The following is a 57,671-nucleotide window of genomic DNA, read 5'->3' as shown; positions in this document are numbered from 1 at the left end:
ATCTGCCGTTGGCTGAACAATCCGGTTAATTGATTCCGTTACGACATCTTCTGAAATTTGAGGAACTGGGCAGTAAGCACCCATTCCTCCAGTATTTGGCCCGTTGTCTCCTTCAAATGCCCGTTTATGATCTTGCGAGATTGGCATCGGGTAAACCTTCCCTTGATCAATAAAGGCCATCAATGAAAATTCTTCACCATCAAGGTATTCTTCAATTAAAACTTCTGTTGTATCAAATACTTTTTGAATTAAAAAAGCATTTAAAGCATCTATCGCTTCTGATTCATCCTGCGCAATAACAACACCCTTACCACCAGCCAAGCCATTTGCTTTAATAACTACTGGAAATAATTGCGTATCCACATACGCCACTGCCTTTTGATAGTCCGTGAACGTTTGATAGTTTGCTGTCGGAATAGCAGCTGATTTCATAACTTGTTTGGCAAATTCTTTAGACCCTTCCAACTGTGCAGCAGCCTTTGAAGGACCATACATGGCTAAACCTTCTTCATGAAAAAAATCGGTAATGCCCGCAATTAATGGAATTTCAGGTCCAACAAAAGTCCAATCAATTTCGTTTTCTCGAGCAAAAGTTGCGATACCAGCAAAATTAGCCATATCAATGCCTACTGATTTAATGCCATTATTATTCATTCCGGGATTTCCAGGTAAACAATAGACATCTGAAACCGTTTTACTCGCAATGAATTTACGTGCGATGGCATGTTCTCGTCCGCCAGAACCAATAACTAAAATTTTCATCGTATAAAATAATCCTTTCAAAAACTAATGATTTAGTCGATTAATGTTTAAAATGACGACGGCCACTAAAGACCATTGCAACTTCTTTACGATTGGCCATATCAATTGAATCTTGATCTTTAATTGAACCACCTGGTTGAATAATTGCAGTAACACCATGGTCAGCAGCATATTCAACACTATCATCCATTGGAAAATAAGCATCTGAAGCTAGAACGAATGGTTCAACCATGCCATGTTCAAGGGCTTGTTCGAGGGCAATTTTGACAGAACCAACTCGATTCATTTGTCCTGCACCAATTCCAAGCGTTTGATCCTTTGTTGCAATCACGATAGCATTACTCTTAACATGTTTCACAATTCTTTGAGCAAATAGCATGGCTTCTTTTTCATCAGCCGTTGGTAGTTTTTCAGTTACTGTTTTTAATTCTGCCATTTGGTCAATGACTTGGTCACGTTCTTGAACAAGTAAGCCACCCATAACTGAAACGTATTCATATTTATCAGCTTGCTTTTTTTGACTGAAATCAAGTGTCATAACGCGAAGATTTTTCTTCTTAGCTAACATATCGTAAGCATCATCGGTAAAACTTGGCGCAATGATGATTTCAAGGAATAGGTGATGTAGTTCAGTCGCAGTTGCTAAGTCAACTTCACGATTTAATGCGATAATACCGCCAAAAATAGATGTTTTATCAGCATCAAATGCTTTTTGCCATGCTTCATAGATATTTTCACCAACACCCACTCCACAAGGATTCATATGTTTCATTGCGACAACAGCTGGTCGTTTAAATTCTGAAACAACTTTTATTGCGGCATCTGCATCTTTGATATTATTATATGATAATTCTTTACCATGCAATTGTTTAGCTGCAGCAATCGAAAACGCATTTGGTAAACCGGCTTGATAAAAAGCAGCTTTTTGATGCGAATTTTCACCGTAACGCATCCCTTGTTTGAAATCATACGTTAATGATAATTTTTCAGGAAATTCAATTTCTAATTCTTTTGTTAAATAAGTTGAGATTAATGTATCGTACGCAGCTGTGTGACGGAATGCTTTAGCTGCCAATTGACGACGAAAATGGCTATCTGATTTTTCGTTATCTAGTTCAACTAAAACGGCTGCATAATCATCTTTATCGACGACAACATAAACTGACTGAAAATTCTTTGAAGCAGAACGTAACATTGATGGCCCACCAATATCGATTTGTTCGATAGCTTCTTCTTCAGTAATACCCGGTTTTTCAATCGTTTCTTTAAAGGGATATAAGTTCACACAAACCAAATCAATGAGTTCAATAGCCTCTTCCTTTAATTTAGCCATATGAGCAGGATTGTCACGTTTTGCTAGTAAGCCACCATGAATCATTGGATGTAATGTTTTAACACGACCATCGAGCATTTCTGGAAAATGAGTAACCTCTTCAATCCCAAGAACAGCAAGATTAGCATCCTTTAATACTTTAAAGGTCCCACCCGTTGAAATAATTTCAAATCCACGTTCAATTAATCCTTTAGCAAAATCGACGACACCTGTTTTGTCAGATACACTTATCAAAGCTCTTTTCATCTTATTGATCTCCCTTTTTATCATTATTTAATAAATTTAGAATCACATTTGGATATAATTGATGTTCAACTTCATGAATTTTAGCTTCTAGTTGTTCAAGTGTTTCATTAGATAAAATTGGTACACTTTGCTGTGCGATAATCGGGCCGGTATCGACCCCTTCATCAATGTAATGAATCGTCACACCGGTTTCTTTAACACCTGCGTTATAAGCATCATCGATGCCATGAATACCTGGAAAAAGAGGTAACAATGCAGGATGTATATTAATAATTTTCATCGGATATTCACTAAGTAACGTGGTCGTAATCACACGCATGTAGCCAGCCAATAAAATGAGATCAATTTGAAACTTAGCTAATGCGTTAACAATGGCTTGTTCATAATGACTACGATTTTCAAAATCTTTAGGCCTGATAATAAATGTTGGAATTCCTCTACGCTGTGCCTTTTCAATAACAGCAGCATTAGGTCGGTCACAAACTAAAATTTCAATTTCTAATCCAGCCGCTTTTAAAGCTTGATCATCAGCGATAGCTTCAAAATTAGAGCCAGTCCCTGATGCAAAAATAGCTATTTTCATTATTTTATTTACCTACCAATTCAACCGTTTGCTCAGTCTTCTTAGTTTCGACATGACCTATCTCATAAGCTTGAACAGTTTCTTTATTTAATTGTGCAAGTACCGTTTCAACATTAGCCTTATCAACCGCTAGAACCATTCCAATACCCATATTAAAAATTTCATACATTTCTAAATGAGGAATTTCACCATATTTTTCGATGGCTTTAAAAATGGGTAACGTTGGCCAAGTATCTCGTTTAATCGTTGCTTGTAACCCTGTCGGCAGTATACGTGGTATATTTTCAATAAAACCGCCACCGGTAATATGAGCTGCTCCTTTAATTAAATCAGCTTGAAATAAAGGCAACAAATCATCTACGTAAATTTTTGTTGGGGTCAGTAACGTATCAGCAAGCGATTCATTAGGTATCTCTGGTAACGATTCAGATAAATTAAATGTCCCATCTTCAAGAAAAATTTTTCTAACAAGTGAGAACCCGTTTGAATGGATTCCTGTTGACGAAAGACCAATTAAACAATCATCTGCTTGAATCGTGTGACCATCAACTAATTGGCTTTTTTCAACAACACCTACCGCAAATCCGGCCATATCATAATGTGTTTTTTGATACATTCCTGGCATTTCAGCTGTTTCACCACCAATAAGAGCCATATGAGCTGTTTGGCATCCCTTGATAACACCAGAAACAATCGTTTCAATTTTTTCTGGATCCGTTTTACCTGTTGCTAAGTAGTCTAAAAAATATAAAGGTGTCGCGCCTTGAGCAACAATATCGTTGACACACATAGCCACACAATCAATGCCAATCGTGTCATGTTTGTTAGCTTCAAAGGCAACCATTAATTTAGTCCCCACGCCATCAGTCCCCGAAACCATCAGTGGCTCTTTAATATGTAATTGACTAAGATCGAAGAGCCCACCAAATCCACCGATTGCACCAGCTTCACTAGCTAATGACATTTGTTTATTAATTCGATTAACAACATCATATCCTGCAGTTACGTTAACACCTGATTTTTGATAAGCATTTACCATTCTGAAATCCTCACTTTTCTGTCGTTAAATTTGCCAAATATTCAGCTTCGTAATCATACAATGGTGTTGGATAATCCCCATTAAAATATGCCATGCATAATCCTGAATAAGGTGCATCTAAGTTCAACCCAATTGAGTCAATTAAGCCATCTTCACTTAAAAATGATAATGAATCTACGCCAATAATGTCACGCATCTCTTCAACTGATTTATGAGCAGCAATTAATTCAGATTGTTTTTGAATATCAATACCATAAAAGCATGGATATTTAAGTGGTGGCGAGGCAATTCTTAAATGAACTTCCGCCGCTCCTGCCTCTCTTAACAAACGAACAATGTGCTTACTTGTTGTTCCACGAACAATTGAATCATCAACCAATATGATTTTTTTACCCTTAACGACACCTTTAACAGCTGATAATTTCATACGGACACCTTGTTCTCTTAATGCTTGCGTTGGTTGAATAAATGTTCGAGCAACATATTGATTTTTAACTAATCCCATTTCATAAGGAATACCACTTTCTTCTGCATAGCCACTTGCGGCAGATAATGACGAATTGGGTACACCGACAACCATATCTGCATCAATACCCGTTTCTCTCGCTAATTGACGTCCCATTCTTTTGCGAGCAGAATGCACATTAATACCACAAATATCTGAATCTGGTCTGGCAAAATAAATGTATTCCATTGAACAGATGGCCATTTTTGTATCAGTTGTATAAACGTCAATTGATAAGCCTTCATCACTAATCGTAACAATTTCTCCAGGTTTAACGTCCCGTACAAATTCTGCACCAACAGAATCTAAAGCACAGGTTTCACTTGCAACAACGTAAGCACCGTTTGCCAATTGACCAATCGATAAAGGTCTAAAACCATTGGGATCAAGTGCTGCAATCATACAGTCAGCTGTCATTAATAAGTAAGCAAAACCACCATGAACTTGATTTAATGCTTCTTTAACTTGTTCATGTAAAGTATCTGCTGATGACCGACGAATTAAATGCATTAAAACTTCTGAATCTGAACTTGATTTAAAAATGGCACCATCACGTTCTAACTCATTTCTCAAGGTAACTGCATTGGTTAAATTACCGTTATGTGCTAATGCAAATTGGGCATCATAAAAATCAAACAAAAAGGGTTGAATATTATCAATTCCGTTACTACCAGCTGTTGCATAACGCACATGACCAATCGCCATTTTACCTGTTAATTTTTTTATTTTTTCAGGATTTCTAAAAACATCTGACAATAACCCTAATCCACGATAACCAATTAATTTGCCATTATCATTCGAGACAATCCCTGCACCTTCTTGACCACGATGTTGTAAGCTATGAAGACCAAAATACGTCATTTGATTCGCATCTTCATGACCCCAAACACCAAATAACCCACATTCTTCATTTAAACTTTTTACTTCATTAGGCATGGGATAGCATCCTTCCAAGCATTTTTGGCTTCGGACATGGCAATAGTCACATCATTATTTTGTGTGGTTACTTTGATTAATTGATCAGCGGTAACGTGACCCATTTTTTCAGCATTCTGTCCCATTATCGCTTCAAAAGCCACTCCATTTTCTGGTTTAACTGATAAAACAAAACGTGATTGCGATTCTGAAAAGAGTTGAGCATCCGTCATATTTAAATCAACATCGACGCCTAAATCATTTTTAAAAGTTGATTCACTCAAGGCAACGGCTAACCCACCTTCAGCTAAATCATGAGCACTTTCGACTAAGCCAACTTCAATTGCTTTTAAAACTAATTCTTGGTTACGAAGTTCATTTTTTAAATCAAAATGTTTAATGTCTCCAGAGATTTCGCCTACCATCATTTTTTGAAGTTCTGAACCATTAAAATCATTGTTAGTTGTTCCGACCAAATAAATCAAATCGTTAGGTGTTTTAAAATCTTGCGTTGTAATATTTTTAACATCTTTGATTAAGCCAACCATTCCAATCATCGGCGTTGGGTAAATAGGTTGTTCATTAAATTCATTATATAGAGAGACATTACCGGAAATAACAGGTGTATTAAATAAATCACACGCTTCTGAAATGCCGATAGCACTTTGATCAAACTCCCAGAAAATTTCTGGATTTTCAGGACGACCGTAATTTAAACAATCTGTAATGGCAAGTGGTTGACCACCAGAGGCAACGATATTTCGGGCTGCTTCTGAAACCGCAATTTGACCACCAATTTTAGGATTTAAGTAAATGTATCGTGCATTACAATCTGTTGTCATCGCAAGTGCCTTATTTGTTTCTCTAATCCGAATAACACCAGCATCACTACCAGGTTTAACAACTGTATTGACCTTAACTTGAGAATCATAGGTTTCATACAATGATTCTTTAGAGGCAATTGTGGGTTGTTTTAATAAAGCTAACCAAGTTTCCGTCACGTTTTCAATTTCGGGAATAAAATCAGCTTGTTCTTTAAATTCACTAATTCTTGCAGGTTCTTTTTGTTCTTTATGATAAACAGGCGCATCACTTGCTAAAGAATCAACTGGTAAATTAGCAACAATTTTACCCTCATGCATTAAAACGTAATCTGTATTTTCTGTTACATAGCCAATGTTAACGGCTTCTAAGTCATATTTTTTAAATAAATCAGTAACAGCTTTTTCAAATTCAGGTTTGATACAAAGAACCATGCGTTCCTGTGATTCTGATAACATCATTTCATAAGCAGACATGTTTGTTTCACGTTGTGGCACGTTATCTAAATCAAGTACCATTCCCGAACCGGCTTTAGAAGCCATTTCAGCAGTTGATGAGACCAAACCGGCTGCACCCATATCTTGAATCCCCACTAACCAATCGGGATGATCTAGAATAAGCTCAAGGCAAGCGTCCATGAGTAATTTTTCCATAAAAGGGTCGCCAACTTGAACGGCAGAACGTTGTGTTTCTTTGTCATCAGCAAATTCATCAGAAGCAAATGTTGCACCATGAATACCATCACGACCCGTTTTAGCACCCACGTAGATAACTAAGTTACCGTCACCTTTAGCTTGACCCTTTTGAAGATTTTTATGATCAATTAGCCCAACACACATCGCATTCACTAGTGGATTGCCCTCGTAGCAGGCGTCAAAACTTGTTTCACCACCAACCGTTGGGATTCCGATACAGTTTCCATAACCACCAATTCCAGCAATGATTTCTGAGACAAGGTATTTCGTATGTTCATTATCTAATTCACCAAATCGTAAGCTATCAAGCATGGCAATTGGCGTTGCACCCATTGAAAAAATATCTCTAATAATACCACCAACCCCTGTTGCTGCACCTTCATATGGTTCAACTGCTGAGGGATGATTATGACTTTCAGCTTTAAAAACGACTGCTTTACCATCACCAATATCAATAACACCGGCACCTTCACCAGGTCCTTGTAAAACTTGGGGTCCAGAATTGGGGAAGCGACTTAAAACAGGACGTGAGTTTTTGTAAGAACAATGTTCACTCCACATCACTGAGAATAAACCAGCTTCAGTATAGTTAGGTTGACGTTTCAAAATATCATTTTTAATTAAGGCATATTCTGAATCTGTTAATCCCCATTCTTGATATAATTTAGTATCTTCAATTGTTTGTGCCGTTGGTTCTTGCATTGTTGTAGCCAAATTAGATCACTCCCTCTTTATATGTCGTAACCATCGATTTAAATAAATTTAGACCATCAGTTGAACCAAGCAAGGCCTCAATGGCACGTTCTGGATGAGGCATCATGCCAAGAACATTGCCACGTTCGTTAATAATTCCAGCGATATCATCAATACTGCCATTTGGATTATCTTCATATCTAAAAACAATTTGTTTATTTCTCTTTAAATTAGCCAATGTTTCATCATCACAGTAATAATTACCTTCACCATGTGCAATTGGTAATTCAATCGTCGTTTGATCAGCATAACCAGTTGTAAAACTTGTTTGATTGTTAACAATTTTTAAAGTAACAGGTTTACAAATAAATTTAATATTTTTATTTTGAATTAATGCGCCTGGAAGTAATTGCATTTCCGTTAACATTTGAAACCCATTGCATGTTCCAAAGACTAATTTGCCTTCATCTGCGAAGCGTTTCACTTCAGCCATAATTGGCGATAAGCTTGCAATTGCACCACTTCTTAGGTAATCACCATATGAAAAGCCTCCTGGAAGTAGCACCCCGTCAAAGCCAGCAAGTGAGGTTTCGGTGTATGACACAAATTCTGCCTGTTCATGTAGACCATCTCGAATAGCATAGAGTAAATCGTAATCACAATTTGAACCAGGAAACACAAGAACAGCAAATTTCATCACTAGGCCTCCACTTTTTCAAGTTCATAACGATATTGTTCCATATTTGGATTAGCTAATAATTTATCGCAAATCGCATCTATTTTTTGATCAATTTCTGATTCGCCGGCTTCAACTGTCATGACAAAGTATTTACCAACACGAACATCGTTGACACCTGAAAAACCTAATCGTTCAATTGCTTCGTTCACAGCTTGACCTTGTGGATCTAAAACTGATTCTTTATAAGTGACGTAGACTTCTACACGATACATTTATTTGGCCTCTTTTCGATTTTTTAAACGATTTAAAACATCTTGATATGCTGGAATGATACTGCCTTGTTTTTTTCTAAAAATATCTTTGTCTAAAGATTCATGCGTTGTTGAATCCCACAAACGCGCATTATCAGGTGAAAATTCATCTGCCAAAATAAGTTCTCCTTGGTAACGACCAAATTCAAGTTTGAAATCAATCAGATCAATATTAATTGTTTTAAATAAATCAACTAATAATTGATTGATAAGCAGTAATTGTTTTTTAATCTCAAGCATTTCCGTTTTAGTTGCAAAATTTAATGCAAAAATCTGTGACTCATTTATTACCGGATCATCCAGTTCATCATTTTTATAATAATATTCGATAACTGGTGGGGTTAATTGCGTGCCTTCAATTTGATCAAATTTACGAGCAAAGCTACCAGCAATTGTATTTCGTAAAACAACTTCGATTGGAATAATTTCAACTTTTTTAACCAGTTGTTCGGTTTCAGAAACATTCTTAATAAAATGTGTTTTAATACCATTGGCCATTAAGTAAGAAAAAATAATATCAGAAATTTGATGATTTAATAATCCCTTACCTAATATTTCTTCTTTTCGTTTTCCATTTAACGCAGTAGCTTGGTTTTTATAAACCATTCTTAATACTTCGTTATCATTTGTTTTATAAACGTTTTTAGCTTTTCCTTCATAAAGTAATTGATCCAATTGAACGGCCTCCTAAAGTTAATTACTAACAAAAAATCATTTTTTATAATTATTGTTCGTTCTTTACAAAAGTAAGTTTAACAATCTTACAGCAACTTATCAAGGCTAAATACGATATATTTTAAATTTATTTATAATAATGTTCGTTTTATGGTAAATAAAAACCCATAAAGCCGTTAAACCGACTTTATGGGTTTTTATATTTATGTTAAAGGAGGCCAATTCGTTCGAAAATAGCATCTACATTTCGAATATGATAATGATAATCAAAAGCATCATCCAAATCTGCTTCAGTTAATGCAGACATAATTTGGTCATCCGCCTCTAATAATGGACGGAATTGAATTTGTTCATCCCAAGAAATTGCTGTCTTAGGTTGAATTAAATCATATGCAGCTTCTCTAGACATGCCACTATCAATTAATTTAAGTAACACTCGTTGACTGTAAATAAGACCAAAAGTACGTCCCATATTTTTCTTCATATTTTCTGGGAATACTGTTAATTCTTTAATTATTTTTGTGAATCGACGTAAAATGTAATCCAGTAGAATAGTCGTATCAGGTAAAATAATACGTTCTGCAGAACTGTGTGAAATATCACGTTCATGCCATAGCGTAACATCTTCAAAAGCGGTTACCATATGTCCACGAATAACACGTGCCAATCCCGTAATATTTTCTGAACCAATTGGATTACGTTTATGTGGCATCGCTGATGATCCTTTTTGCCCCTTGGCAAAGTATTCTTCAACTTCACGTGTTTCACTTTTTTGTAAGCCACGAATTTCTGTTGCCATTTTTTCAATTGACGTTGCTAACAAGGCCATTTCTGCCACATAGTTAGCATGTAAATCACGTGGTAAAACTTGTGTTGAGATTTCTTGTGGTCTAATGCCTAAATGTTCACAAACAAACGTTTCCACAAACATTGGAATATTTGCAAATGTTCCCACAGCGCCACTAATTTTCCCTGCCTCAACATCTGAAGCTGCTGTTTCAAAGCGCGTTTGATGACGTTTCATCTCTGAATACCATAATGCAATTTTCAAGCCAAATGTTGTAGGTTCAGCATGAACGCCATGCGTTCTTCCCATCATAACAGTATCTTTGTATTCAACTGCTTTATCAGCTAAAACAGCCATAAATGCTTCAATATCCTTACGCAAAATGTCATTAGCCTGTTTCAAAATAGACCCATAAGCTGTATCAACGACATCAGTAGAAGTCAGTCCATAATGAACCCATTTTCGTTCTTCTCCAAGAGATTCCGAAACGGCTCTTGTAAAAGCAACAACATCATGTTTTGTTTCTTGTTCAATTTCTAAAATACGATCAATATCAAAACTAGCATTTTTGCGAATCTTTGCGGCATCTTCTGCTGGCACATGGCCTAATTCAACCCAAGCCTCACTTGCTAATGTTTCCACTTCCAACCAAGCTTTATATTTATTTTCATCTGTCCAGACGGCACCCATTTCAGCATTTGTATAACGATCAATCATTATTATCTTCCTCTCTTAGTCCCAAATTTTTGTTTGATAAATGTCAGTTTTCGCTTGCTTTAAATCATCCGTTAAGATTGTGATATGTCCCATTTTACGATCTTGTTTCGCTTCTTCCTTACCATAAAAATGAAACCGCCATTGAACTTCATTTTGAATTTCATTTAATACAGGTTGAACATGTTGTCCTAAAATATTAACCATAATAGCATGAGAAAGCAGTTGTGGTTTTGGCATTGGTAAATTACAAATTCCTCTAATATGTGCTTCAAATTGTGACAAAGAGCAAGCCTCAATCGTTAAATGACCTGAATTATGTGGTCTAGGCGCAATTTCATTAACATAAATTGATCCTGAATCCGAAATGAAAAATTCAATGCCCATCGTTCCAACAGATAAACAGTCATCGGCAATTTGGCTAGCAATTGCTTCAACTTTTGCCGCTGTTTCAGTAGATATCTGACTTGGACAAACACTTTCATGTAGAATATTATTGCGATGTTGATTTTCAATAATTGGAAAAATACTTTGTTGTCCGTACTCATTTCTGGCAATAATGGCAGAAACCTCACGGTCAAACTGAACGAAACCTTCTAACACACAACGTTCATTTTGAACAAGCGCTTCTGCTTCCGGCAAATCATGGCTGGTTTTTAAAATAACTTGACCTTTACCATCATAACCACCACGTGTTGTTTTTAAAATAGCTGGGTAACCAATTACTTCAATCGCATTTTGTAAGTCAACTAAATTTTGTATGACCTTAAAAGGCGCAATTGGGAAATCATGTGCCGCTAAAAATTGTTTTTCACTAATTCTGTCCTGTGAAATACGTAGTGCTGTTGAACCTTGTGGCACATAACAATATTGCTTTGCTGCATCAATTGTATCGGCATTCACATTTTCAAATTCAAATGTCAATACGTCACACATTTTTGCAAGCTCTAAAATGGCACTCTCATCATCATAATTTGCGACAACTTGTCTATCCGCAACTTGAGCAGCTGGGCAATCTTCTTGTGGGTCTAAGATAATAATACGGTAACCCATTTCTTTTGCCGATGTGGTCATCATTTGGCCTAACTGCCCACCACCAATAATACCAATTGTTTGTCCCGGTAATATCTTTTTAATCAAGTAAATCACTACTTTCCAAAGATTTTTGGCGAAGTGCTAATTGATATGATTTCAAATGGTGTTTTATTTTTGAATCGCTTAAGGCACAAATTTTTGCAGCAAAGATACCAGCGTTTGTTGCGCCAGCTTTCCCGATAGCCATAGTTGCTACCGGCGTTCCTGCGGGCATTTGAACAATTGATAGTAAAGAATCTATTCCGTTTAGTGCATGTGACTGAACAGGAACACCTATTACAGGAATAATAGTTGACGCCGCAATCATTCCTGGTAAATGAGCAGCACCACCTGCACCTGCAATAATAACCTGATAGCCTTTTTCCTCCGCGCTTACTGCGAATTCATACATTTCTGTTGGCATTCTGTGCGCCGAAATGACTTTTTTGTCATATTCAATGCCAAGTTCATCTAATAAATTGGCCGTAAATTTCATCGTCGTCCAATCGGAAATTGATCCCATCACAATTGCTATTTCTGCCATTTGATTACCTCCAAATTTAATAAGCCTATTCTATCAACAACTTAGCGCTGTGTCAAAGCAAAAAAAGGACTATTTTAAAAATAAATCAAAAATAGTTCGTATTCTAGTGGGTATTGCGTCTGTATTTACCATTAATATTTATTTTTTCAAAAAAATAAACGACCCAAATTGGTATCGTTTAAATCACTTTTTTTAATCCTGTATATAGTTGCAACTTACTTCTAGAATTTAAAACAATAGATTTTTTACCATCATCTAAATAAAAAGAAAGTCCATATCTCCGTAACTTCACTTTTTTTATTTCAGAAATTACAATCGTTTCATTATGTCTTCGAATAACTTTAGTTAATTTAATATTTTTGTCATCAATAATTAGTTTACGGCTAAATATTTGAATAACTGACACAAAAAGAAAAAGTATAAATAAAATAATCGTCCAAATCTGTAATGTTGTTATTTCTAACCACAAGAATAGACTACTTAAAAATAAACAAAACGTCCATGACCATAAAATAACTGTTTTAGCTAGTTCAGGCTGATAAAAATAGGTCTTTTGATGTCCTTGCATAATTACGATTCCTCTCTGAAAATCCAAAATAATTCGTTCCTGTTTAAAGCTTAACATAATTGGACAAATATTCTATATTTTTCCAAAAAAAAAGATGAAACTTTAAGTTTCACCTTTTTGCTTTATCATTTATTATTTAATAACTAAGAAACGATCATCATCAGCCATAAAATCTTTGTCGCCTGCAGCTGCTTCAATTGAACCGAATGGCATTTCTGCACGTAATTCCCAGTTTTCAGGGATGTTAAAAGCATTTCTGATTTCAGCATCAATAAGTGGATTGTAATGTTGTAAACTTGCACCAAGTCCATTTTCAGCTAATGCTGTCCAGACACTTTGTTGTGCACCACCCAAGCCTTGTTCTGCCCATACTCTGAAGTTTTCAGCGTATAAAGCAAAATCTTTTTCGTTTTGAGCAACAACATCAGTATCAATGAAGTATAATACAGTACCAAAACCTGCACGGAATGTAGCAATTTTTTCTTGAGTTTTCTTGTATGCTTCAGCATTAGGAACTTCAGATTCAAGACGTTTTTCAACGATATCCCAAACTTTATCTGAGTTTTTACCAAATAAAATTGCTGCTCTAATTGTTTGGTTATTAAATGAAGTTGGTGATTGTTTAATTGCGCCTTCAATGACACTAGTAATTTCATCAGGTGTTTGACTAACTTTATCACCTAAAGCATAAATTGTGCGACGTTGTTCCATAAGATCTAATAATTGAGTTTTCATAGTTAAGTTCTCCTTCTCTAATTGAATAACTTAATTATATCACTTACTTTTAATAAGTAAAGAAATACGACCTTTTTTTTAATTTATTTTTATAAATACATTAATTAAGCGAAATAAAAATTAAAATAACACCGCACATTCATCCTTCTCTATAATGATTAAACCATAGCTTAGTGTTTAATTCGACTATTATAACTCATTTAATTCAGTTGAAATTAACCTATTTCTTAAAAATAAAATAACTAAGGTTAGAATTAACACCATAATCCCTAAAAACGGTAGAAAAATAACGCCGACACTATTCAACATGAACCCACCTAAGGTTATTCCTAATGTAGTACCAATATTTCCAAGTGAAATAAATAAGCCATTAGCAAAATTAGCGGCTTCTGGAATTGAAGAAGCAACTAAATATTGTTGAATATTGTTCCCAATCCCATAAATAATTCCCCATACCAATACAATTACAAACATGATACTTACATTGGTATTAATCATCAACATTACGGCATATACAAAAATAAGCAAAATAGGATAAATTCTAATCAATTGCTTTGGTTTACTACTTAAATAAGAACCAGCAATCAGATTTCCGACTAAACTAGCTAATCCGAAAAAGAATAATGCAAAACTTAACTGATTAGCAGAAAAATGACTAACGTTTCCTAAATAATCTGATACATATCCATATACACTGAACAACGATGCACCAATCGCAATTGTGCCTAATCCCGAAATCCATAATGCTCTTTTTAATAAAATAGATTTCATTGATCCTTTATCAGCTACTTTTGTAGGTTTGTCGCTTGAATTGCCACCATTATATTTTGGCAGAAAAATAACATTCAGTATCAGAGCAACTGCGCTAACTAACGTAAAAAATACCATTGCGGCTCGGTAAGAGACATGACTAGCAATGATTGCTGTTATCGGTGTACCTAACACCATCCCAGAAGATACCCCCATCATTACTCTAGAAACTGCCTTAGAGGATTCTTTATCATCTACTACTTTAGCGGCCAATGTAAAAGCCAACGAACAGTAAACGGGATGAAACACTGCTGGAATTAGTCGACCGACTAAAGCAACTGTAAAATTAGGCGCATAGGCTGACACCATATTAGACAATACAAAAATTCCTAATACAGACAGGAGCACATGCTTAGTATTTAATCGCCCCATTATAACTGGCATAATTGGCCCACTTATCGCTACTATAACGGCAAATAAACTAACAAGTAGTCCTGCTGTTGTTATACTAACCTGAAATCGAGTCGCAATTATTGGAAGTATGCCAATAATACCAACCTCAGTGTTTAAAATACTGAAAGTTCCAAAAGCTAGAGTGAAAATTAATAATTTTGTTTTATTCAAAATAAATACCACCTCGTTTATTTAATATGCTTAGTATATCGGCCAATCTTAGTCATGTAAAATATCTATTATGAATTAAAAACAATGCCTAAAACGAATTGAAACTGTATACTATATTTATAAACAGACTTAAATTAAGAAAAGAGGCATAATTATGGAAACAAGGATACTTAATTACTTTTTGAAAATCGCTCAACTAGGAAATATGTCAAAAGCCGCCAATGAGTTACATATTACGCAACCCACACTAAGCCGCCAACTTAAAAATTTAGAAAATTTATTAGAAACTCCGCTTTTTAATCGTGATAATAAAAAAATGACCCTCACGAACTCAGGAATTATTTTCCAAGAACGTGCTCAGCAAATTGTTAGTTTAATTGAAAAATCGACACAAGATGTTATCAATAATGATGCCTTAAATGGCACTATCGCTATTGGTTGCGTTGAGTCTTCCGTAGCTAAATTTTTAGGAGCCATAATTATGGCTTTCCACGAACAATATCCAAATATAAAATTTTCTTTGTATAATGCTGATGGTGATGATATAAAAGAAAAAATTGATAGCGGTCGAGTCGACCTTGGCTTTTTGCTTTCACCTGTAGAGGTTGCCAAATATGAATTCATAAAGTTACCCGTAACTGACAATTGGGGTATCGTGGTTCCTAAAAATACTTCGATAGCTATTAAAACTAGTATTAATACTGCAGAGCTTACATCATTACCTTTGATTATTCCTGCTAGATCTATTGTTCAGAATGAAGTCGCTTCCTGGGCTAATATTCCCACTAAAGAACTAACAATTGTTGGGTCTCAAAATTTATTAAGCAACGCCTTATATCTCGTTAAGGAAAAACTAGGTTATGCGCTTTGTGCCTCTGGTGCGTATTTAAATAGACCAGACACAGCTTTAAATTTTATTCCGTTATCATCTAGTTATAAAATAAAACATATGATGGCATGGAAAAAAAATCAGAAAACATTTACCGCCGTACAAATATTTATAGACTTCGTAAAAGAACATTATTTAAGCCATTAGGCACCATTACAAGCATTAAGATTTCTCTATAAAAAAAATAATTCTATACTTTTGAGTGTTGATGAGAAATCATCGACACTCTTTTTTTGAAAAAAAAGGGTCTACAATATCTGTTGTTGGGTAATAAAAAAAAACCAAAAGTCATAAGACTTTTGGTTACGGGGTCATCTAAGTTTCACTATCCATTTCACCTACAAAAGAAAAATTAATAAGAAAGAAGGAATCTCCGCATGTCTAATCAGACTATTTTATACACTCAAAGTACATACAAAAAAAGTCCTAATCACTAAGTAATCAGAACTTTCATAATATTATCTAACAACAGTTGACGAAGAGCCTTACTAGGCTCTTGGCTTGCGTTTACCCCAATATTGGAAGTAATCCGTTCTCAACGAACCATTGTATAATTTACGTTTCTTAGATGCTCTTGATCCATAATATTCTTCAAATGTTAAATCACTTGTCAAAATGTATTTACTCCATGTTGGCATTTTTTTGTACACAACACCCATTTGTTTATATAGAATACGTACAGAATCGGTATCACTCAATCGTTCACCATATGGTGGATTAGCGACGATGACCCCATATTCTTTTTCTGTCGTAAAATCTTTTGCGGCAAGTTGCTTAAATTCAATGCTATCTAAAACACCGGCTTCAGCTGCATTTTTCTTAGCAATTTCAATCATTCCAGCATCAATATCATATCCTGCAATATCTAAAACAACATCAAGATTGGCTTCACCTTTTGCTTTTTCTCTTAGGCGATCAAAAAGACCCTTTTCAACAAAGTCCCAATCTTCAAATACGAAGTAACGGCCAATACCAGGGGCAATATTATGGCCCATCAATGCAGCTTCAATTGGAATTGTTCCTGATCCACACACTGGATCGATAAAAGGCTTTTCTGGATACCAATTAGTTAACATAACTAAAGCAGCAGCCATATTTTCTTTCAGTGGTGCATAACCTTTTTCAACACGATAACCACGTTTGAATAAACTACTTCCCGTTGTATCAAGTGTCAATAAAACATTATCTTTATTGATAGCAACTTCCAATGGATACTTAGCACCTGTTTCTGGCAAACGAGTTGTTCGGTGATAAACATCACTTAGTTGATCTACAATTGCTTTTTTTACAATTGCTTGTGCGTCTGGCACACTGTAAAGTGTTGATTTTTGAGATTTACCTTGAACAGGGAATTCAGCATCTAATGGTAAAAATTTATCCCAAGAAATTGCTTTTGTCTGTTCAAATAAATCATCAAAAGTTGTCGCAGTAAACTCACCAACGATAATTTTGACACGGTCCGCTGTTCTCAACCAAAGATTTGTATTGATAACATCTTCCATTGTACCTTCGAAACGAACGCGACTGTTTTCTACTTGAACATCATAACCCATATGTTTAAGTTCATTTCCAACAATTGACTCAATACCGCTAGCTGCGGTTGCCAATAATTTAAAAGTTTCCATTCTGCACCTTCACTATAATTTAATTTTTTTAATAAAAAAAACTAGGATAAAAGAAAATCCTTCATCCTAGTTCATCCTGAAATCATGTAAATTTCTATAAGCCATGTTTTGTACGTCATCCATCTCAGGCGATGAAATCAGTGGTAATCATCTATCTCCAGATATTATCTGCCCCCATGATTTGTTCATTTCCGTCATGAAGCGCCCCTACCAAAGTTTGGGTTGCCTACTCGTGGGGTTTACCGCGTTCCAGCAATATCGTTTCCAATATTGTATCGTCTCTGTGGCACTTTACAGATTACTTTGACATAGTCGAAACCTTAGTCATTTTATCCGCCGTTACCCGAAGGTACCTTGGCTTATTTTTTCACCAAGCACGAACACTACAAGCATCTCAGCTTGTGCAAGCATGGACTTTCCTCAGCCTAAATTAATAGACCGCAATTACCCGAAATTTACACTGAATCTAATAATAAATCATTGAATTAACTTAAAATTGATTTCTAGAATTTTGATCTTCATCTAATTGAGCACCAAACACCCGACGTTCCAAATTTGATAAACGTTTAAGAATATCCATATTTGAAGTTGTAGACGTTGTTTGTGTTGTTTGTGAACTCTTACCAACAGTAACCTGTTTAGTGAGCTCATCAACTTGTGCAATTAACCGATCATTTTCTTCTTGAACTCTTTTGACTTCTTTATCAAGGGTTTCATAATCTTTAATAACGTCATCAAGAAATTCGTCAACTTCTTTAGAATCATACCCGCGCATCTTAGTTTCAAAATGTTTTTGTAAGATATCTTTAGGTGAAAAATTAACATCTGTCATATTCGTACACCTCATCACTAATTCTCATAAATAATATTAATACCTATTTATTATAACAGAATTATTTAATAATTCAAATGATTATTTCGTTCTTCTTCAATTTCATTTGCAACATCCTCTAATGCCATGAAATCTATCATCTGTAATCCATAATCTCTTGATTCCTTAACCTGTTTAATTTTTAATAAATCAAATTTTGTTTTGCCTTCATTTTCTGAATCATAGACTAACAGAGCCCCATCCGTATGATCAATCATAAAAGCTTGATAATTTTTTAATTGTTGTGGTGATTGATAAACGTCTTTACTTATATTATCAGTAAAATCTACGTCACTTAATAGATTATTTAAAGTTATTTTTTTGTCATCTTTCCAATTATTACCAAATTCTCTAAACGGTAACATAAGCGCTACTTTAAAATCAGGATATTCTTTTTTGATATCAAGACAAACTTCAACAGTCCACTGTTCAATGCCAAGTTGTGGCCCTGTAATCACCCACTCCAAGCCATTTTCAATTTCATTAATAATGTATTTTTTAATAGCACTCTTGATAATTGTTATTTTCAAGTCGGTTTCATTAAAAATGCCCAACTCATATGTTCGGTAACCTGTCACCCATAAACGTTTCATAATTGCTTAGACATCCTTTCCTTATATTAAAAATATGTTACCAAATTCTTTAAAGCTATTAAATTATAGCACTTATTGTTATAATACTTTAGATTGGAGCGTGAGATAATCGTGAGTATTAATTATCCTAATGGTAAACTTTATGAACCTTCACCTTTAAGTACGCCAAAAAAATCAAATATGTTATTGTTTGGTAAACGAGGAATGTCATTAGAAGCTGATATCAATGCCAGCAACGAATTCTACCTCGCTAATAACCTTGCAGTCATTCATAAGAAACCAACACCTATCCAAATTGTGAAAGTTGATTATCCTAAACGAAGTGCAGCTGTCATTAAAGAAGCTTATTTCCAAACGGCATCAACAACTGATTATAACGGGATATATGATGGTCACTATTTAGATTTTGAGGCTAAGGAAACTAAAAACAAAACTTCATTTCCGCTAAGCAACTTTCATGAGCATCAAATTAGCCACATGAAAGCTTGCGTGTTACAAAAGGGAATCAGCTTTGTTATAATGAAGTTTGCAACTTTGGACAAGATTTACTTGCTACCATCTAAGACGCTCTTTGCATACTGGGATAAACAAATTAATGGTCGTAAATCGATTCCATTGAAAATAGTCCAGACTGAAGGGTTCGAAATACAATATACTTTAAATCCGGTTATCCCCTATTTAAAATATGTTGATAAAATGATAGAGCATCTATAATTAAGGCTTTATGTAATTAAAGGAGAATTTTATTTATGGCTACAACTGATAACAAAGGTACAACTCGTGTTTCACGACGCGAACAAGAATTAAAAAATAACAACAAAGGAAAACCTAGTAAGGGTAGACTTTTCAAACGTATTTTTCTAAGTTTGATTGGCCTAGTTGTTATTAGCGTAATTGCTGGTATCATTCTATTTTTCTATTATGCAAAAGACGCACCAAAAATAACGTCAAGTAGCTTAGAAAGTACACCAGCAAGTGTTATTTATGCAAAAGATGATGAAGTTATCACCACTTTAGGAACTTCAAGAATTTATGCCGATTCATCTGATGTTCCACAAACATTAAAAGATGCCATTGTTTCAATTGAAGATAAACGTTTCTATAAACATAATGGTGTTGACCCTGTTCGAATTGCTGGTGCGGCATTATCAAATATCACTGGTGGCTCAACGGGGCTTCAAGGTGGTAGTACTTTGACACAGCAACTCATCAAATTATCGGTCTTTTCGACAAAAGCATCTGATCAAACGATGAAGCGAAAAGCACAAGAAGCATGGCTCGCTTTACAAGTTGAACGTAAATTCAGTAAATCTCAAATTTTAACGTTCTATACCAATAAAGTTTTCATGGGGAACGGAATTTACGGGATGCAAACTGCCGCAAATTACTACTTTGGTAAAAAATTAAATAAATTAAATGTGGCACAAATTGCCATGCTAGCTGGAATTCCTAATGCGCCATCTTCTTATAATCCTTACGCACATCCAAAATATGCAAAGGTACGTAGAGATGAAGTAATTGACGCGATGTTAGCAAACAAAAAAATTACAACTGAAGAAGCAAGTAAGGCCAAACAAACGCCTATCACTTCAGGATTGAGAACATCACATTCTACTGAAAAAGATACGTATAACGCAAAAATTGCTGATTCTTACTTAAAAGAAGTCATTCAATCTGTTAAAGATAAAGGTTTAGATCCATATAACAGTAGTCTTAAAATTCATACAAACTTAGATTTAGATGCTCAAAAACAGCTTTATAAAATTGCTAATACAAATGATTATGTCATGTATCCAGATAACAAAATGCAATTAGCTGTCACAATGGTTGACTCAAAAACTGGTGCTATCTCGGCTATGATTGGTGGCCGTAAACAAACCAACGTTACATTTGGGTATAATCGTGCAGTAGCAACTAGTCGAAGTAACGGTTCAACCATGAAACCAATTATGGATTATGGTCCCGCTATTGAATACCTAGACTACCCAACAAATCAAAAGGTCAAAGATACGAAATATTATTATCCTGATGCGACAACAAATCAATTAAACGATTTTGATCATAGCTACCTTGGTACAATGACTATGCGCAATGCTTTAATTCAATCGCGTAATATTCCTGCTATTCGAACACTTGAAGCAGTTGGTTTACCTCGAGCACAAAAATTTATCAAAAAACTTGGTATCTCTAAGAATCAAGCTGAAACTTATGCATCTGGTATCGGTGGCAGCGTATCGACAACACAAAATGCCGAAGCATATGCAGCCTTTGCCAATGGTGGTACTTATCACAAGGGCACTTATATCTCAAGTATCGTCAAAAAAGATGGGACAGTTTTAAATTATTCTAGTTCAGGTAGTAGAGCTATGAAGACTTCAACAGCTTATATGATTACGGATATGTTGAAAGGCGTTATTAGCAGTCCTAGTGGTACAGGAACGGCAGCACAGATTCCTGGTCTTTACCAAGCCGGCAAAACCGGAACAACGGATTATCCATCAAACGTTGCTGATAAGTTCCCTTCTAATGCTGCTATGGATTCTTTATTTTCTGGTTATACTAAAAACTATGCAATTGCAGTTTGGACGGGTTATGATTCACCTTTAGTCCCAGATAATTACTTAAATGTTAGTTCTCAACGATTAGCTACAGGTATTTATAAAAGCTTAATGCAGTACGTTTCACAATCTGCTTCCAACACAGATTGGATAAAGCCTTCTGATGTTTATCTAAATAACGGTGAATTATCATTAACAGATTCATCAACTGCAACAATGACAACATCAGATAACAGTAGCAGCTATTCAAATATACCTGCTTCAGGAAATACTGCTAATCAAAGTAGCCGTTCAAGCGCTCCAGAGAGTTCAAGTTCTTCTTCAGAATCTTCAGAAGAATCTAGTTCTTCTAGCAGCGAATCGGCAAAAGTCGCTAGTTCTAGCACCAGCTCTTCTGCTAGTTCTTCAAGTGCTCCTTCTAATAAAGATAAAGCATCATCAGCTAGTAATAAAGTCGCTTCATCTGCTCCTCATCAAAATTAATATAAAAAAGTGCCTGTCAACAGTCAGTATTTGACTGTTGACAGGCACTTTTTTTATAATTTCAAATTTTTCATCAGTTTGACCAATGATATAGTGGAATCTCTGGCTTATCACCCGACTTATTTGAATTATCATTATTATTTGAAAAATTCTTCTGTTGTCTTTTTTCTTTATCTTTTTTTATATCTTGACTTGTTTTGATATGTTTCTTTTCCCAATTTAGTAAAATTCTATCCATATATTTTAAACTATAGGCTTGATTCAACACAGCTTCTTTAAGCGCCATCAGAATAAGCTCTGGTTTATAATGATCTTGGTCAATCCACATGCTGATACTTTCTAATTCCATCGGCGATAACGGACGCCCAAATTCAACTTCGATTTTTTCATAAACATCTTTTCGAGAATTATTATCTTTAACAACTTCAACCTTTTCTTGTACTCTTTGACTCAAGTTATTTAATTTTTCATACAAAGCGTTAAAATCAAATTGATCAGTACTATAGCCATTAAGATCATCAATTGTTTTAATAGAAATAACTTTTTTCTCAATTAATTTTTGCAATAAGGTATATGTTTCTTGAGTTGTAACCCCCATTTGACTTGCTATTTGATTTGTATCTGGGAACTTATTCCCGGCTTGATTAAAGCTTAACAAATGGATTAAAAACAGCAATTCATCGCCAGTTAATCCAATTTTTCGATAATTCTGTAAAATTAAATTAGAAACATGTGTTTCTCCTGCTTCTAAAAATTGACTCATAAATTGTTCCATACTGAACTTCCTCCTCAATAACAAAAAGAACCTTAAACATTTTTTGTTTTAAGGTTCTTTCTAACTGCTTTATGGGTAAATACGGTTTAATAAACGTGGGAATGGAATAGCTTCACGGATATGTTCTTCACCTGTAATCCAAGTTGTTGCGCGTTCTAATCCAAGACCGAAGCCTGAATGAGGAACACTACCATATCTTCTAAGATCTAAATACCATTCGTAATCTTTTTCATTAAGGCCAGCTTTTTTAATTTGGGCCATTAAGTTGTCTAAATCAGTTTCACGTTCTGAACCACCGATAATCTCGCCATATCCTTCAGGTGCTAACAAATCAGCACAGATAACAACATCTTCTCTTGTTGGATGTGGTTTCATATAGAATGGTTTAATTGCTTTTGGATAATTTAAAACGAATACTGGCATACTGAAATGCTCTGCCAAATAAGTTTCTTCTGGAGAACCGAAATCATCTCCCCATTTAGTATCAGGAAATTCACCAGAATTTTGCAATAATTCAATGGCTTCATCATAAGAGATTTTAGGGAATGGTGTTTTCGTATAACTTTTTAAGACTTCTTTATCTCTTTCAAGAATATCTAAAGCATAGTCACAATTATCCAAAACATTCTGAACTAAGAAAGCAATATATTGTTCTTGAACTTCAAGACTTTGTTCTTGATGCATGAATGCCATTTCAGGTTCAATCATCCAAAATTCAATTAAATGACGTCTTGTCTTAGATTTTTCAGCTCTAAAAGTTGGTCCAAAAGAAAAGACTTTACCAAAAGCCATTGCACCAGCTTCTTCATACAATTGACCTGATTGTGATAAATAAGCATCCTTGTCAAAATATTTAGTATGGAAAAGTTCAGTTGTTCCTTCTGGTGCGCTACCAGTTAAGATGGGGGCATCAATCTTGATGAACCCTTCTTTATTGAAAAATTCATACGTTGCACGAATAATTTCATTTCTGATTTGCATAACCGCAAATGGTTTTGTTGAACGTAACCATAAATGACGATGATCCATCAAAAACTCTGTTCCATGCTCTTTAGGCGTAATTGGGTAATCTTGGCTATCACCAACTAATTCAAGCGATTTTACTTCAATTTCATAACCAAATGGTGACCGTTTATCTTCATGAATTTCACCAATAACATACAAGCTAGATTCTTGATGTAATTCTTTAGCCATTTCGAAAGTTTCTTCACTAACATTACTTTTTATAACAACTCCTTGAAAAAAGGCGCTACCATCTCGTAATTGTAAAAAGGCAATTTTACCACTTGATCTTTTGTTAGTAAGCCAAACACCGATTTTTACTTCTTCATCAACATGATTTTTAGCATCAATTATACTAATTGTTTTCAATAAACTTCCTCCTCATTACGATCCTAGTTACAAGACCGATTTCATTCCTTTTATAATATCATTAGTCGGATATATTAGTCCATAAGACAATTAGATATTTTCAACAGATTTCAAAATTTTCCCATTTGAAAATTGAATAGTCTCATAGCAAAGTGCTTTTTTCTTATTCAAATAACTAACTTCCCATGCAGGCACACCATTGTATATACCAAGTCCAACATTCAATATTTTACTTGGCTTTTTTTCATTCCAGATATAAGTTAAAATGTCATTTTTTGACTTGCCATTTGATTGAGATAGCACTTTAACTTTTCCACCTTTTTGAGCAACAATCACGTAAATATTTTTATTATCTTTTGTTGTACCCGCAACTGTAAAATAAGTTGCGTTTCTATTATATCTATAAAATGCAGTTTCTTTGTCTAAATTCGCGTACTTTTTAGCGATTGTAACTGCCTCTTTTTCTGCAGTAACCATTGGAGATTTCGCGCGGTTATACAAAATGAAAGCTCCTACTAAAATAACAATTATAGCACCGAGTACGGAAAGAAAAACGACATTTTTTGATTTCTTTTGGGATCTTCGCATAACTAATTTTACTCCTGTCTTAACTTTGTATTACCACATTATAACAGACATTCTATGATTCCGATTGAATATCATGATCAACTAAAGAATTTCTTTAAATCAGTAATGATAGCCAACAATGGCTCATTTGCAATTGGTAATTTTTCTGGCAACACATCAATCATTTGTTTGCCATAACTCTGATTAATTAAACGATTGTCTAACACAATCATTGCACCCTTATCAGTTGATGTCCGAATTAAGCGTCCAAATCCTTGTTTAAGTTTCATTGTCGCTCTTGGCAAAGAATAATCACTAAAGACATCTCTACCTTGCCCTTCAAACTCTTTTTCTTTCGCTTTGACGTTCAATGATTCTGGTGACTCAAACGGTAACCGGGTCACAATTAAGAGCTCTAATCTATCATTTGGCAAGTCAACGCCTTCCCAAAAACTTCCGGTACCCAATAAAATCGCATCCTTGCCTAATAAAAAGCGCTTAGTTAATTTTTCAGGTCGTCCTGTAATCCCTTGGACTAGAAGCTCACGATCAATGTGCAATCCTTTCTTCGTAAGTAACGCATAAACATTCATGATTGTATCAAGTGAATTGAATAAGATAAGTGTTTGACGACGTTGTGATTGAATGATTTGATAAATTGAATCAGCTAGATATGCCTCATAAAGGTCTTTTGATGAACGAACATCAATTGAGTCATTTGCTATATACAATTTAGCTTGGTTCACATAATCAAAAGGACTTCCTAATTTTTCAATTTTATAATTATCTTCACGAATATCTAACTGATCAACAATATAATTTGGATTATCAGGCAATAATAATGTCGCTCCTGTGAACGTTAAATGATTGAAGTGTCGATAAATGGTTTGCGAAAGAAAATGTGTCGAATCCGATAAGCTAAATTCAAATTGCAACTTGTCTGTTTGTCCATTAATTGGAAAGCTCAGCCAAAGGACCTTTTCATTTAATTTATCCTGATTTTGATCAAAGATACTCCAACCTTCAAGTTCTGCAAATAATTGTTTAAAAAAGCTATGGACACGACTCAAAAGTTGCCGTTCTTCTCGACCAACATTCTGTTGATTTTTCGCAGCTATATAACGGTCTTGCAAAATGTCATCATCTCTTTTTAATAGAGGTAATAGTTTCGAAACGGATTCAATCGCAATTTTATTTCTGTTAATTAATTCAATTAACTCAGTCGCTTTTAAAATAATTGCTTTACCAGTTGTGTCATTTTTTGTTTTTGAATTTCTATTAATTCGTCGACCATATTCCCTTGAAAGTTGTTTAATGAGTATCTCAACTGATTCCCGTAACTTTCTAATTTCAGTCAACAATTGATTGTTTTCACCAATTGTTAAAAAATTAGTTGCCATTAAATTATTAAAAGAAAATTTTTGTGAACTTTGCATACTCGTTAAAAGTGAATCACATAGATTAATCATCTTCCAAAATCGAATGCGCCCTTTATTTGATTGCAATGCGACATCCGCCAGATGCTGTGCTTCATCGACAATCAATTCAGGTGCACTTTTAGTGCGGTCTGAATTGAACAAGTCCGGATGTTTCATCAGAAAAGCATGATTCGTAAAAATAATTGCTGTCGTTTCAACTTGTTTGTATAATGCATTAATAAAATCAACTTCAAAAAATGGATCAGTCAAGACCAAGCTTCCAACACCATGGTGCTTAATTTGATTAAAAATCGGATTTTGATAACTTGATAATCTTAACTCATCTAAATCCCCAGTCTTAGTAATTGTTAACCAAACCAAGATTCGAATCTTCATCAAGGCTACCTGTCCTGAGGATTCTTTTTGCGTCAATTCTTTTTTGAATTCCGCCAAATTTATGTAATGATTGCTCCCTTTCAAGTTAACTGCAGTTGTTTGAAAAGGTAATAATTGATTAAGTAGTGGTAAGGCCTGATTCATTAACTGTGTCTGAAGTAACGTTGTTGCACTACTAATCACAATTTGCTTATGGTTCTGGGCATAATACGCAGATGGTATTAAGTAACCCAACGTTTTACCAATTCCCGTAGGTGCTTCAACAATTAGTGTTCGTTCATGGCTTTTTAAATGTGCATCAATGATATCCATCATTTTTGCTTGTTCAGGTCGCCAACTTAACAACGTTTCAAAGATTTTTTTCTTATCTATTTCATTTTCTGGGTAATCATAGTTCGTTAAATTAAAAGTATTTTGTTTTCGACGTCGAAGAACGAGACCCCCAACAATATGTAAATAATTGGGAAGTCTTTCTTGATTCATTTGCTTATCATTATAAGCATCCAAAAATAATTCTTTCGTATTTCTTAATAAAAATGAACTCAGTTGATTTATTTCAAATAGTGTTTCTCTCGGAATTGTTTCTAAACGCGTCAATAAAAAAATAAACAATTCGGCAGTTACGTGAGCATCACTATCAGCATGATGCGGATTTTCGTGCGTTAAATTCAGATATTGACTTAAATCTTTTAATTTAAAACTAGGTGCCGTTGGCAATAAAATCTGACTAAGCTGAACAGTATCAATGCCCTTGATTGTTAATGCAGGATAACCAACCCGCTCCAATTCACTATTTATAAATGGTAAATCAAAATTAATATTATGCGCAACAAAAACAGTATCCTGAAGAAGGGCATAAATAGTTGCAGCCACATCTTCAAAATACGTGGCCTTTCTAATTTGACGGTTTGTTATACCCGTTAATTCCGTAATAGCTTTCGGAATTGCCATACCAGGATTAATATCAAATGAAAAAGAATTTATTATTTTATTTTTTTGAACCAAAACACAACCAAATTGAATCATTCGGTTACCACTTTTAAGATTCGTTCCTGTCGTTTCAATATCTACCACGGCGTAAATCGTATTTTTATTCATTGCAGTTTATCACCAGTCTTTTTAAGTTAGCGCTTCTATGTTTTTATTTTACCATATTGCTTAAAGAATCATATGCTAAAACCTAAATCATTATGAATTACCTAAGTTCATTTAGTCAATTATAGCCATAACGACGATTTTAAGGTATGATAATAGAAGTAAATTTATCCGGAGAGGACTCTTTTTTTTGAACAATTTGTCAGATAATTTAATGCACAAAGCAATTGGTACTAGTCATGCCAAAATTATACTAATCGGCGAACACTCTGTCGTTTATAGTCAACCAGCCATTGCACTTCCCTTACCAAACGTGAAGATTTCAGTTTCAACGGAAGCTATGGCCGATAAACAATGGATCACAAGTCGTTTTTATAGTGGCGAATTAAAATATGTTCCAATGAATATGCGTGGCATCAAACAAGTCGTTCAGCACATTTTACAATTATTGAATAAGCAAAAACAATCTTTTAAATTAACGATTGACAGTGATATTCCTTCTGAACGTGGTATGGGATCTTCAGCAGCAACAGTCATTGCTATCATCAGAAGCCTATATACTTTTTTTAAAACTGATATTAGTCGCGAAGAACTCTTACTGATTGCCAATATTGCTGAGACGACCACACATGGTTCTCCAAGTGGCATTGATGCAGCAACGACGAGTAGCCATGATCCAATCTGGTTCATTAAACATCAAGAAGCTTATCCGGTTCCATTAAATATAGAAGCAACTTTAGTCATTGCAGATACTGGTATCAAAGGAAAAACTGGCCTGACTGTTGGAAAAGTTCGTGATCGTGTCCTATCAAGTCCTGATACAACTGAAAAAATAATTGCTGAACTTGGTCAACTCACGAGCATGGCTAAATCTCAAATTGCCACAGATGATGCGATTAGTTTAGGCCATACTTTAACGCGATCACACGAATTATTAAAAGACTTGGGCGTTAGTCATCCAAAATTAGATGCACTTGTTGAAACGAGTTTAGCAAATGGGGCTTTAGGAGCCAAACTGACTGGTGGTGGTGGCGGTGGCTGTATGATTGCCCTCGTTAAAACATCTGAAGAAGCCTTAACGCTAAGTCATCTCTTAAATCGAAATGGTGCGATTGCAACCTGGATTCAGCCCCTTAAAAAGGAGTCACAAGATATTGAAAAATAAAGTTTCCGCACGTGCACATACTAATATCGCACTCATCAAATACTGGGGTAAAGAAAATCAAGATTTGATTATTCCCTATAATAGTAGTCTTTCTTTAACATTAGATCATTTTTATACTGACACAACGGTCACTTTTGATGACACATTATCCGAAGATCATTTTTACCTAAATAATCAACAAAAAAGCGATAAGAAAGTCTCTGCCTTTTTAGACATTGTACGTCACAAAGCAAAAAAAAATATGTTCGCCAAAGTAGAATCGATAAATCATGTACCTACTTCAGCTGGACTTGCCTCATCAGCCAGTGCGTACGCTGCCCTGGCAACAGCAGCTAGCGCAGCAATTGGATTAGATTTAACAAAACGTGAATTATCACGACTCGCACGTCGTGGTTCTGGGTCAGCTAGTCGTTCTATTTTTGGCGGTCTTGTTGAATGGAAAAAAGGCCACAACGACGAAAATTCTTTCGCCGTCCCCATTGAAGAAACTATTGACTGGGATATTCAAATGATTGCTATTATGATTAATAGTCATGAAAAAGAAATTGGTTCTCGCTCAGGGATGCAGCACTCTGTAGATACGTCCCCTTTTTATCACGAATGGGTTAAATCTTCTGAACGTGATTTAATTGCAATGAAGCAAGCCATTTCGGAAAAGAATCTTGATCAAGTTGGTCAAATTGCTGAAAATAATGCAATGAAGATGCACGCAACAACTTTAAGTGCTAATCCTAGCTTTACTTACTTTAATCCTGATAGTATTCGTGCAATGGATGCTGTTCGTGAATTACGACAAGCTGGTATTACCTGTTACTTTACAATGGATGCTGGTCCAAATGTTAAAATTATTTGTTCTAAAGCTGAAACACCTTATATTTTAAATAAATTAAGTCCTCTTTTCGGCGCAGACAAACTTCTAGTCGCTAAACCAGGACCAGGGGTAACACTCATCTAATGTTATCCCTATCGAAAGGAATTGAGCCATTTGATTACCGCTAAAGCACCAGGTAAACTTTATATTGCAGGAGAATATGCAATCGTTGAACCTGGATCACCAGCAATTATTGTTGCTATTGACCAATTTGTGACCGTGACGATTGAAGCAAGCAAAGAAATAGGCAGTATCTCGTCCAAACAATATCAAGAAAATTCTTTATTCTGGCATCGTCAGGGAAATGACATTATTTTTGATAATCGAGATAATCCGTTTCATTATATATTATCAGCAATCCATCTAACTGAATTATATGCACAATCTGTTGGAAAACAAATGGTTAACTATCACGTTAACATTGATAGTGACTTAGATAGTACTGACGGGAAAAAATATGGTCTCGGTAGTTCTGCCGCTGTCACCGTAGCAACTGTCCGTGCCCTTTCTCAATTTTATAAGTTAACATTAACAGAGAACGCACTTTTCAAATTAGCCGCAATGGCTCATTTAGATGTTCAAGGAAATGGCTCACTTGGCGACATCGCTGCTAGTGTTTACGGGGGCTGGATCGCCTATCATTCATTTGATCGAGACTGGTTAAAAATTATGAGACAAGACAAATCATTAACTGAACTTCTAACTATGGATTGGCCCTTGCTTTCCGTTAAACGCTTAACGTACCCAAAAGACTTAGACTTATTAATAGGTTGGACTGGTTCTCCAGCCTCAACTTCCATTTTTGTTGATAAAATGGCCATTTTCAAATCAAAACAAAAAGCAATTTATACTCAATTTTTAGAGGCTTCAAAAAAATGTGTCACAGCATTGATTAAAGGTTTTGAATTAAATGATTCTGTACTTATTCAAAAAGAAATCACAAATAACCGATTAATTTTACAACGTTTGGCTAATGCAAGTCAGATTATTATTGAAACTAAGGCACTAACTACCCTTTGCGATTTATCAGAGTCTCAGCATGCCGCCGCAAAAACATCAGGTGCTGGTGGTGGTGATTGTGGTATCGCCTTAGTAACATCTGAAACCAACCGCACAAAATTATTTAAAGATTGGGAAAAAAATCATATCCAACCCCTAAATATTAAAGTAACATTATTATAATTGGATCGTTAAGATAAGGAGCTTTTATGGTTGAAGACGCTAATTTAATTCAAAGTCATCGAAAAGACGAGCACGTATTTATCGCTGAAAAATTATTCACCTCTGAGTCAAAAAACCAATTGAATGAAATCAAGCTTGTTCCTTCAAATTTACCTGAGCTTTCTGTCAGGGAAGTTCAATCTAATGTTGAACTTCCCGATTTTTCATTTCATTCACCCTTCTACATTAATGCTATGACTGGGGGCAGTGAACAAACAGGACTCTTGAATCAACAACTGGCTGAAGTCGCAGCCATGACAAATACACCGATTGCGACAGGATCACAAAGTATTGCTTTAAAGGATCCTTCAGTAGCACATACTTTTAAAATTCTACGTGAAAAAAATCCAAATGGCCTAATTTTTTCCAACTTAGGTGCCAATGCTACGCTAGATCAGGCCCAAAAAGCAGTTGATATGATTGAAGCAAATGCCCTTCAAATTCATATCAATGTTGCTCAAGAAATTGTTATGCCTGAAGGCGAACGCGAATTTCACTGGTTACAGAATATTGAAAAAATTGTGAATCAACTTGAAGTACCCGTCATTGTTAAAGAAGTTGGTTTTGGCATGTCACATAAAACGGTTCAACAATTATCTAATATTGGTGTTCATTATGTTGATATTTCTGGCCGTGGTGGCACAAATTTCGCAAAAATTGAAAATGAACGTAGACATGATAAAGATTTTGCCTTCCTTGAAAATTGGGGTCTCACAACAGCTGAAAGTCTCATCGATACACAATCATTGCAAAATGACTTAACAATTTTTGCCTCTGGTGGTGTTCGGACACCATTAGATATCGTTAAGTGCCTTGTTTTAGGTGCTAAAAGCGTCGGTTTATCAGGGACATTCCTGCATATTCTTAATAAACAAGGACAAGAAGCGCTAACAAAGACTATTTTAGACTATCAAACAAAAATTAATATGATTATGACTCTACTTGGCACAAAAACCGTAGCCGATTTACCAAAAACTAGAATCATTTTATCCCCTGAGTTACAAAATTTTAAAAATACTAAATAGCGATAACGACATAAGTAAAGGCCTCAAATCATTGTTAGAAGAAACTAACTGATTTGAGGCCTTTACTAATTTTATTCTTATTTATTAACTCTTTTGCGAATCATCAAATAGAAAATACCTGATGCGATGATGAAAAGAATTCCCTCAAACTCATACAAAGCCAGCATATTTGTTTTAATAGAAAATTGTTCTTGCCCAATCGCTGTCCCTATTAAACCACCAACTAAGAAAGAACCCATATAAATTAACAGATTATTCCAAATAATTACTCGGTTTGATTGTTTGATAAATTTTTGGTTACGTATTTGCTTGCTAACGCCAATAATCCAGATATACGTTGCCATCATAACACCAATAACAACAGCTATTAAGCCAACAGCTTGCTGCCAATGTCTACTAATCCATGAATGGTCCGTCAAAATCAGCTTATCCTTAACTTGTTTTGACACTTTTGTATTAGTTAGTTCAGCAGTTAATGTATCCTTCGTCACGGCTTTTTTTGAATCAATAATAATTTTCGCATCATGTGCCTTTAAGTTACTTGTATCAGCAGCCGACATTGCGATAAAAATTTGATTATCCAGTTCAGAATTATATTTATCACCCATAATACCAATAACAGCAATATATTGCCCATTTAATTCGTAGTACTGTTGATGAAATGGTGAATACAATTTTTTTTCTACATTTCGGCCTACTACCGCTACTGGAACTTCAGATAGAAAGTCATTACTTGAAAAGAACGTCCCCGAAATCATTGGGGGTTGTTCATATTTGCCTTTTGCATAAAAATAAGACAGATTTTTCTTATTTTTAACTTGATAATGGATTTGAAAATTTGAAATTTTCCCTGAATTTGCCAACGACTTATTATACTTATCTAAATCTTGTTCTTTTGTTTTAAGAACATAAGCATTTTCAGATAAATTATGATTATCTAATTTTGTAATCAAATCTTTTTCTTGCATTTTAAAAAATAAAAATGTGGTAAAAAATGTCAATAACAAAATGACTACTATAAATATGTACCGCCTTCGCATCATTAATTCAATTACCCCTTAATTTTAATGTACACCCAATGCCATTTTTGCGTATCTCGACATACGCTGAATTGACCAGGCTGGACTCCAAATAAATTGGACAGTCACTTTTTGTATTTCTACAATTGGTTTTAGTGCCTCTTCTACCAAATCTGATAAAACACCTGTTAATGGGCAACCCATTGTTGTTAAAGTCATTTGTACATTACAATAATTATTGTTGTCTAATTCAACTTCATAGACCAATCCTAAGTTAATAATATCCATATCCAATTCTGGATCTATCACTTTTTCTAGATGTTCCAAAATATCTTGCTTAATAATTTCTGCACTTCGTCTTTCGCTCATAGGTTCAACCCTCTCTTAACCAGCTAATAACAATAGTTTATCGTTTCTATTTTAGCATTGCAATCTATTATTTTGATGTTATTAAACTCTTTACTTTTACTAAAAAGTAATTGTACTAGAATTCAACGCAGTAATATGATATTTTAAGTTAAGCTAATGGAGGACAATAATATGAATAAAAAATTAATCACAATTGATTTAGATGGTACCACTTTAAATAATGATGCAGAAGTTAGTTCTACAACAAAAAAAGTACTTAATCAGGCAACCGCTGAAGGTCACATTGTCAGTATCGTCACTGGCCGCCCCTACCGTATTTCAAAGCATATCTATGACTCATTGGGATTAACAACTCCAATGATTAATTTTAATGGGGCATTAGCCCATATTCCACACAAAGATTGGGATAAATCTTACGAATACACCATTAATCGAGATATCGTTTTTGATATTCTTAATTCTAGAAAAGAATTAGGTATCAATATGTTAGCAGCTGAAGGAAAAGATATGTTATTGGCTGATAATGCCAGTCAATTGGTTAAAGGTTTTTTTCCACAAGATTTAAAATCAAATCAAATCCTTAATCAGGAAAATCTAAAAAAAGATCCAACATCAATCACTATGTTTGTTGATCAAGATAAAAAGCAATTAATTACAAATAACCTACTTAAAAAATATGGCGATGTCATTGAAGTGAATACTTGGGGTGGCCCAAAAGCCGTTCTTGAAGTTGTTTCAAAAGGCATTCAAAAAGCAATTGGCGTTTCTTATCTAGCGGATTACTATGGTATTGCGCAAAAAGATATTGTTGCCTTTGGTGATGAAAGTAATGATAAAGAAATGCTTTCATATGCTGGTTGGGGCGTTGCAATGCAGAATGGGACACCTGCAATTAAAGACCTAGCTAATGATGTTACCTCTTTAAATAATCAAGAAAATGGCCTTGCTCATTATTTAGAAAACTATCTAAATTTAGCAAAATAATTATCGTTAAAACCCAGACAAGTATGCAGTCTGGGCTTTTTTTTACAAAAAAATGACTTTCAGGATAGCCCGAAAGTCATTTTAACGCTCTTATTTTTCGTCACTTTTTAGAACGCCACCAACACTATAACGGTCTTTACGCATTTCATTCAAAATGACATGAATATGTTCTGCTGGTGCACCCGTATTCTTTGAAACTGCACTAGTGACATCTTTAACTAAATTCTTAAGTTGTTCTTGTGAACGCCCTTCGATTAAATCAATATTTACAATAGGCATAATGAATCTCCTTTTTATTTTGCTGACTGTTCTCTTCGCAATAGTTCCTGTTGATCTGCATCCAAAAAATTCCCCTCAATATCGGCAGTATTCACCAAGTTAATAAAGGCATGCGGATCAACTTCACCAATTGTCATTTTTAAATTATATAATTCATAGCGCGTAATTACCAACATTAAAACATTACTGTCTTCATTTGAGAAAGCCCCTTTTGAATCAATAACCGTAATACCTCGGATTAACGATTTTTGCAGGGCACTGACGACCGTTTCTGCTTTTTTAGTGACAATAAATGCTGTTAATTTTTGATGAGAAGTATGAATGCTATCAACAACTCGTGACATAGCATAATTTGAAATAATGGTATAAAGGGCACTTTCCCAGCTAAAGTAAAAACCTGCCGTTAAAATAATAATCATATTCGTTAACAACATTAATGACCCAACCGTTCGCCCCGTTGTTTTAGTTAGAACTAATGCAATAATATCCATACCACCCGTTGAAAACCCATATTTCAATGCAAATCCAACGCCGGCACCCGTAATCACACCACCAAATAATGCTGCCATTAATGGATTATCTGATAACTGATGTACCGGTAAAATAATAGTAAAAATCGTCGTCACTGCAACAGTTAAAATACTATAATACGTGAAGGTACGACCTATTTTATACCATCCTAATAATCCAATTGGAATATTAAAAAGTAAAATTAAATATCCAGTATCAATTTTAAAATGAAATAAATCATTTGTAATTGATGAAAATAATTGCGCAATACCATTAATTCCGGCTCCAAAAATGTTACCAGGAATTAAAAAAAAGTTCAGTGCTAGCGCACTTGATAAACCAGCAAAAACAATAACACCAAGTCTCTTGCCAGTATCAGAAATAGATAGTTTCATAAATCGCCCTCCTTTGTTTATTATTCTATATATTTTACCTTTTATTAAGTAAAATTATTAATAAAATGAGAAATCTCTCATTTTAAATTTCCATTAAACTAACCTTATACAGCATAACCCTTTAAATATGAATATTTATTGCTCCAAATATAAATTAAATGATAAAATAGGAAGATATAAATTTACTCACAGAGAGGAGATATACTCATGACAATAGACCCTTTTAGTTTTTCAGCATGTACAAGTATTTTAGCTGGTTCCAAAGCAACTGCAGATGGTTCAACATTTATTGGTCGTAATGAAGATGCAAAGACAGCATGGCCAAAACATTTTATTGTTCACTCCCATACTGAATTTAAGCAATCACCCGTATTTGAATCACCTGATAACCACTTTAAAATGCCTTTACCAAAAATTCGTGGCAAATATTCAGCAACTCCTGAATGGACCCCTGAATTTGGGATTTTTGAAGAAGATGGCTTTAACGAATATGGTGTTGCGATGAGCGCGACTGAAAGTGCCTACGCAAACAGTCGTGTTCTCAGCTATGATCCTTTGTTAACTGAAACCGGGATTGGAGAAGAAGCAATCGTCACAATCACACTTCCTTATATCCATTCTGCAAGAGAAGGTGTGCGCTATCTTGGCTCACTAATTGAACAATATGGTTCAAGTGAAACAAATGGCGTCTTGTTCTCTGATCAAGAAAACGTTTGGTATATGGAAATTGCGACAGGCCATCACTGGGTTGCACAACGTATACCTGATAATTCTTACGCCGTTGTTGCAAACCAACTGGCTATTCAAGAAATTGATTTTACTGATTCTGATAATTTCACGTTTAGCACCGGTATTCAAAAGTTCGTTTCTGATAATCACTTAAATGGTCAAAATAATTCATTTAACTTTAGAAATATATTTGGGACGCAAGATCAATCTGATGCAATCTACAGTACACCAAGAGTTTGGTATGGCCAATTACTTTTGACACCTTCAGTAGAAGCACAGGATCCTATGAGCATGACTTTACCCTTCATTCGTCAAGCAGACCATTTAATTCAGCTCGAAGACCTGGAACAAATTCTTGGATCGCATTTTCAAGGAACCCAATATGATCCAATTGGCTCTGGGTCAATTAGCGACAAACATAAATTCAGACCTATTAGCTTAGCAAAAACGCAGGAATCACACATTTTACAAATTAAACCTGCCTTACCCTTTGAAATTGGTGGTATTCACTGGTTATCAATGGGTGTCACTGCTCAAAGCGTTTACGTTCCTTTCTTTGCGGGTATTTCGGATACACCAGAGAATTACAAGATTGGTAGCGATGTGTATGACGATAAATCTGCTTACTGGTTATACAAACAATTGGGCATTTTAGTTGACTCTCATTATTTAGAATTTGGTCCTTTATTAAAAAATCTCCAAAAAGAATTAACGAGTCAATTTAATGCCTCTGTAAAATTAATTCAAACAGATGCCATTTCAAAAAGTGGTCCAGCACTCACAGATTTTTTAACTAAAGAAAATCTAAAATTGGCTAATACCACCGAAATTAAAGTTAAAGCCTTAATTGGTCAGCTAATTACATTATCAACTGACTTCTCACCATTGAATTTTAAAACAGACCAAAACCTATAATTAATCAGAAACCGAAAGGAATTATAACAGTCTTATGGACAAACAAAAGAAGATTTCCCTAACAAGTTTCATTTTAATGATTTTCACTACCATTTTTGGATTTGCTAACACCCCTGTTGCTTTTATTCAGATGGGATATGCCAGTATTATTTGGTACGTTTTAGCCGCATTTTTCTTTTTCTTACCAACTGCATTAATGTTTGCGGAATATGGTTCAGCTTTAAATGAATCAAAAGGTGGTATTTATTCTTGGTTAGCTGAATCAATCGGCCCAAAACTCGCCTTCACAGGAACCTTTATCTGGCTTTTCTCATGGGTGGTTTGGATGGTATCTATTTCCTCTAAAGTTTGGATCCCGCTTTCAACAATTTTTGCCGGAAGTGATCAAACCCAATCTTGGGCTATTTTAGGTCTATCTTCAACACAATCTATTGGTGTTTTAGCCATTATCTGGATTATGTTGGTTACCTTTATTGCTAGTCGTGGTATTAGTAGCATTGCCAAGATTTCTTCAATTGGTGGTATCGCAATTTTAGGTTTAAATGCTATTTTCTTAATTTTAAGTATTATTATTTTAATTGTTAATCATGGTGCACTTCAAGAACCATGGCACGGGATGACAAGTATCATGACTTCTAGAAATCCTAACTACCAATCACCCATTGCTTTGATTTCATTTATTGTTTTTGCAATCTTTGCATATGGTGGTATGGAATCTGTTAGTGGTGTGACGGATAGTATTAAAAATCCCAAGAAAAACTTTCCAAAAGGTTTAATCATCTCAACTTTATTGATTCTTTTTGCTTATTCAATCTCAATCTTTTTCTGGGGTGTCAGCACCAATTGGAGCAAACTTGGTGGTCAAAATGCTAATTTAGGTAACATCTCTTACGTCTTAATGGAAAACTTAGGTAACTTCGCAGGTCATAGCTTCGGAATGAGTGCAGGTGCGTCAACAGTATTTGGGCACACACTTGCTAGAATTACTGGTTTAAGCATGTTTATGGCTTATACAGGCGCATTCTTCGTTTTAATCTATTCACCACTTAAATCATTTATTCTTGGAACGCCTAAAGACATTTGGCCAGCTAGAATGACGAAATTAAATAAACATAGCATGCCAGAATTTGCAATGTGGATTCAAGCTGCCGTCGTTATTGTCATCATTATGGCTGTTTCATTTGGCGGTTCAAATTCAGCATTATTCTATTCAAAATTAACATTAATGGGAAATATCTCAACTTCTGTTCCTTATTTATTCTTAATTGGTGCCTTCCCATTCTTCAAAAATCGTCAAGATTTAAACCGACCTTTTGAAGTGTATAAAAATAAAACAGCTACAATTATCATTACAATTTTCGTTTGGTTAGTTTTAGCCTTCGGAATTCTATTCACTGTTATCAGTGATACATTAAGTAATGCACTCTGGATGATAGCTGGTCCTGTTATTTCAGGATTAATTGCCTTCCTCTATTACTCACGTTATGAACGTAAAATTAAAAAATAATCAAAAAACAGCGTAAACAATAAAAATTGTTTACGCTATTTTTTTAAATTTTAATAAAATTTTCTAAACTAACAGTCCCCGTCAATAAACCTGACTTGTCGCCATGTAACGACAAACTATTAAAACGATCATTAACTAAAAGCTGCATATTATCATCCATATACGTCTTGCTATATCCCTTTACTCTAATTGGACCCAGGTCAGAATCAATAACTTCATCGTAAGCACTACTATCATTTTGGTTATTAACAATTAAAATTCTAAAGCTCGAATCTAATGAACAACTACCTTCTTTCGATAATGCACCAACACCATCGTCAAAATCAAGTAAGATTTGTGAATCATTACCAACTGATGTCTCAATTTTCTTCTTTGCATCTTCACTAATTTTTAAATACATGAGCTCACCACTTTCTTCTTCAATAATTAAATTGTACACCATCTATTATTTAAGACAACTATGACGACTTGAGACCATCGTGGTATGATAGTTTTAATTAGAAAGCGAGGTACACAATGACTACAATTAATCTGTCCAAAAATTCATTTGGTAATAGCATACAATTCAAAAGTTCACATTCAATCATCCAATTTGATAGTGCATCATTACCAAACAATGAAGTAGATGCGCTTTTATTAACCCATTTTTCAGTTGCCATTCATGAAAGACTGCTTAAATCTAACCCAAATCCAACTTTACCAATCTATTTGTCTAAAGAAGCCTTCGAGCTAAAACAACAGCTTGTCTTACTAGGCAAAATTAGTAAAACAGACTTAAATTACAAAATTATCCCAGTTAGCGTCCCACTAACTATTGATGATTTTACAATTACAGCTTTTCTATCAGACTCAATCTATACTGGTTCATTAGCTTTTTTAATAGAAGATAATAAGCATAAGCGAGCTTTTTTCACTGGCGACACACGATTAAATGGGCCTCATAAAAAAAGAACAAAAAAATGGATTCACAGCGTAAATCAACTACCCTTAGATATCATCATTTTAGATGTTCCTTATGAAATTGATGTTAATGACTACACTGAAACTACAATTTTAGATCATCTTAATAAGCTTTTATCTGTACCAGCGTTAACTTGCCTCAACGTCTCTGTCGAGAATCTCCATTTAATCCATGGACTAACCACTCTGGCAAAAAAATTAGAAAAAACAGTCGTGCTTAATCCTGACTTAAATCGTTTATTAACGTATTTTTATCCTGATACTGAGGTTCTATCATTAAATGCTGAAACTACTTTAGCCGTTAAAAATGAACCAGATAAGTATATTTTAGTCACAACTAAAAATATGGCAGTACCATTTAATATAACTGCTAAAAATCAATATTCACTTCTTGATTTTTTGGAACATTCCAAAAATATAAATGAACTACCTATTAATTCTCATTTATCGCCGTCAGACATCCATGAGTTATTAAATAGACTAGCCAATAACCCTAAACAACTCATAGTCATAGATCCATTTTTCAAAGATAATAGTGTAACTTACTAATATTTATTTTAATCATTAAAAAGGACGTGAATCGATTGGTTTTACCGTATTTCAAAAATCCCAAAAAACATGAATTATTTTTGACCGTTCTTCTAGGAACATTAAGTGCATTTGGCCCACTTTCAATGGATATGTACTTGCCAGCATTACCTACTATTCAGCAGCACTTACATACAACCGCATCTCTTACCCAATTAACGATTACAACTTGTTTACTAGGGTTAGCCTTGGGACAATTAATCGTTGGGCCGTATAGTGATAAAATTGGTCGTAGAAAGCCATTGCTTTATGGACTCGTGATATTTGCCATGACTTCTATTATCGCAGCAGCAAGTCAGAATATAACCATTCTAATTATCATTCGATTACTACAAGGATTAGCTGGATCAGCTGGGCTTGTTATCTCACGAGCAGTTGCCCGAGACTTATACACTGGAAAAAAATTAACTAAATTTTTCTCTCTTTTAATGGCAGTTAATGGTATTTTCCCCATTATTTCGCCGATACTTGGTAGCTTTATTTTAAAATTTATGTCTTGGCGTGGCATCTTTGTTATTTTAACAATAATCGGTTTACTACTATTTATTCTCGTATTAGTCACCTTACCTGAAACGAATCAAATTACACTTTCTAAATCAACATCAAGTGATTCTGGCTCAACCAAAAATATTCTAAAGAATTTAATTTCTGATAAATTCTTTTTGAGCTATGCGCTAATCCAAGGCTTTATCTCTGGAGCGATGTTCTGTTATATTTCAGGATCATCTTTCGTTTTACAAAATTTATTCGGATTATCGTCTAATCTATTTAGTTTGGTATATGCAATCAACGGGCTAGGCATTGTCTTAACGTCACAACTTAGTTCCCGTATTTCAGATACCTTTTCTGAACAAACTGGCCTAAAATTAGGCGTTTATCTAGCCTTATTAGGTAGCTTGTTATTAACAACTTCATTATTTATTAGTCATTCATTGTGGCTTGTACTCATTAGTTTATTTCTCATTGTTTCAATGGTCGGAATTGTTAACACAACCGCATTTTCATTGGCCATGCAACAGCAAGGTCAACATGCCGGAAGTGCTTCTGCTATTCTTGGTGTCGGTATGAACTTAGTTGGAAGTCTTTTATCTCCATTTGTAGGTATTATGGGTGATCACTCTTATATTCCAATGGCCATTTTAATTTTAATTTGCGAAATTTGTGCTTTACTTGTTTATCTTAATATTTCTACAAAAAAAGTTATGATTTAAGTTCTAAATATAAAATAAAACAGCTATAACTATCTTTAATAGATAGCTGTAACTGTTTTATTTTTCTTCATATAAGGGTTCAAGACTATTCATCGTTAAATGTGTTTCTAAGTCAGATTTATTTTCCGAATGTAATAGCGAATAAATAATATACGCATCTCGCTTATTTTTTGCGTATAATTGAGAATAGTTACTTTGCTTCAGCAAAATATTCATTTCTTCTAAAGATAACTTAAACCCAAATCCCAATAAAATTAAAGCATCTCTATTAGGATTACGTCGGCCATCAAACCATTGGTAAGCGGAGCTTGCATTTAAGTCAGCTCGTCTAATAACATCAATTTTTTTAAACTTTTTCAATTTTAATAATTTTTTTAAATGTCCTGCTACATCGCTTGGGATAAATTGATAGTCATTTAAATTATCACTCGAATTTGCACTTTTAATTTGATTAATAAATTCATCTGTAGTTTCACTCATTTTAGTACTCCCTACAACTATATATTTTTGAAAGGTTGCGACATTTTGCTATTTCCTTCAGACGTTACGATAGAAACTCTTTTACTTTCTCATGATTATCAAGTTATTAGCCATCTTAAATCAGACTCACAATCTCCGCTTCTAATAAAAAAACGTTCACAAATCTTTGTGGCTAAGTTAATTTCTGACAATGATTTACAATTAATTACCGTTTATAATAAAAAAACACCACGTCACATGCCTAAAATTGTTGAATTTATTAATGAACCTGACTTTAAGATGACGATTACAGAATACATATCTGGTGCATCCCTAACTGATGTACTAAAAACAACTCAATTAGATTTTCAACAAATAACTAAACTAGCAACTCAATTATTAGATAGTCTTGCCGATTTGCACGAAGTTGGAATCTTACACCGCGACATCAGCCTAAATAATATTATTCAGACTACTGACAACAACTATCAGTTAATTGATATTGATGCAGCTAGAATTTATAAAGGAACCTTACAAAGTGATACCGTCCATTTAGGAACTATTGGTTTTGCTTCTCCTGAACATTTTGGATTTGCTGAAACAGATGTCAGAAGTGACATTTATTCATTAGGCGTTGTTTTAAATCTAGTTCTGACACAATCAAATTTAGACTTAACGAATCAAAAAGTACGCTATTTACAAAGTATCATCATAAAAGCAACTAAAATTGATCCAGCACAGCGTTTTCAAACAATTGATGAGATGCAAAAAGAGCTCCCTTTCAAAAGGATATCACATACTACTGTTACTTTTTTTGACTGGATTGCTTATATATTTTTTATCATATTATTTCTCGTTCAATTTAACATTGCTAACCCAGTCGAAACAGCATTCAACTGGATCATAATAATGACACTAGCACTTCTTCCCTATCTTTTTTTCAGATACCTAACTTATTTTAAGCGCATAAAACAACTCAATTATTTTATCAAAGGGCCATTTTTATTAAAAATAATCGGTATCCTGTTATTCATCGTTATCTGGTTTACAATTAATGGTTTCTTATTAACTACGGTTGCCTCTTTACTTGGTATCACCATATAATAACATGTTCAATAATAAGCGATTAAGTTATCAGCAAATATTTTCAAAAATTAGTTAAATTTCAACAATATTTATGTTTAGATATTTGGACATAAAAAATTTCCTCATAATCGTTAGACTTATGTCTAACAATTATGAGGCCCCCTAAAAGAGTGTTTAGTTTCTTTTTAAAACAATACTAATTTTTACAAGTTTAAGGGTTCTTTCTTTTTAGCGTTGAATTCTTCTTCTGAAATGATTCCGTCATCCAGTAGTGATTTGTAACTCCTAATATCATCTTGGATATTAGAAGTGGGTTGATTAGTCATGATAGAATGCAATACTAAATTTAATTCTGATTTTTTTGTAGTTGATTTTCCTATATATGTTGAGAGTAAAATTTTTGATTGTTTAATATTTTCTTTTAACCAAGGAATCGATATTATATAAGTATACACAAGAAATTCACGATTTTTTTCATTTTTCATAGAGATTGTCATTTTTTGTGCATTAAACACTAATCTGCCATTAATGAGTCTCGATTTTTTAAGGTCTATATTAGTGAAATCATTTAATGAAATAAACATATCATTTCCAGAAAATTTATATAGTTTAGTTAGTCCAATAAATAATAATCCATCTGATTCAAAAGAAATTATATAAAATTTATCTATAAGTGATTTAATGGCTGATCCGAGAATCCATTCGCTTTTGCCAGTCGTTTCGGCAATAATGAAGTTGTTTTTGATTGATGAAAAACCTAATTTTATTTTATATTCAACAACGCTTGAGATGCTAGTATCGCCTATTGCCATGTTAATACCCCTCCTTATTGGCTTTTAACGTGGATCATATCTGCACGTAGGTAAGTATGTTTCTTGAACTGAGAGATTACTTGGTTAAATGATCAATTGCATAATTTGCTTGTTCTGCTGAGAATTTTTCTCCAGCATCAGCAGTAAGTTGTTCTCGTATAGCTTCAGGTGACATTGACATATCATCTTGAAAATATTTAGCTGAAACCAAAGCATTAGCATCCCAGTCAGCATCTACATTATCAACTGCATATTGTGCCGCCTCTGCTGAGAATTTTTCTCCAGCATCAGAGGTGAGTTGTTCATATAAGCCAGCTTTAGACATATTATCGGTATTAGCAAAGTAATCAGCACTGTTTAAAGCACTTTTATATTCGGCAGGTACTGAGGCTTTAGCACTATGGGCTTCTTTTTTAGATTCGGAGCCTACTTTTGATGATTCGCCTTTTGATTTGTTTGTTGATGAATTAGAACTGTCTTCATTTGAGTCGGAATCATCGGAATCTAGACTATTATAATATTTTACTTGGCTAGATGTCACTGTTAAAATAGTTGGGTCTATTTTTGATGATGCCATGCTCATAATTTTTGAAGGAATAGTAACTGATGTCCATTTAGTTGTATAATTAGTAACGACAAAAATAAGTGCATTTATTTTTTGCCCAGTTTTTTCATTATCTGAATCTATTAATGAAATAGGATCAATGCTAGCAGAGAATTTTCCATTTTCAACTTTAGGGAAAGAAGTCATATCACTGAGAGATGCAGAAGCATTAAACCCGTAATTCATATTTTTATCATCAGCGACTGATGATAAAATTTTAGAACCATCTGGGGCATTAGTTGTTCCTTCAACTTCCCAATCATGGTACTCATTTTCTGTTATGCTTGTAATTTTAGTTGTGTATACTTTCCGATTATCAACTTTGGTGTTTTTTGTTGATGAATTGGAGGTAGTTGAACCACATGCCGTAAAAATTAACATAGATAATAATAATGATGTAACTAATAGTACTTTTTTCATATGGTAATTCCTCCATAATCTATATTCCTACCCCTAGAAATATGATAAATTTTATTTACGATTTATATTTCTGTCCTCTAACTTGCTATTAACAGGTTAAGGGATTTTTTTTGTTGTTATAATATTGCTAGAATAAGTACAATCCAAATAATTAAACAACTGCAGCTTATTAGCGAGTTACCAGATCTAGATATTGAATTTTTAATTTTACTTGTTTATAGATTTAAAGTAAGGTCATACGTATGATATGCGTTCTCATCATCATAATTATCAGTGTCATAGTCTGCATCAAATTTAAATCTAATACTTGTTAATGAAGTCACTTTTTTTAATGATTTAACAGGAATAGTAACGGTCCCATCCTTTGTTACCTTGTTAGCAATATCCCCATCCCAATTTTCGTCAGAATCAGCTTCATGTTGTTCGCCATTACTAAAAATAGCGGTACCTTGAGTTGGATAAAATGAAATATCTTTTGAAGGTGTTACAGAAAAATGCAACTGAACAAATCCTGCTGCGTTAAAAGTACCATCGTTTGCTGATTCATATGAGTAAGATTTAACGAGTTTATACACAGTAACTTTATCAATTTTTACTTTAGTTCCAGCCCAACTATTGTCAGTAAAATTAACAGCATAATTTTTACTATCATTAAATTTATAGTCCGTATAAGCAACGGTTATTGATTTTTCTTTAGAATTAGTTTTAGACTGGTCTTTTTCACTATCAGTTGTTGTATGTCCTGCGACAGACTTACTTGCAGTATCATTATTAGTATCCGTGTTCTCTGCTGAATCACTATACGAAGATTGTGTCATTAAAACAATAGCAATTGCTACTATACTTAGAACTGTACCGATAAGTGCAAGTGTTTTTTTACTTTTTCTATTTATGATAAGCGCAATAAAGCCTAAAATAACTCCAATAATTCCTAAAAAGAATGCAAAATTATTAATAATTGGAACCCATGAAAATACTAAAGCCAGGCCTCCCCAAATAATTGACAATAAACCTAAAACTTTTTTTTCTGACATTGTAAATACTCTCCTTTTCAGCTTTTAACGTGAGTCCTCTCTGCACGTAAGATAGATTTTTTAACTTACTACAAACAGTGATGTAAAATATTCTGTTAATGCTAATTTAACAAACTTAATGAACCATGCACTTATCGTCAATTTGTCTGTAATAAAGTGTCTCTATAAAACCAATTAATTCCAAATATAATAGTAAAAACAACTAAAAAAATACCTGCTATTTCAAAAACTGGTAAAAAGTATCCATTCTGTTAATAACTAAAATGGCATAACCCACTTTTTACCAGCGTCTGAGATTAGTTAGGTACATATCTTTTCACTGATATTTATAAATTAATGTCATCATAAGATTAAAATCATTCATGTAATCTTACCAATTTTAACTAAAAAATAGTTTAAAAGTACTACTGAGACTCCTCATTGAATTTATTTTAAAGGATTATTAATTTAAGATTTTGTAATTTATATTCAAATTAATTATAGAATTTACCTAAGTATAATAAATTGGCCAGTTAAAAACGTCTGCATTTTGCATAGTTTCCATTTAGATTATTATTATAGTAAAATTAAATAGCATTAAACTTTCTTAACATTTAAATAATTGATTTTATGCTACACTATCAGTACAAAGTCTGAATACTTATTCAGCAGATAAAATTAAATTTGTACGATTAGGCTGGTGTTTTTATGGATAAAATAACGATTTATACAAAAGAAAATGCTTACTATCTCGAAAGTGCTACCTATATTTTTGATCATATTCACGTTAAAAATGAAAAATCTGGTAAAACGCTTAATTTTGAGCAAATAAATAAATTAACTTGGAAGATTAGCACAACAACCCTTAGCGACCTTTTTGAAAATAACTCACCAAATAAGGGGGTTATTTATTATGGTTTAGATGATAAACAAATTTCTGGAGAAAATTTTGAAATCATCACAACCACAGCATTACAATTGCGTATAGACAATCAAGACTTAGTTCTTTATCATACATTAGGTCATTATTTACGATTTATGTGGAATAAACAACCTTCACTGAAGTCATATTATAAATCAGGATATCTCACAGAAGTTTCTGATGTCAGCCATGACTCGCTCGAATTTACAATCAAAATAAAATCACAATACTTAGCACTGTCATCACTTACATTAATCATAAAAAATCGAGTATATAATCTGACGACAGAATTACCCAGTAATCTAATTTCAGTTGAAAATTTATCAACAAATAACTATGAATCTACTTTTATCGTAAAATTGAGTCCTTCTGAAATCTTCCCTCTCTTAACAGAAGATTTAACCTTAAATGCCTATGATCTTTCCATTTTTGATTACTCATTTAAAACGACCATTGCAAATATGACCATTAAAGAACTAATTTTTAGACTACCCATGCAATCAAAAAAAGCTGCATTAGATTTTTGGTATCCTTACGATCAATCAACGATGGTTCTTTTAAGTTTTTATTCAACTAAAAATGGCAATTTATCGAATAAGCTTAGTCTGCTTAAAAAAGAGGTCTATTCTGAACTTAAAACAAAAGATGACACTTTCTTCCATCCAGTTACAACGGAAAAAATTCTTTTGATTACCGAATATCCACAAAAAGCACAAGATAACGGACTTGCCTTTTTTGATTATCTGATGAAAAATAAAACTGAATTTAAGCCCTATTATGTTGTAACAAATGATTCCAAAGACTTAAAAAATTTAAAAAAATATAGGGACAACGTTATTTTTTACAAAAGTATTGCCCATATTGAATTATTTTTCAAAGCTAAGTATCTCGCCCACACCCATAATTCTAATTATGTATTACCCTTTTACAGTGATTCAACTATTACAAAACTAAAAAAAATTAATAAAGTATTCCTTCAACATGGCATTACTGGTTCTAAAGATGTCTCAAAACTTTACGGTAACCAATATCACCCTACTTTTACAGATAAATTTATTGTCAGTTCTCAAAGAGAAGCCACTATAATTCAAAATAAATTCAACTATTCAGAAAATGACATCAAAATAACTGGTTTAGCGCGATTTGATAACTTACTTAATAAAAATTGGCGACAATCTTTTTTACCCCATAGAAAACGGATCCTAATTATGCCTACTTGGCGTAATAATCAAGAATTTCTATCTGATAGTGACTTTCTGGAAACTACTTTTTACAAAACCTACCAGAGTTTAATCACTAATTCAGATTTAAAACTATTTGTTAAATCTCATAAAATAGACGTTAATTTTTATCTTCATACTAATTTTCAAAAATATCGTCACCTTTTTAATTCTGAATTTGTGTCAATCCTTCCAGAAGGACAAAAAAGTGTCCAATTCTTATTAAAAAATCATGAGCTTTTAATAACAGACTATTCCAGTGTTGGTTTAGATTTTGCCCTACAAAATAGACCCATTCTCTATTATCGATTTCCAGAAGAATTGACTAAAGAACCGAATCAGACCAACTCAGAATTTTTCTTACCTGGACCAATTGTCTCTAAAGAAACTGATTTGATTAACCAAATAAAAGTAAAAATATTCAATCATTCATTAGACGTTACCTATCAGCAACTCATTCATGAAAATCTTTATTCGTTTACTGATTGTAATGCTCGGTTAAGAATTTTAAAGGTATTTAGAGAATTTGAATAATAAAAAAACCGCAATTTTAAAATTGCGGTTTTTAAGTACATTAATTTTTATTTTAATAATTCTTTTATTGCTTCTGGGAATGACATTAATTCATGACCCAAAGCCATTTCAAAATCAGTTGAATCAACATCTAACTGACCATCTTTAATATCATATTGGAATACTAAGAAGATTTTTGCAACTTGTTCAGGTAATCCAGCATTTATTAAACTATCAATGAATTCTTTATCATTACCTGCAATAATGTCAAATTTCTTACCTGTTGCTTGTTCCAAAGCATCAGCCAAAACAGCATAAGTAACAGGCTTACGTGATAATTCCAATACTTCTGAGAAATCAGCGCCTGCAAGTGCCTTTGCGGCAACCTCCGCATATTCACGTTTTAGTGCCCATCCTGTTTTACCTTCTCCAGCAGCGTAGACAAATTTACCACTAGCCATTGCGCCGCCAATAATTGGCATTTCATTTTCTAAGTACCAATTATTACGTAAAAATGTATGTGCAATACCAGATTCTTTAATTAATTTTTCAGTAAACCGATGATCTGCCGAAAGGCCACTCTTAGAGTTATCTGCATCTGGAAAACTTGTGTATGCAATATAAGAAACACCCGCTTCTTTTGCTGCATCAATCACATTTTTTTGGTTAGCTTGACGATCATCAGTACCCATTGAGATGAAGAGCAAGCGATCGATACCAGTTAATGCTTTTTTCATTGATGCTTCATCAGAATATGACCCGATTCGAACGTTATAACCAGCATCTTTTAATGCTTGTCCTTTTTCTTCACTACGAGCAAGTACATAAGTTTCAGAAATTGGAACTAAATCTTTTAAAACCTTTAATGCGTAGCCACCAAAGCCACCCGTTGCGCCAGTTACTAAGTATGTCATATCAACCACTCCTAAAATTTTATTTTTAAGTACCTGTACATTTATTTGGTACAGGTATATAGTATACCTATCAGAGAAATAGTCAAGACTTACTTTTAGAAAGGAACCTTAACAAATGAAATATTCAGTTCAATTCAGTGACGCAATTCATATTTTGGCTTACATCGAAATTTCTAAAGATACAAATTTTCTATCTAGTCAAAATATTGCGAATAGCGTTGAAACAAACCCGTCAAATGTTAGAAAAATTATGAGTCACTTAAAAAAATCAGAATTAATTATGACAACCAATGGACAAGCAAAAGCAACTCTTGCTAAATCACCCAAAGAAATTAGCTTATTAGATATTTATAGAAGTATCGAGGGTAATACCCGATTGATTCAGGTAGATCCTAAAACAAATCCCGCTTGCTTCGTTGGTGGTAATATTCAAGATGTCTTGTCCGAACAATATGCCTTACTTCAAGATAAAGTTGAACAAGAAATGACTAAAATTACATTAGACAAAATTATTCACCAAATAGCAACATTAGAAACAGATCGTAGACCTGAGAATGCTGGAATTATGGCACCGTTTATTTAAAATAAATAGTAATAGGTTCTAAGAAGGCTAGTTATGCCTCTTTAGAACCTATTACTATTTTGTTTGATACTCTTCTAAAACCAAGATGCGTCTAAAATAAATGATTCTGATGCTAATAAACTCATTGATTTGATACTCTTCTAAAACTACGTGAACGGTCGATGTCCCTTTGATTTGGCTAATAAACTCATTGATTTGATACTCTTCTAAAACTATCTGAATTTGAAGAGCAAGTAGAACTTGGCTAATAAACTCATTGATTTGATACTCTTCTAAAACAAAAGCTGTTGTAGATTTCATTAATCGTGTGCTAATAAACTCATTGATTTGATACTCTTCTAAAACCGTTTTTTTCTCATCAAAATATAACGCTACTCATATCGCCATTCTACATAATCACTATCAATATGATAATACCGACATTCCTGGTATTTTTTTGCATCAATTATTTCTGAAAATTCAATGATAAAGAGTTTTACATCTAATGTCGCCACTAAGCTTACCAATTCATTAAATTGGCTGATACTAAGATAGTGCGAAACGTTCATTAACACAATAATTTTTGATTCATTTAATTCTGAAGCAGTTAATATTATACTTTCTATTATACCATAGGAATTACCTTGAACAACATTTGAAAATGTTAAATTAAAGAATTTAATTGTTCTTGTTACGTCCCACTCTTGATTCACTTCTAAAGCGATATCATACATAAAAGTAAGATCTAAAATAGCTGTTCGAATCTCTGTATCTAATTCGGCCAATTTTTGCCTTTGATCATCACTTAAATCACTAATTATTTTTTTAATGAGCCGACTTTGAAACAATTTATTTAAATCAATAGTAGATATTTCTCCAGCAAATATAATTGCTTTAGTTATTTCCAATAATTCATACTGATCATCGCTCACTTTAATAGTATCTTGTTCTTCTTTTATTCCCGTAATCATTTTTGTATATACTTCCGCTGAGCTCGTACTGAACACTGTTATTTTACGATTTTCAATTTCAAATGGCTTATACGGGTACAAGGTTATTTTCATAGGATTAATGTCCTTTCAGATGAATTCCGAACGTCTTTTTTGAATTCACCAGCTAAAAAATGCATTTTATTATATTGCTGTTCTGTCACCATTAAAGTCTGAATTAATCCCTGATCAGGAACATAGCTAGCAATTCTATTTTCTATAAATTGTGCTGATTGTTTACTAACACATACCCTAACATAGACTGAATATTGAATCATTAAAAATCCTTCGTTTAATAAAGCCTTTCTAAAATGACGATAAGCTTTACGTTCAACACTAGTTTGAGTCGGCAAATCAAACATTACTAATAATCGCATTATTCGGTACCTCATGAATCATCTCCACCTTCACTATCAGATTATCTTTCGAACCATTCATAAAGTTCAAACAATTTTGCACATGTCTCGTTAATGCATTTCTTAAAATCATAGTTTGATCATTATAACTTAATTCTAAATTCAATAATTCGATTAGCCCAAACTTAATATCAGGCGTTAAACTAATCATTTTTTGATGCGCAACCCAATAATCAATGACCGGGCGAAATGGTTCCATTAAGTCAGATCCTAAATTAAAATCATTCATTGTATTATAATGATGAATACCCAACTGTGTTAAAGAACCATTGCAAACAATTTCTCTATTTACCGCAGATAATAGGACACTATAACCATAGTTAAGCGCTGCATTAATTGCACTGGAATCATTACGTGAAAATTCTTTTCCAAATACTAATTTAAAATACCTTCGAGCGACAACTGCTTCTCGATTACTTTGATCCCCGAATTCAATTTTTTGAGACTCTAACTCTAATTCTGAGCTTTCTTTGTTTAATAACTGTACAACTTGGATTTGCATTGCTATTTTTGCACTCACCACTTCTGTCCATGCGCCATCCTTTAATTCAGACAACCAGGCACATTGATTTTGAATGGAAACGCTACTCCGATTACCTGGATATTGTTCAACAACCTCACATGCTGGATTGCCATCACGTCCAGAAAATATGATTTTAGCACCGGAACTACTTAACTCCGTAATTGCTGGAACTGTTAAAACCGCCTGTGTTGTTTCAACTAATAAAATTTGGATATCATCAATTGGAATCTGATGTGTCTCAGCGTTCATTTGAACAATGATCTTCCTCCCAGAATAAGATATCTTCGCGTGCTGTGTAATAACTACCGTCCGCCATCCCATATTCTCCACTCCCATTTCAATAACGATACTTGTCTTTCGTAATCAAGCATGTTATAATTTTGTTGTTAAGTTTGATACACTTAACTAATGAACTTATTGATTTGATACTCTGTGTTAAAATCAAACGAAACCTTCGGGTTGAGTTTTTACTTATGAGCCTCGTATGAGGCCTTTTTTTGTGTCTAAAATTTAAAAAGCTAGTATATCATTTCAATAATGATACACTAGCTTTTATTTTATAAATCTTTTAAAGCAACTCGACGTTCAAATAATCCTGTTGGTGATTGATAGATAATCTTAGTATCAGATATAAAGCTTATTTTCAAAGTTTGCAACTTTCCAAAATCTGTTTTAAATCCCAGTTCATTAAGTTTACTAATAGATGCATTGGCATGTAACCCAATTAAAATTCTATCTAATAGTGTTTTTTGACCTACCTGAATTATTTTATGATTTTCCCATTGATCATCCCATGGTAACTCACTAAAAATAATTTTTCCTTTATTTAATTTTTCTCTAAACCCGTTAATATCATACACTGAAAAATAATTGTTGACCTGTTTTAATATCTCTTCATACACTTCTACAGATTTTTCCTGTGATTCTTTTTTTGACAAATTATTATTCAATAATTGAATTGAACTTTTCGCTAAGAACAGTTCTTGTGCATTATGTCGATAGCGATCCGTCGCAATCGTTAATTCCTGCCCGTTATCAGCAAAGCGCTGATTAATCATTACTTTATCCAATATAATATCAAAAACTACATTCTGCTTAAATTGTGGTTTCAGCAATGTTTTTAATCTTGCTTTTCTTTCTATTTTATCTGAAATTTTTCCAAGTTCATTAACCCACATTCGATTAACACCACATATTTGGTATCTTTCACCCTTTTTATCTTCAACCCGAACTAAACACATATAACCAATCTTTTTACTTGAGTAACCACCATAAAGGGCTGTAGGTCGATTATTTTTAACAGGAATTAATTGTCTTGCGCCTTGCCCGCTTAATTTATCATCTTTTGCTTTATAAATTGTTTGATTATACAATTCACTATTATTTGTATGGACTTCACGAGCCATCACAATTTTTTTGAAATTATAAATTTTATTCATATAAGCTAAATCATTATTCTTTTGCCAAATAAGCTCACCAGTATTCTCAACAACAACTTGTTCTTTTTTTAATCCAGATAAAAAGTTGAAATTACGCCACTCAGCATTTTCAGGCATCCCTTTTTGATACTCACCGTAAACAAAGTAAGATTCTAATTTAGGATATTTTTTTAATAAATATAATCCAACAAAAGCTGTTAGGTATGCATCAAATGCATGATGATAATTATTTACATTTCGATTTTTTGGAAAATCAAAATCTTGACGTAATTGGTGAGTTAAATTACTTTTAACTGAAATTAATTTAACATCATCTTCAGAATACTTACTAATCAATAAGTTAGTAGCAAGTTTAATAATCTGTCTTGTTTCAACTAATTGACGATTAATGAACCCATTCATCGTGTACTTATTCATGTGTTCAGGATTCAATGTTAAGTTATTATATTTTTTACGAGTGATTAATCCTACACGTAGCATTTGTTCCCAATGTTCGCGCATCTCTTTACCAAATTTAACTTCAGCAAAATCATTTAAAGGTAATTGATCAGACTTACTTCTATTGATTTTAGCTGAAACTAAGACGCGGTTATCTAATGAATTATCTTTTATAAATGCTTGTGGCAAAATATGATCAATATCGTATTTTGATAAATCATCGATATTTAACGGTTGATTTGTGTACATATCACGACCGCCCTGCATAAAGTATAAAAATAATCTTGTCTTAGCCAAAGCTGAGTTAGAAAGGTCTTTAAGATCTTGTTTAATTTTTGAATCGTTTAAAAGATCTGAACTAATTGTCTGATAAACGTTCTCAACTTGTCGTTTACGTTGAACTGATAATCTTGGATTATCTTCTTTTCCTTTAGCAAATTCGATTAGAATTCGATTAGGTACCTGATTTTTCATTGCTTTTTGAATATCGTCAACAACTAATAAAATTTGACGAAGTGCTTTTTTATTTTGTGGTGATGTATATAAATTATCAATAACTTCTTGTGAATCATTATCAGTTAACATAACTTGATTAGACTCAGTAACAACTCGATCGAAGTCTTCTGAATGAACAATTTGCATAAAATTATCATTTGTATCCCATAATTTATCCATAACTCGCTGACCATTTTGATCAACTAGTTTCATCAATAATTTATTTGATAATCTACCCCAACCACGGTAACGTTTTGCAGACATATTTTTGCGTTGACCGTCTGATAACCATTCAATCTCATTCAATTTATCAGCAAATATGCGCCCATCTTCAAATATTGTTGACCATTCAATCATTTTTTCAAAATCAGTTTGCCTATCGCTGTCATCCACCAAATCTCCAAAGATAAGTTTCAATTCATGATAAGTGCTTAAACTGCTATTAAATTTTTCACCATCTGCTAATCCGGTAATTATGGGAGCACTAGCATACTGACCGTCTACAACTAAATATTTTTGTATATTTTTAACTGAAACATGTGCTTGTTTTAAAAATAAGTTATTATAGATAGCTTGTTTTTGGTCCAAAGTAATATGTTCATCATCAATTTTGATAACATTCAATTCATTTAACACTTCGAATCGTTGATAAATCATGCTTCTTTTAGGTAAAACATCCTCAGCTAATAAGTAAGTATCAGTTGTGGTCATTCTCTTAATAAATTCATTTGCTGAAGCCTGACGATCAACCTTGTCATCGAAATTCCAAGGCGTAATTGCGCCTTGTTCTTTACGTATCATCCATGCAAATTTGGCATTTGAAGATTTTTGCTGGTCGTCAGCTGTAATCATAGGTCCTACATAATAAGGCACTCTAAAGTTAACTAATTCATCCAACTTATAATAAGCCGTATTTTTTCTTTGCCCATTAGGATTAATTTCTGCTAACCAAGGATAGTATTGTTTTTGATTTTCAATAATTTGATCTAATTCTTTTTGGTGTAACTGATGTGGAATAGCCCCATTATCTTTTGTCCGTTGTTTAGGCATAAATTGTTCTAATTCAATTAAATTTAAAATTTCAGTAATTTTTTCATTGGCTTCTTGTTTTTTTAGAACTTTACCAATACTACTGTAGAAGTCTTCTCTAGTAGTATTATTATCAATATATGCGTCATAAGCACTTCGTAATTCCTGTTGTTCTTTCTCTGATAATTGATTTCGAACTTCTCTTAATAATGTTAAATGTTCACGATGATCTTTATACTTTTCAATCATTGATTGGGATAATGATTGACCTTCTGGCACAATCCCAGCTAATAAAACACTAGAATATAATTCTCTCAATAATTCAATAACTCGATTTGCTTGCTCATTATCACTTATATTTAAACCATTCAACTTGTCATCAAAATCTTCTGCATTAAAACTTAACGTCCAAGCCTTAACATCATCAACTTCAACTCCAGAAAGAATATTAAATTTAGCCTTTAATCCTAAAATTGCTTTTAAGATTTCTGTTGCGATTGCTTTATTTTGTTTTTCCTTCTTTTTATCTGTAACACTATGATAAATCTGCGGTAAAGCATCACGTTGTCGTGTACTTGCACTTTTATTATGATCTAACAGAATATCTTTCACAGCATCTAAATGCTCCGTTGATAGTTCAAATTGTGAGTCCTTGAAAGTAACACTAAATATGTTCATTAAGTTGTCAAAATGTCCTGCCAAATCAAATTCACCACTCTTAAATGAACTTGCTGGTGCCACATTTAAAAAGTGACCACGATATTTAACAATATGATGCATTGCCAAATATATTTCACGTAAATCAAATTGTTTTTGCTCTGTCATTAATGCAGCTCTCAAATGATAAATCGTTGGATACTTTTTATAAAAATCAATATCTGATTGATCATTAAATAAACTCATTTTGGGATATTTTTTTTGACTGTCCTTTGGACTCAGATTAGATTGCTTTTGACGTAGAAAAAAAGAAGCATCTATCGGCGTTATGTAAGGTTCGAATATTTCACGCAATAACCCTAATCGCCATTTTCTTCGTTTCAAACGTCGACGCGTTGTTCTAAAACCTCGACGTTCTTCAGCCGTTTTCCCTTCATCATATAATCGGACTCCGTATCCCATTTTTCCCTTAACTCGAATTAATTTGCTTTGGTCATCAACTACCGACCAACCTATAGAATTTGTTCCAATATCTAACCCAATATTATACTGTTTACTCATCTTCTCACTCCTTTTAATTTATAGAAAAGGTTACTATTACACTGTCACATTTTAACATATTTTTCCTCAAATAAAAAAAGCCTTGATATAATCAAGACTTTTCAACATCATTCTAACGGCGAGCTTCTTTAATACGAGCAGCTTTACCATTAAGAGCACGTAAGTAGTACAATTTAGCACGACGTACGCGACCATGACGGATAACTTCAATTTTAGCAACACGAGGTGAATGTAATGGGAAAGTACGTTCAACACCAACACCGTTACTGATTTTACGAACAGTGTAGCTTGAGCTAATACCTTTACCACGGCGTTTTAAAACAACACCTTCGAAAAGTTGGATACGTTCACGTGTGCCTTCAACAACACGGGCGTGAACTCGAACAGTATCACCTGGGCGGAACTCAGGAATATCTGTACGTAATTGTGATTCTGTAAGTTTTGCGATCATTGGACTCATAATTTGGATCTCCTTTTCAACAGAAATTCATGCACATTTATTATGCCAGCGGAATATCGTAATTTTTATGTGGCTTTTAACCACTTTTGAAAGTGTATCATATTAATATAAAGGCGTAAAGTGCTTTTCCTTTACTTCTCTAACTTTATATCAGCTAACCATTCAATTTGTTGTTTAGATAATTGCATCTCTTCCAATAAATCTGGTCTTCTCTCAAATGTACGTCTCAATGATTCCTTTTGACGCCATTCATCAATCAATTTATGATTGCCATTTGTTAAAACTTCAGGTACTTTCATCCCTCTAAAATCGGCTGGACGTGTGTATTGTGGATATTCTAACAAGCCATTTGAGAAAGAATCTCCTGGGGCTGATTCTTTATTACCCAAAACTTCAGGTAATAAACGTACAGTTGCATCAATCATGACCATTGCGCCTAATTCACCACCTGTTAGGATGTAATCTCCAAGTGAAACCTCATCAGTCACAACTTCTCGAATACGTTCATCGTAACCTTCGTAATGACCACAGATAAACGTTAAATGTTCCTCATTTGCAAATTCTTCAGCCACTGTCTGGTCAAATTTACGACCTGCTGGATCTAAAAGAATAACCTTACCTTTTGCGTTAGATTCCTTTTGGACAGCTTCTAACGCATCAAAAACGGGTTGTGCTTGAAGTAGCATTCCCGCACCA

General features: G+C 33.7%; 54 protein-coding genes and 1 other RNA gene (2 of these 55 running past the window's edge). 15 read left to right on the top strand and 40 right to left on the bottom strand.

Going from position 1 to position 57,671, the window contains the following annotated elements; all coding sequences use genetic code 11:
* The 15 genes from purD to ACVPPR_RS04325 all read right to left on the bottom strand — a co-directional run.
* On the bottom strand, nucleotides 1–762 hold the 5' portion of the coding sequence (purD, locus tag ACVPPR_RS04395) for a phosphoribosylamine--glycine ligase (protein ID WP_462304756.1). 501 nt of this gene lie to the left of the window's left edge; only the first 762 of its 1,263 coding nucleotides appear in the window; the start codon lies at nucleotides 760–762; its stop codon lies off the left edge, out of view.
* 40 nt (nucleotides 763–802) lie between these two features.
* Nucleotides 803–2,341 (bottom strand): bifunctional phosphoribosylaminoimidazolecarboxamide formyltransferase/IMP cyclohydrolase, encoded by a 1,539-nt coding sequence (purH, locus tag ACVPPR_RS04390; RefSeq protein ID WP_462304755.1) that lies wholly within the window; start codon nucleotides 2,339–2,341, stop codon nucleotides 803–805.
* A gap of 1 nt (nucleotide 2,342) precedes the next feature.
* Complete coding sequence (purN, locus tag ACVPPR_RS04385) at nucleotides 2,343–2,924, bottom strand: phosphoribosylglycinamide formyltransferase (protein ID WP_462304754.1); 582 nt, start codon at nucleotides 2,922–2,924, stop codon at nucleotides 2,343–2,345.
* Between the two features lie 4 nt (nucleotides 2,925–2,928).
* Complete coding sequence (gene purM, locus ACVPPR_RS04380) at nucleotides 2,929–3,963, bottom strand: phosphoribosylformylglycinamidine cyclo-ligase (protein WP_462304753.1); 1,035 nt, start codon at nucleotides 3,961–3,963, stop codon at nucleotides 2,929–2,931.
* A 10-nt stretch (nucleotides 3,964–3,973) separates the two neighbouring features.
* Nucleotides 3,974–5,404, bottom strand: a complete 1,431-nt coding sequence (gene purF, locus ACVPPR_RS04375) for an amidophosphoribosyltransferase (protein WP_462297027.1) — start codon at nucleotides 5,402–5,404, stop codon at nucleotides 3,974–3,976.
* Nucleotides 5,389–7,602, bottom strand: coding sequence for a phosphoribosylformylglycinamidine synthase subunit PurL (purL, locus tag ACVPPR_RS04370; RefSeq protein ID WP_462304798.1), 2,214 nt, complete (start codon nucleotides 7,600–7,602; stop codon nucleotides 5,389–5,391). Before purL ends, purF begins: the two co-directional genes overlap by 16 nt.
* A gap of 13 nt (nucleotides 7,603–7,615) precedes the next feature.
* Nucleotides 7,616–8,290, bottom strand: a complete 675-nt coding sequence (purQ, locus tag ACVPPR_RS04365; protein WP_462297028.1) for a phosphoribosylformylglycinamidine synthase subunit PurQ — start codon at nucleotides 8,288–8,290, stop codon at nucleotides 7,616–7,618.
* Nucleotides 8,291–8,292: 2 nt separating this feature from the next.
* The gene (gene purS, locus ACVPPR_RS04360) at nucleotides 8,293–8,544 is read right to left on the bottom strand and encodes a phosphoribosylformylglycinamidine synthase subunit PurS (RefSeq protein WP_462304752.1); all 252 of its coding nucleotides are present in this window, start codon (nucleotides 8,542–8,544) and stop codon (nucleotides 8,293–8,295) included.
* Nucleotides 8,545–9,258, bottom strand: coding sequence for a phosphoribosylaminoimidazolesuccinocarboxamide synthase (gene purC / locus ACVPPR_RS04355; protein ID WP_462297030.1), 714 nt, complete (start codon nucleotides 9,256–9,258; stop codon nucleotides 8,545–8,547). It lies immediately after the preceding gene.
* A 208-nt stretch (nucleotides 9,259–9,466) separates the two neighbouring features.
* Nucleotides 9,467–10,762, bottom strand: a complete 1,296-nt coding sequence (gene purB, locus ACVPPR_RS04350; protein ID WP_462297031.1) for an adenylosuccinate lyase — start codon at nucleotides 10,760–10,762, stop codon at nucleotides 9,467–9,469.
* Between the two features lie 15 nt (nucleotides 10,763–10,777).
* On the bottom strand, nucleotides 10,778–11,908 hold the full coding sequence (gene purK / locus ACVPPR_RS04345; RefSeq protein WP_462304751.1) for a 5-(carboxyamino)imidazole ribonucleotide synthase: 1,131 nt from the start codon (nucleotides 11,906–11,908) through the stop codon (nucleotides 10,778–10,780).
* The gene (purE, locus tag ACVPPR_RS04340; protein WP_462304750.1) at nucleotides 11,892–12,377 is read right to left on the bottom strand and encodes a 5-(carboxyamino)imidazole ribonucleotide mutase; all 486 of its coding nucleotides are present in this window, start codon (nucleotides 12,375–12,377) and stop codon (nucleotides 11,892–11,894) included. Before purE ends, purK begins: the two co-directional genes overlap by 17 nt.
* A 178-nt stretch (nucleotides 12,378–12,555) precedes the next feature.
* A complete protein-coding gene (locus ACVPPR_RS04335; RefSeq protein ID WP_462304749.1) occupies nucleotides 12,556–13,002 on the bottom strand; it encodes an EbsA family protein in 447 nt (148 codons plus the stop codon).
* A 75-nt stretch (nucleotides 13,003–13,077) separates the two neighbouring features.
* Complete coding sequence (locus tag ACVPPR_RS04330; protein WP_462304748.1) at nucleotides 13,078–13,680, bottom strand: nitroreductase family protein; 603 nt, start codon at nucleotides 13,678–13,680, stop codon at nucleotides 13,078–13,080.
* Between the two features lie 189 nt (nucleotides 13,681–13,869).
* A complete protein-coding gene (locus ACVPPR_RS04325) occupies nucleotides 13,870–15,054 on the bottom strand; it encodes an MFS transporter (RefSeq protein WP_462304747.1) in 1,185 nt (394 codons plus the stop codon).
* Between the two features lie 154 nt (nucleotides 15,055–15,208).
* Between ACVPPR_RS04325 and ACVPPR_RS04320 the strand changes: the two genes are divergently transcribed.
* Nucleotides 15,209–16,090 (top strand): LysR family transcriptional regulator, encoded by an 882-nt coding sequence (locus tag ACVPPR_RS04320; protein ID WP_462304746.1) that lies wholly within the window; start codon nucleotides 15,209–15,211, stop codon nucleotides 16,088–16,090.
* Nucleotides 16,091–16,431: 341 nt separating this feature from the next.
* Here ACVPPR_RS04320 and ACVPPR_RS04315 read toward each other — a convergent pair whose 3' ends face one another.
* The 4 genes from ACVPPR_RS04315 to ACVPPR_RS04300 form a co-directional block, all read right to left on the bottom strand.
* Nucleotides 16,432–17,568 carry a THUMP domain-containing class I SAM-dependent RNA methyltransferase gene (locus ACVPPR_RS04315; RefSeq protein ID WP_462304745.1) on the bottom strand — a complete coding sequence of 379 codons (1,137 nt, stop codon included), beginning with the start codon at nucleotides 17,566–17,568 and terminating at the stop codon, nucleotides 16,432–16,434.
* A 92-nt stretch (nucleotides 17,569–17,660) separates the two neighbouring features.
* An RNA gene (rnpB, locus tag ACVPPR_RS04310) (RNase P RNA component class B) lies at nucleotides 17,661–18,024 on the bottom strand.
* A gap of 34 nt (nucleotides 18,025–18,058) precedes the next feature.
* Nucleotides 18,059–18,400, bottom strand: coding sequence for a cell division regulator GpsB (gpsB, locus tag ACVPPR_RS04305; RefSeq protein ID WP_462297038.1), 342 nt, complete (start codon nucleotides 18,398–18,400; stop codon nucleotides 18,059–18,061).
* A gap of 65 nt (nucleotides 18,401–18,465) precedes the next feature.
* Entirely contained in the window at nucleotides 18,466–19,032 is a 567-nt protein-coding gene (locus ACVPPR_RS04300) for an SLOG family protein (RefSeq protein WP_462304744.1), read from the bottom strand.
* Between the two features lie 111 nt (nucleotides 19,033–19,143).
* Between ACVPPR_RS04300 and recU the strand changes: the two genes are divergently transcribed.
* Nucleotides 19,144–19,746 (top strand): Holliday junction resolvase RecU, encoded by a 603-nt coding sequence (gene recU, locus ACVPPR_RS04295; RefSeq protein ID WP_462304743.1) that lies wholly within the window; start codon nucleotides 19,144–19,146, stop codon nucleotides 19,744–19,746.
* Nucleotides 19,747–19,781: 35 nt separating this feature from the next.
* Complete coding sequence (locus ACVPPR_RS04290; RefSeq protein ID WP_462304742.1) at nucleotides 19,782–22,073, top strand: transglycosylase domain-containing protein; 2,292 nt, start codon at nucleotides 19,782–19,784, stop codon at nucleotides 22,071–22,073.
* A 73-nt stretch (nucleotides 22,074–22,146) separates the two neighbouring features.
* On the opposite strand, the gene ACVPPR_RS04285 is transcribed toward ACVPPR_RS04290, so the two are convergent.
* From ACVPPR_RS04285 to ACVPPR_RS04270, 4 genes are all read right to left on the bottom strand, one after another.
* Nucleotides 22,147–22,848 (bottom strand): DnaD domain protein, encoded by a 702-nt coding sequence (locus tag ACVPPR_RS04285; RefSeq protein WP_462297486.1) that lies wholly within the window; start codon nucleotides 22,846–22,848, stop codon nucleotides 22,147–22,149.
* Between the two features lie 69 nt (nucleotides 22,849–22,917).
* Nucleotides 22,918–24,219, bottom strand: coding sequence for an asparagine--tRNA ligase (asnS, locus tag ACVPPR_RS04280; protein WP_462297487.1), 1,302 nt, complete (start codon nucleotides 24,217–24,219; stop codon nucleotides 22,918–22,920).
* Nucleotides 24,220–24,309: 90 nt separating this feature from the next.
* The gene (locus tag ACVPPR_RS04275; protein WP_462297488.1) at nucleotides 24,310–24,696 is read right to left on the bottom strand and encodes a cell wall elongation regulator TseB-like domain-containing protein; all 387 of its coding nucleotides are present in this window, start codon (nucleotides 24,694–24,696) and stop codon (nucleotides 24,310–24,312) included.
* 188 nt (nucleotides 24,697–24,884) lie between these two features.
* On the bottom strand, nucleotides 24,885–27,698 hold the full coding sequence (locus ACVPPR_RS04270; RefSeq protein WP_462304741.1) for a helicase C-terminal domain-containing protein: 2,814 nt from the start codon (nucleotides 27,696–27,698) through the stop codon (nucleotides 24,885–24,887).
* Nucleotides 27,699–27,894: 196 nt separating this feature from the next.
* Here ACVPPR_RS04270 and mvk point away from each other — a divergent pair, with 196 nt between their 5' ends.
* Genes mvk through fni form a run of 4 tightly spaced genes read left to right on the top strand, consistent with a single transcriptional unit; the run spans nucleotide 27,895 to nucleotide 31,977 of the window.
* Nucleotides 27,895–28,860: a mevalonate kinase gene (gene mvk, locus ACVPPR_RS04265; RefSeq protein WP_462297490.1), complete on the top strand. Its 966-nt coding sequence runs from the start codon at nucleotides 27,895–27,897 to the stop codon at nucleotides 28,858–28,860.
* Nucleotides 28,850–29,815, top strand: a complete 966-nt coding sequence (gene mvaD / locus ACVPPR_RS04260) for a diphosphomevalonate decarboxylase (protein ID WP_462304740.1) — start codon at nucleotides 28,850–28,852, stop codon at nucleotides 29,813–29,815. Before mvk ends, mvaD begins: the two co-directional genes overlap by 11 nt.
* A gap of 30 nt (nucleotides 29,816–29,845) precedes the next feature.
* Nucleotides 29,846–30,913, top strand: coding sequence for a phosphomevalonate kinase (locus ACVPPR_RS04255; protein ID WP_462304739.1), 1,068 nt, complete (start codon nucleotides 29,846–29,848; stop codon nucleotides 30,911–30,913).
* 26 nt (nucleotides 30,914–30,939) lie between these two features.
* Nucleotides 30,940–31,977, top strand: a complete 1,038-nt coding sequence (fni, locus tag ACVPPR_RS04250) for a type 2 isopentenyl-diphosphate Delta-isomerase (protein WP_462304738.1) — start codon at nucleotides 30,940–30,942, stop codon at nucleotides 31,975–31,977.
* Nucleotides 31,978–32,054: 77 nt separating this feature from the next.
* Here fni and ACVPPR_RS04245 read toward each other — a convergent pair whose 3' ends face one another.
* Together ACVPPR_RS04245 and ACVPPR_RS04240 are read right to left on the bottom strand one after the other, a co-directional pair.
* Nucleotides 32,055–32,945 (bottom strand): ABC transporter permease, encoded by an 891-nt coding sequence (locus ACVPPR_RS04245; protein ID WP_462304737.1) that lies wholly within the window; start codon nucleotides 32,943–32,945, stop codon nucleotides 32,055–32,057.
* A 96-nt stretch (nucleotides 32,946–33,041) separates the two neighbouring features.
* Complete coding sequence (locus ACVPPR_RS04240) at nucleotides 33,042–33,365, bottom strand: metal-sulfur cluster assembly factor (protein ID WP_462297495.1); 324 nt, start codon at nucleotides 33,363–33,365, stop codon at nucleotides 33,042–33,044.
* A gap of 171 nt (nucleotides 33,366–33,536) precedes the next feature.
* Between ACVPPR_RS04240 and ACVPPR_RS04235 the strand changes: the two genes are divergently transcribed.
* Nucleotides 33,537–34,349, top strand: coding sequence for a Cof-type HAD-IIB family hydrolase (locus tag ACVPPR_RS04235; protein WP_462304736.1), 813 nt, complete (start codon nucleotides 33,537–33,539; stop codon nucleotides 34,347–34,349).
* Between the two features lie 90 nt (nucleotides 34,350–34,439).
* Here the strand turns inward: ACVPPR_RS04235 and ACVPPR_RS04230 are convergent, their stop codons facing one another.
* Complete coding sequence (locus ACVPPR_RS04230) at nucleotides 34,440–34,628, bottom strand: 2-hydroxymuconate tautomerase (RefSeq protein ID WP_462297497.1); 189 nt, start codon at nucleotides 34,626–34,628, stop codon at nucleotides 34,440–34,442.
* A 14-nt stretch (nucleotides 34,629–34,642) separates the two neighbouring features.
* Nucleotides 34,643–35,533, bottom strand: coding sequence for a YitT family protein (locus tag ACVPPR_RS04225; RefSeq protein WP_462297498.1), 891 nt, complete (start codon nucleotides 35,531–35,533; stop codon nucleotides 34,643–34,645).
* A 207-nt stretch (nucleotides 35,534–35,740) separates the two neighbouring features.
* Here ACVPPR_RS04225 and ACVPPR_RS04220 point away from each other — a divergent pair, with 207 nt between their 5' ends.
* The gene (locus ACVPPR_RS04220; RefSeq protein ID WP_462304735.1) at nucleotides 35,741–37,177 is read left to right on the top strand and encodes a C69 family dipeptidase; all 1,437 of its coding nucleotides are present in this window, start codon (nucleotides 35,741–35,743) and stop codon (nucleotides 37,175–37,177) included.
* A gap of 34 nt (nucleotides 37,178–37,211) precedes the next feature.
* Complete coding sequence (gene yjeM / locus ACVPPR_RS04215; RefSeq protein WP_462304734.1) at nucleotides 37,212–38,684, top strand: glutamate/gamma-aminobutyrate family transporter YjeM; 1,473 nt, start codon at nucleotides 37,212–37,214, stop codon at nucleotides 38,682–38,684.
* Nucleotides 38,685–38,727: 43 nt separating this feature from the next.
* Here yjeM and ACVPPR_RS04210 read toward each other — a convergent pair whose 3' ends face one another.
* Entirely contained in the window at nucleotides 38,728–39,126 is a 399-nt protein-coding gene (locus tag ACVPPR_RS04210) for an iron-sulfur cluster biosynthesis family protein (protein ID WP_462304733.1), read from the bottom strand.
* A 74-nt stretch (nucleotides 39,127–39,200) separates the two neighbouring features.
* Here ACVPPR_RS04210 and ACVPPR_RS04205 point away from each other — a divergent pair, with 74 nt between their 5' ends.
* The gene (locus tag ACVPPR_RS04205; RefSeq protein ID WP_462304732.1) at nucleotides 39,201–40,193 is read left to right on the top strand and encodes an MBL fold metallo-hydrolase; all 993 of its coding nucleotides are present in this window, start codon (nucleotides 39,201–39,203) and stop codon (nucleotides 40,191–40,193) included.
* A gap of 35 nt (nucleotides 40,194–40,228) precedes the next feature.
* Nucleotides 40,229–41,443 (top strand): multidrug effflux MFS transporter, encoded by a 1,215-nt coding sequence (locus ACVPPR_RS04200; protein ID WP_462304731.1) that lies wholly within the window; start codon nucleotides 40,229–40,231, stop codon nucleotides 41,441–41,443.
* 57 nt (nucleotides 41,444–41,500) lie between these two features.
* On the opposite strand, the gene ACVPPR_RS04195 is transcribed toward ACVPPR_RS04200, so the two are convergent.
* Entirely contained in the window at nucleotides 41,501–41,923 is a 423-nt protein-coding gene (locus tag ACVPPR_RS04195; protein ID WP_462304730.1) for a hypothetical protein, read from the bottom strand.
* Nucleotides 41,924–42,091: 168 nt separating this feature from the next.
* Between ACVPPR_RS04195 and ACVPPR_RS04190 the strand changes: the two genes are divergently transcribed.
* Nucleotides 42,092–43,006 carry a protein kinase domain-containing protein gene (locus tag ACVPPR_RS04190; protein ID WP_462304729.1) on the top strand — a complete coding sequence of 305 codons (915 nt, stop codon included), beginning with the start codon at nucleotides 42,092–42,094 and terminating at the stop codon, nucleotides 43,004–43,006.
* Between the two features lie 185 nt (nucleotides 43,007–43,191).
* Here ACVPPR_RS04190 and ACVPPR_RS04185 read toward each other — a convergent pair whose 3' ends face one another.
* From ACVPPR_RS04185 to ACVPPR_RS04175, 3 genes are all read right to left on the bottom strand, one after another.
* A complete protein-coding gene (locus tag ACVPPR_RS04185; RefSeq protein ID WP_462304728.1) occupies nucleotides 43,192–43,800 on the bottom strand; it encodes an SHOCT domain-containing protein in 609 nt (202 codons plus the stop codon).
* A gap of 76 nt (nucleotides 43,801–43,876) precedes the next feature.
* Nucleotides 43,877–44,824: an Ltp family lipoprotein gene (locus ACVPPR_RS04180; RefSeq protein ID WP_462304727.1), complete on the bottom strand. Its 948-nt coding sequence runs from the start codon at nucleotides 44,822–44,824 to the stop codon at nucleotides 43,877–43,879.
* 215 nt (nucleotides 44,825–45,039) lie between these two features.
* Nucleotides 45,040–45,858, bottom strand: a complete 819-nt coding sequence (locus ACVPPR_RS04175; protein ID WP_462304726.1) for a CD20-like domain-containing protein — start codon at nucleotides 45,856–45,858, stop codon at nucleotides 45,040–45,042.
* 687 nt (nucleotides 45,859–46,545) lie between these two features.
* Here ACVPPR_RS04175 and ACVPPR_RS04170 point away from each other — a divergent pair.
* Nucleotides 46,546–48,513, top strand: a complete 1,968-nt coding sequence (locus ACVPPR_RS04170) for a CDP-glycerol glycerophosphotransferase family protein (protein WP_462304725.1) — start codon at nucleotides 46,546–46,548, stop codon at nucleotides 48,511–48,513.
* A gap of 47 nt (nucleotides 48,514–48,560) precedes the next feature.
* Here ACVPPR_RS04170 and ACVPPR_RS04165 read toward each other — a convergent pair whose 3' ends face one another.
* Nucleotides 48,561–49,406: an SDR family oxidoreductase gene (locus ACVPPR_RS04165; RefSeq protein ID WP_462304724.1), complete on the bottom strand. Its 846-nt coding sequence runs from the start codon at nucleotides 49,404–49,406 to the stop codon at nucleotides 48,561–48,563.
* A gap of 115 nt (nucleotides 49,407–49,521) precedes the next feature.
* Between ACVPPR_RS04165 and ACVPPR_RS04160 the strand changes: the two genes are divergently transcribed.
* Nucleotides 49,522–49,989: an Rrf2 family transcriptional regulator gene (locus tag ACVPPR_RS04160; RefSeq protein ID WP_462304723.1), complete on the top strand. Its 468-nt coding sequence runs from the start codon at nucleotides 49,522–49,524 to the stop codon at nucleotides 49,987–49,989.
* A 54-nt stretch (nucleotides 49,990–50,043) separates the two neighbouring features.
* On the opposite strand, the gene ACVPPR_RS04155 is transcribed toward ACVPPR_RS04160, so the two are convergent.
* The 7 genes from ACVPPR_RS04155 to trmD all read right to left on the bottom strand — a co-directional run.
* Nucleotides 50,044–50,289, bottom strand: a complete 246-nt coding sequence (locus ACVPPR_RS04155) for a hypothetical protein (RefSeq protein ID WP_462304722.1) — start codon at nucleotides 50,287–50,289, stop codon at nucleotides 50,044–50,046.
* A 71-nt stretch (nucleotides 50,290–50,360) separates the two neighbouring features.
* The gene (gene csn2 / locus ACVPPR_RS04150; RefSeq protein ID WP_462304721.1) at nucleotides 50,361–51,032 is read right to left on the bottom strand and encodes a type II-A CRISPR-associated protein Csn2; all 672 of its coding nucleotides are present in this window, start codon (nucleotides 51,030–51,032) and stop codon (nucleotides 50,361–50,363) included.
* A complete protein-coding gene (gene cas2, locus ACVPPR_RS04145) occupies nucleotides 51,029–51,334 on the bottom strand; it encodes a CRISPR-associated endonuclease Cas2 (protein WP_462304720.1) in 306 nt (101 codons plus the stop codon). The genes csn2 and cas2 overlap by 4 nt, the downstream gene beginning before the upstream one ends.
* Nucleotides 51,312–52,217 carry a type II CRISPR-associated endonuclease Cas1 gene (cas1, locus tag ACVPPR_RS04140; protein ID WP_462304797.1) on the bottom strand — a complete coding sequence of 302 codons (906 nt, stop codon included), beginning with the start codon at nucleotides 52,215–52,217 and terminating at the stop codon, nucleotides 51,312–51,314. The genes cas2 and cas1 overlap by 23 nt, the downstream gene beginning before the upstream one ends.
* Nucleotides 52,218–52,453: 236 nt before the next feature.
* Nucleotides 52,454–56,515: a type II CRISPR RNA-guided endonuclease Cas9 gene (gene cas9 / locus ACVPPR_RS04135; protein ID WP_462304719.1), complete on the bottom strand. Its 4,062-nt coding sequence runs from the start codon at nucleotides 56,513–56,515 to the stop codon at nucleotides 52,454–52,456.
* A 112-nt stretch (nucleotides 56,516–56,627) separates the two neighbouring features.
* A complete protein-coding gene (gene rplS, locus ACVPPR_RS04130; RefSeq protein ID WP_462297512.1) occupies nucleotides 56,628–56,975 on the bottom strand; it encodes a 50S ribosomal protein L19 in 348 nt (115 codons plus the stop codon).
* A gap of 131 nt (nucleotides 56,976–57,106) precedes the next feature.
* Nucleotides 57,107–57,671, bottom strand: partial view of a tRNA (guanosine(37)-N1)-methyltransferase TrmD gene (gene trmD, locus ACVPPR_RS04125; protein ID WP_462297513.1) — the 3' portion only. It continues 167 nt past the right edge of the window; the window shows 565 of its 732 coding nt (coding positions 168–732); its start codon lies beyond the right edge, outside the window — the gene reads right to left on this strand; it ends in the stop codon at nucleotides 57,107–57,109.

This window comes from Dellaglioa sp. L3N (assembly GCF_054941095.1).
Note: the sequence above shows the minus strand (reverse complement) of the source record. Positions and strands in the feature narration are given on the sequence as shown.

Coding starts and splice junctions, on each gene's coding strand:
- csn2 (WP_462304721.1), bottom strand. CDS start 51,032: ATGAAAATAACCTTGTACCCGTATAAGCCATTTGAAATTGAAAATCGT.
- ACVPPR_RS04155 (WP_462304722.1), bottom strand. CDS start 50,289: ATGAAATCTACAACAGCTTTTGTTTTAGAAGAGTATCAAATCAATGAG.
- ACVPPR_RS04210 (WP_462304733.1), bottom strand. CDS start 39,126: ATGGTGTACAATTTAATTATTGAAGAAGAAAGTGGTGAGCTCATGTAT.
- purN (WP_462304754.1), bottom strand. CDS start 2,924: ATGAAAATAGCTATTTTTGCATCAGGGACTGGCTCTAATTTTGAAGCT.
- ACVPPR_RS04330 (WP_462304748.1), bottom strand. CDS start 13,680: ATGAAAACTCAATTATTAGATCTTATGGAACAACGTCGCACAATTTAT.
- gpsB (WP_462297038.1), bottom strand. CDS start 18,400: ATGACAGATGTTAATTTTTCACCTAAAGATATCTTACAAAAACATTTT.
- purL (WP_462304798.1), bottom strand. CDS start 7,602: ATGCAAGAACCAACGGCACAAACAATTGAAGATACTAAATTATATCAA.
- ACVPPR_RS04245 (WP_462304737.1), bottom strand. CDS start 32,945: ATGCAAGAAAAAGATTTGATTACAAAATTAGATAATCATAATTTATCT.
- fni (WP_462304738.1), top strand. CDS start 30,940: ATGGTTGAAGACGCTAATTTAATTCAAAGTCATCGAAAAGACGAGCAC.
- cas1 (WP_462304797.1), bottom strand. CDS start 52,217: ATGGGATGGCGGACGGTAGTTATTACACAGCACGCGAAGATATCTTAT.
- ACVPPR_RS04275 (WP_462297488.1), bottom strand. CDS start 24,696: ATGGTTACTGCAGAAAAAGAGGCAGTTACAATCGCTAAAAAGTACGCG.
- ACVPPR_RS04235 (WP_462304736.1), top strand. CDS start 33,537: ATGAATAAAAAATTAATCACAATTGATTTAGATGGTACCACTTTAAAT.
- ACVPPR_RS04290 (WP_462304742.1), top strand. CDS start 19,782: ATGGCTACAACTGATAACAAAGGTACAACTCGTGTTTCACGACGCGAA.
- purE (WP_462304750.1), bottom strand. CDS start 12,377: ATGGCAGAAATAGCAATTGTGATGGGATCAATTTCCGATTGGACGACG.
- ACVPPR_RS04320 (WP_462304746.1), top strand. CDS start 15,209: ATGGAAACAAGGATACTTAATTACTTTTTGAAAATCGCTCAACTAGGA.
- ACVPPR_RS04195 (WP_462304730.1), bottom strand. CDS start 41,923: ATGAGTGAAACTACAGATGAATTTATTAATCAAATTAAAAGTGCAAAT.
- purM (WP_462304753.1), bottom strand. CDS start 3,963: ATGGTAAATGCTTATCAAAAATCAGGTGTTAACGTAACTGCAGGATAT.
- ACVPPR_RS04220 (WP_462304735.1), top strand. CDS start 35,741: ATGACAATAGACCCTTTTAGTTTTTCAGCATGTACAAGTATTTTAGCT.
- purQ (WP_462297028.1), bottom strand. CDS start 8,290: ATGAAATTTGCTGTTCTTGTGTTTCCTGGTTCAAATTGTGATTACGAT.
- purH (WP_462304755.1), bottom strand. CDS start 2,341: ATGAAAAGAGCTTTGATAAGTGTATCTGACAAAACAGGTGTCGTCGAT.
- purS (WP_462304752.1), bottom strand. CDS start 8,544: ATGTATCGTGTAGAAGTCTACGTCACTTATAAAGAATCAGTTTTAGAT.
- ACVPPR_RS04180 (WP_462304727.1), bottom strand. CDS start 44,824: ATGAAAAAAGTACTATTAGTTACATCATTATTATTATCTATGTTAATT.
- ACVPPR_RS04270 (WP_462304741.1), bottom strand. CDS start 27,698: ATGAATAAAAATACGATTTACGCCGTGGTAGATATTGAAACGACAGGA.
- rplS (WP_462297512.1), bottom strand. CDS start 56,975: ATGAGTCCAATGATCGCAAAACTTACAGAATCACAATTACGTACAGAT.
- purB (WP_462297031.1), bottom strand. CDS start 10,762: ATGATTGATCGTTATACAAATGCTGAAATGGGTGCCGTCTGGACAGAT.
- ACVPPR_RS04175 (WP_462304726.1), bottom strand. CDS start 45,858: ATGTCAGAAAAAAAAGTTTTAGGTTTATTGTCAATTATTTGGGGAGGC.
- cas9 (WP_462304719.1), bottom strand. CDS start 56,515: ATGAGTAAACAGTATAATATTGGGTTAGATATTGGAACAAATTCTATA.
- ACVPPR_RS04285 (WP_462297486.1), bottom strand. CDS start 22,848: ATGGAACAATTTATGAGTCAATTTTTAGAAGCAGGAGAAACACATGTT.
- yjeM (WP_462304734.1), top strand. CDS start 37,212: ATGGACAAACAAAAGAAGATTTCCCTAACAAGTTTCATTTTAATGATT.
- ACVPPR_RS04160 (WP_462304723.1), top strand. CDS start 49,522: ATGAAATATTCAGTTCAATTCAGTGACGCAATTCATATTTTGGCTTAC.
- ACVPPR_RS04315 (WP_462304745.1), bottom strand. CDS start 17,568: ATGGAAACTTTTAAATTATTGGCAACCGCAGCTAGCGGTATTGAGTCA.
- ACVPPR_RS04205 (WP_462304732.1), top strand. CDS start 39,201: ATGACTACAATTAATCTGTCCAAAAATTCATTTGGTAATAGCATACAA.
- ACVPPR_RS04165 (WP_462304724.1), bottom strand. CDS start 49,406: ATGACATACTTAGTAACTGGCGCAACGGGTGGCTTTGGTGGCTACGCA.
- ACVPPR_RS04170 (WP_462304725.1), top strand. CDS start 46,546: ATGGATAAAATAACGATTTATACAAAAGAAAATGCTTACTATCTCGAA.
- purF (WP_462297027.1), bottom strand. CDS start 5,404: ATGCCTAATGAAGTAAAAAGTTTAAATGAAGAATGTGGGTTATTTGGT.
- cas2 (WP_462304720.1), bottom strand. CDS start 51,334: ATGCGATTATTAGTAATGTTTGATTTGCCGACTCAAACTAGTGTTGAA.
- ACVPPR_RS04225 (WP_462297498.1), bottom strand. CDS start 35,533: ATGAAACTATCTATTTCTGATACTGGCAAGAGACTTGGTGTTATTGTT.
- ACVPPR_RS04300 (WP_462304744.1), bottom strand. CDS start 19,032: ATGAAACGTTTATGGGTGACAGGTTACCGAACATATGAGTTGGGCATT.
- ACVPPR_RS04240 (WP_462297495.1), bottom strand. CDS start 33,365: ATGAGCGAAAGACGAAGTGCAGAAATTATTAAGCAAGATATTTTGGAA.
- ACVPPR_RS04335 (WP_462304749.1), bottom strand. CDS start 13,002: ATGTTAAGCTTTAAACAGGAACGAATTATTTTGGATTTTCAGAGAGGA.
- ACVPPR_RS04185 (WP_462304728.1), bottom strand. CDS start 43,800: ATGGCAATAGGCGATACTAGCATCTCAAGCGTTGTTGAATATAAAATA.
- ACVPPR_RS04230 (WP_462297497.1), bottom strand. CDS start 34,628: ATGCCTATTGTAAATATTGATTTAATCGAAGGGCGTTCACAAGAACAA.